Raw genomic sequence first — 56,776 nt, forward strand, 5'->3', positions numbered from 1 at the left:
GCCGGGCGGGACGGCCTGCCGTCGACCGCGTGGCTGGCGTACGGACTGCAGGACGTCGTCCAGCAGCGGAAGCTGATCGAGACGTCCGAGGGGGACGTGGCGCACCGTCGCGGCCTGGCCCGGCACCTCGACGCGATGCTGGCGCTGTGCGAGACGGTCCGCTGCCGCCGCGCCCAGCTCCTCGAGTACTTCGGCGAGCCGGAGACCGGCGACTGCGGCAACTGTGACACCTGCCTCGACCCGCCCGAGTCGTGGGACGGCACCGTCGCCGCGCAGAAGCTGCTCTCCACCGTCTTCCGGCTCGACCGGGAGCGCAACCAGCGCTTCGGCGCCGGGCACTGCATCGACATCCTGCTCGGGCGGCAGACCGAGAAGGTGACCCAGTTCGGCCACGACTCGCTGACCGTCTTCGGCATCGGTGGCGAGCTGCGCGAGGCCGAGTGGCGCGGGGTGGTCCGCCAGCTGCTCGCCGAGGGTCTGCTCGCCGTCGAGGGTGACTACGGCACCCTGGCGCTCACCGCTGCCAGCGCCGAGGTGCTGGGCCGGCGGCGGTCGGTGATGATGCGCCGCGAGCCCGAGCGCGCGGCGCCCACCCGCTCCGGCCGGTCCCGCGCCACGGCCGCCGCCGAGCTGCCGCCGGCCGCCGCCCCGGTCTTCGAGCGGCTCCGCGCCTGGCGCGCGGCCGCCGCCAAGGAGCAGGGCGTTCCGGCGTACGTCATCTTCCACGACGCGACCCTGCGGCAGATCGCCGCGGACGTGCCCACGTCGCTGGCCGACCTGTCCCGGGTCAACGGGGTCGGCGAGAACAAGCTGGCGAGGTACGGGGAGCAGATCCTGGCCGTGCTGGCCGACGCCTGAGGGGCCGCTGCCCGCTCCGGCGGCACCGCCGGAGCGACACGGTCGGAGCGGCCCGGTCGGCGCGGCGCGCTCAGCTCGGCGTGGAGCCGCCCGGTCGGAGCGCCGCGCTCAGATCGGTGTGGAGCGGCGCGGCGCGATCGGAGCGGCGCGGTCAGTCACCGGGCGGCACCGCCGGGGCCGGACGGTCAGTCGCCCGACGGTGCCTTCGCGGGCTCGCCGCCCAGTGCGGCGAGGATCGCCTCGGCGGTGCGGCGGCCCACGCCCGGCACCTCGGTGATCTCCTCGACGGTCGCCGCGGAGAGTCGCTTCAGTGAGCCGAAGTGCCGCAGCAGTGCCTTGCGCCGCACCTCGCCCAACCCGGGCACCGAGTCCAGCGCCGACTGCGTCATCCGCTTCGAGCGGCGCTGCCGGTGGAAGGTGATGGCGAACCGGTGCGCCTCGTCGCGGACCCGTTGCAGCAGGTAGAGCCCCTCGGAGCTGCGCGGCAGGATGACCGGGAACTCGTCGTCGGGCAGCCAGACCTCCTCCAGCCGCTTGGCCAGCCCGCAGAGCGCCACGTCGTCGATGCCCAGCTCGGCGAGCGCCTGGGCGGCCGCCGCGACCTGCGGCGGGCCGCCGTCGACCACCACGAGCTGCGGCGGGTACGCGAACTTCCGCGGCCGTCCGGTCGTCGGGTCGACAAGCGTGCCCACCCGGGGCTCGTCGTCGGAGACCTGGCCGGCCGGGGCCTCCGGGTCGTCCGCCGCCTCCACGCCCGCCTCACCGGTCTCGGCACGCGCGTCGAGGTAGCGGGCGAAGCGGCGGCGCAGCACCTCGGACATCGCGGAGAGGTCGTCGGTGGCGCCGCGGATGATGAACCGGCGGTACTCACTCTTGCGCGGCAGCCCGTCCTCGAAGACGACCATGCTGGCCACCACGTCGGTGCCCTGGATCTGGGAGATGTCGAAGCACTCGATGCGCAGCGGGGACGTACGCATGCCGAGCGCCTCGCTGATCTCGTCGAGCGCCTTGCCGCGGGTGGTCAGGTCACCGGCGCGGCGCAACTTGTGCCGGGCCAGCGCGTCCTTGGCGTTGCGCTCCACCGTCTCCATCAGGGTGCGCTTGTCGCCGCGCTGCGGCACCCGCAGCGTGACCCGGCTGCCGCGGTGGCTGGAGAGCCAGTCGGCCAGGGCGTCGGCGTCGGCCGGCAGCTCGGGGACGAGCAGCTCGCGGGGCACGTCGGCCTCGCCGTGCTCACCGCCGTAGACCTGCGTGCAGAAGTGGTGCACCAGGTCGCCGGTGGTCAGCTCCTCGGTCTTCTCCACCACCCAGCCGCGCTGGCCGCGGACCCGCCCGTCGCGCACGTGGAAGACCTGCACCGCCGCCTCGAGCGGGTCGTCGGCGAACGCCACCACGTCGGCGTCGGTGCCGTCGCCGAGCACCACGGTCTGCTTCTCCATCGCGCGGCGCAAGGCGGCGATGTCGTCGCGAAGCCGGGCGGCGCGCTCGAACTCCAACTGCTCGCTGGCCTCGGTCATCTCGCGTTCGAGCTTGCGCACCATCGTGTCGGTGCGGCCGGCCATGAAGTCGCAGAACTCGTCGACGATCTCCCGGTGCCGTTCCACGGAGACGTTGCCCACGCAGGGCGCCGAGCACTTGCCGATGTAGCCGAGCAGGCAAGGGCGGCCCACCTGACCGGCGCGCTTGAAGACGCCGGCCGAGCAGGTGCGGGCGGGAAAGACCCGCAGCAGCAGGTCGAGCGTCTCGCGGATCGCCCACGCGTGCGAGTAGGGCCCGAAGTAGCGCACACCCTTGCGCTTCGCGCCGCGCATCACCTGCAGCCGCGGGTACTCCTCGTCGAGGGTGACCGCGAGATAGGGGTACGACTTGTCGTCCCGGTAGCGGACGTTGAACTTCGGGTCGTACTGCTTGATCCAGGTGAACTCCTGCTGGAGCGCCTCGACCTCGGTGCCCACCGTGATCCAGTCGACCGACTCGGCGGTGGTGACCATCTGACGGGTGCGCTCGTGCAGGTTCCAGAGGTCACCGAAATAGGAATTGAGGCGGCTGCGCAGGTTCTTCGCCTTGCCGACGTAGATCACTCGGCCGGTGCCGTCACGGAAGCGGTAGACCCCCGGTGACTCCGGGATGGTGCCGGGCGCGGGACGGTAGGTCGAGGGGTCAGCCACGGCTGCAAGCCTAGTCCGCACCACCGACGTTTCCCCGAGCCGACGCAGCCCGCCCCCGGCCCGACCGCAGAGAGGACCTTGGTAGGAGACTGCCCCTCGGGGGCTCCCTCGTACCAAGACCTCGGGGGCTCACCCGCGACCGACGATCGCGGCGCGGGCTTCGGTGGGGGTGGCGCCGAGCGGGGATGTCGAACCGCCCCTGCACTCCTCGGGCGGTTACACGCACGTCGGGGTGTCGCAGTGACGGCGACACCCCGACATCGGCGGCTGGAGTTGATTAAGGGGCGGTGCCCCTGGCGCGGAGGGTCAGGCGAACGAGATCTGGTCGCCGACGACCTTGACCGGCTTGGCGGGCAGCGGCTTGGTGGCCGGGCCGGCCTTCACCGAGCCGTCCTCGATCGAGAACTTGCTGCCGTGGCAGGTGCAGTTGATCGTCCCGCCGTCGACGTTCGACACCGGGCAGCCCTGGTGGGTGCAGATCGGGTCGAAGCCCTTGAACTGGCCGGCTGTCGGTTGGGTGACCACGACGCCCTCGGCGGCGAGGACCTTGCCGCCGCCGAGCGGGATGTCGGAGGTGGTGGCCAGGGACTGGGCGCCCTGCCGGTCGCCGCCGCCCGCGTCACCGGTGCTGGGGACCGCCGGCCCGGCACTGGTGGGCTGACCGGTGGCACCGTCACCCGCGTCGTCCGCGCCACAGGCGGCCAGGACGGCGGACGCCCCCACCGCGCCGGCGCCGGCGAGCAGGACCCGCCGCGTCTGCCCAGCGGGACCGGTCAGCACCTGATCGTCACTCATGCCTCGCCCTTCTCTCGGCTGCTGCGGCCCGTCTCGACCCCCGAGGGCCACACCTTTGTCACACGCCCCACTGTGCCCGACGGTTCACCACCGGCGTGCCGGAACATCCCCGCCGACGATCAACCGGCCCGGCCGCCGGACGTCGGGCGGCAGACGCCGACGCCCGACCACACGAGCCGGGTCGGCCGCCGGCCGGTCGACACCAGCGCCCGGCGCCACGGACCGCCGCTTGGCGCGGTCGCCGAGCCGGAACCACCGCGGCCGGACCGACGCGCGCACGCCGACGCCCCGGGTGGCACGACGGGCGCACCGACACCCGGTCAGCGCGCCCCGGCCGGCACCTTCCGGGCACCGCGGGACTTCGCCCCGTTGGCCTTGGCCGCCCGCGAGGTGGCCGCGGCAGCGCCCTTCGCCTCGCCGTCGAGCTTGAGCACCTGGCGCAGGAACTGGCCGGTGTGGCTCTCGGCCACCTCGGCGACCTCCTCGGGCGTGCCGGTGGCGAGCACCGTGCCACCCCGGTGGCCGCCCTCCGGGCCCATGTCGATCAGCCAGTCCGCCGTCTTGATCACGTCGAGGTTGTGCTCGATCGTGATCACGGTGTTGCCCTTGTCGACCAGGCCTTCCAGCACCATCAGCAGCTTGCGGATGTCCTCGAAGTGCAGACCGGTGGTGGGCTCGTCGAGCACGTAGACCGTCCGGCCCGTGGAGCGCTTCTGCAGCTCGGACGCGAGCTTGACACGCTGCGCCTCGCCGCCGGAGAGGGTCGGCGCCGGCTGGCCCAGGCGGACGTAGCCGAGGCCGACGTCCACCAGGGTCTTGAGGTGCCGGTGGATCGCCGGGATGGCGGAGAAGAACTCGGCCGCCTCCTCGATCGGCATGTCGAGCACCTCGGCGACGGTCTTGCCCTTGTAGTGCACCTCCAGGGTCTCCCGGTTGTAGCGGGCACCCTTGCAGACCTCGCACGGGACGTACACGTCGGGCAGGAAGTTCATCTCGATCTTGATGGTGCCGTCGCCGGAGCACGCCTCGCAGCGCCCGCCCTTGACGTTGAACGAGAACCGGCCGGGCCCGTAGCCGCGCACCTTCGCCTCGGTCGTCTCGGCGAAGAGCTTGCGGACGTGGTCCCAGACACCGGTGTAGGTTGCCGGATTCGACCGGGGCGTACGACCGATGGGTGACTGGTCGACGCCGACCACCTTGTCGACGTGCTCCAGACCGGCGACCCGGGTGTGCCGGCCCGGCACCAGCCGGGCGCCGTTGATCTGGTTGGCGAGTACGGCGTAGAGGATGTCGTTGACCAGTGTCGACTTGCCCGAGCCGCTGACCCCCGTGACCGCGATGAGCTGCCCCAGCGGGAAGCTCACGGTGAGGTTGCGCAGGTTGTGCTCACGGGCGCCGTGCACCACGAGCTCCCGCCCCGGCGTCTGCGGGCGGCGTTGCCGAGGGGTCGGGATCGACCTGCGCCCGGAGAGGTAGGCACCGGTGATCGACTCCGGATTCTCCAGCAGCGCCGGCACCGAGCCGCTGTGCACGATCCGGCCGCCGTGCTCACCGGCGCCCGGGCCGATGTCGACGATCCAGTCCGCGGTGCGGATCGTGTCCTCGTCGTGCTCGACCACGATCAGCGTGTTGCCCAGCCCGCGCAGGCGGACCAGGGTCTCGATCAGGCGGTGGTTGTCGCGCTGGTGCAGCCCGATCGACGGCTCGTCGAGCACGTAGAGGACGCCGACCAGGCCGGACCCGATCTGGGTGGCGAGCCGGATGCGCTGGGCCTCGCCACCGGAGAGGGTGCCCGCCGGGCGGTCCAGTGAGAGGTAGTCGAGGCCGACGTCGAGCAGGAACCGCAGCCGGGCGTTGATCTCCTTGAGGACCCGCTCGGCGATCATCTTCTGCCGGTCGGTCAACTCGATGCCGGCGAGCAGCTCGGCGCACTCCCCCACCGAGAGGTTGCAGACCTCGGCGATGCTCTTGCCGGCGATGGTGACCGCGAGCACTTCGGGCTTGAGCCGGGCGCCGCCGCAGGCCGCGCAGGGCACGTCCCGCATGTAGCCCTCGTACTTCTCGCGCGACCACTCCGACTCCGTGTCGGTGTGCCGGCGCTCGATCCACTGCACCACGCCCTCGAAGCCGGTGTAGTAGGACCGCTCCCGGCCGTACTTGTTGCGGTAGCGGACGTGCACCTGGTCGTCGGAGCCGTGCAGGATCGTCTTCTGCGCCCGCGAGGGCAGCGCCCGCCACGGGGTGTCCAGGTCGAAGTGCTCGGCCTCGCCGAGCGCCTCCAGCAGGCGGAGGAAGTATTCGAGGGTGTGCCCGGTCGCCCAGGGCTGGATGGCCCCCTCGCGCAGGCTGCGCTCCGGGTCGGGGACGACCAGCTCCGGGTCGACCTCCTTCTTGGTGCCCAGCCCGGTGCACTCGGGGCAGGCCCCGTAGGGCGCGTTGAAGGAGAAGACCCGGGGTTCCAGGTCCTCGATGGCCAGGGGGTGGTCGTTGGGGCAGGCCAGGTGCTCGGAGAAGCGCCGCTCCCGGTCGGGGTCGTCCTCGGCGAGGTCCACGAAGTCGAGCAGCACGATGCCGCCGGAGAGGCCGAGCGCCGCCTCCACCGAGTCGGTGAGGCGCTGCTTGGCGCTCGCCTTGACCGAGAGCCGGTCGATCACCACCTCGATGGTGTGCTTCTCCTGCTTCTTGAGCTTCGGCGGCTCGGTGAGCGGGTGCACCACGCCGTCGACCCGGGCCCGCGCGTAGCCCTTGGCCTGCAGCTCCGCGAAGAGGTCGACGTACTCGCCCTTGCGGCCCCGCACGACCGGAGCGAGGACCATGAACCGGGTGCCCTCGGGCATGGCCAGCACACGGTCGACGATCTGCTGCGGGCTCTGCCGGGAGATCCGCTCCCCGCAGACCGGGCAGTGCGGCTCGCCGACGCGGGCGAAGAGCAGCCGGAGGTAGTCGTAGACCTCGGTGATGGTGCCGACGGTCGAGCGCGGGTTGCGCGAGGTCGACTTCTGGTCGATCGACACGGCGGGGCTCAGCCCCTCGATGAAGTCGACGTCGGGCTTGTCCATCTGCCCGAGGAACTGCCGGGCGTACGACGAGAGCGACTCGACGTAGCGACGCTGCCCCTCGGCGAAGATCGTGTCGAACGCCAGGCTCGACTTGCCCGACCCGGACAGCCCGGTGAACACGATCAGGGCGTCCCGGGGCAGGTCGAGACTGACGTCACGCAGGTTGTGCTCGCGCGCGCCACGGATGATCAGTCGGTCGGCCACGGTCCGTGTACTCCCGGGTGAAGAAGATGAGGCGGATCTGTCCGCTCGAGGGCGATTCCGAGCGGTTGTGTGGGCGCAGAAGAACGCCTCGGCAACTCTAGCCCCGAGGTACGACAATTCTCCGTGCCGGCACATTCCCCCAGCTCACGGCGGTACGCCGCGACGACCGGGAACGACCGGCCCCGGTGACCCGCGCCGGGTCACCGGGGCCCGCGAGCGTCGGGCCGGGCGGGCTCCGGGTCAGAAGCTCCCCGGCGCCGGCGGTCGGGCCGGCCGGTTCGCCCGGCGGCGCGCCCCCCGCCACCCGCCGCGCCGCTCGGCGGCCAGCCGTGCCTCGCGCCGACGGGTCTCGAACGCCACCTCGCGCTGCAACCGGCGCCAGCTCTCCCAGCGCCGGGCGGTCAGCTCGCCGCTCTCCAGGGCCTCGCGCACCGCGCAGGCCGGCTCGCCGTCGTGCCCGCAGTCGGCGTACCGGCACCCGGTGGCGAGTTCGGCGATGTCGGCGAACGCCCGGTCCAGCCCGGCGGAGCCGTCCAGCAGGCCGACGGCCCGTACGCCGGGGGTGTCGATGACCACGCCCCCGCCGGGCACCGGCACCAGCGCCCGCCAGGTGGTGGTGTGCCGGCCCTTGCCGTCCACCCGCCGGATGGCCTGCGTGGGCATCACGACGGCGCCGGCCAGGGCGTTGACCAGGCTCGACTTGCCCGCGCCGGACGGGCCGAGCAGGGCCAGCGTGCGCCCGGGAGCGACGTGCTGCCGCAGCGGGTCGAGGCCGACGCCGCGCTCGGCGCTGACCGGCAGCACCGGCACCCCGGGCGCGACCGCGGAGAGCTGGCGGGCGACCGCGTCCGCCTGGGTGGTCAGGTCGGCCTTGGTGAGCACGACCAGCGGCCGGGCGCCGGACTCGTGGGCGAGGGACACCAGCCGCTCCACGCGGCCGGTGTCCGGTTCCGGATGGACCGGCTCGACCACCGCGGCGACGTCGAGGTTGGCGGCGAGCACCTGCCCGCTGGCGTCCTTGCCGGCGGTCCGGCGCACCAGGGCGGTGCGCCGGGGCAGTACCGCCTCGACGGTGCGGCGCCCGTCCGGCCAGGTGCCGACCAGCACCCAGTCGCCGGCGCAGGGAAGGTGGGTCAGGTCGCGGGCGGCGGCGGCGAGCACCGCGCCGCCCACGCTGGCGCGCACCGGGCCCTCCGCGCAGAGCACGGTGCAGACGCCCCGGTCGACCCGGGACACCCGGCCCGGGCGGTGGTCGGTGCGTCGCCGTACGTGGGCCGCCCAGCCGGCGTCCCAGCCGAGGGCGGTCAGATCGATTCTCATGGCATCCTCATCGGTCTCGGAGGTGATGGCGGAACACACGTGCCACGTCCGGCATGAGAGCCCTCACCTCCTCCCGACGTCCCGGTGCCGCGTCGCCGCCGACGGTAGGGGGCGCGCCGACGTACCGAAAGCGATTTCCCCGGCGACGACGGGTCGCGCGACCGCTAGGGTCGGAACGTGACCACGGACCCGCTGCTGCTGACCGGCGAGGTGGACAAGGCGACGTCGCGGCTGCTGCGCACCGCGGCCACCTTCGACGAGTCGGGTCTGGCGGCGGCGTCGCTGCTGCCGGGCTGGACCCGCGGCCACGTCCTGACGCACCTGGCCCGCAACGCCGACGGCTTCGTCAACCTGTTCGTCGCCGCCCGCACCGGCGAGCCCCGGGCCATGTACGCGTCGGCGGCCGGCCGGGCCGCGGACATCGAGGCCGGCGCGGCCCGGACGCCGGACGCGCACCTGGACGACCTGCGCGGCTCGGCCGACCGGTTCGCCGAGGCGGTGGCCTCGATGCCCGCCGCCGCCTGGACGGCGACGGTGGAGACGCCGGGCGGGCCGAAGGTCGCCGCGGAGCTGGTCTGGTGCCGGCTGCGGGAGCTGGAGGTCCATCACGTCGACCTGGCCGCCGGGCACCGGCCGGCCGACTGGCCCGAGACGTTCGCGCACCGGCTGCTGCACGAGGTCGCCACCGACCTGGGTGGCCGCACCGGGGTGCCCTCGATGGTGCTGCGCTTCGACGGCACGCGCCACCAACTGGTGATCGGCGAGCCCGACGGCGCCCCGGTCGTCGCCGGCCCCGCGCCCGACCTCGCCGCCTGGCTCATCGGCCGGGGTCCCGGCGACTCGCTCACCGTCACCCCCGACGGTCCTCTCCCGAACCCACCGGAATGGATGTAGACACCACATGACCTACCGCGGAGACGTGACGCCCGGCGGTGCGCCGGCCGTACGCGAGCTCGACCGGCTCACGATCAGCAAGCTGTCCGTGGGCCCGATGGACAACAACGCCTACCTGCTGACCTGCCGGTCGACGGGCGAGCAGGTGCTGATCGACGCGGCGAACGAGGCGCCCCGCCTGCTGGAGCTGGTCGGTGACCGGGGGCTCGCCGCCGTGGTCACCACGCACCAGCACATGGACCACTGGGTGGCGCTGGAGGAGGTGGTGGCCAAGACCGGCGCCCGCGCGCTGGTGCACGCCGAGGACGCGGCGGGCCTGCCGATCGAGGCCGAGACGCTCACCGACGGCGACACCGTACGCGTCGGCGACTGCGCGCTGGAGGTCATCCACCTGCGCGGGCACACTCCCGGTTCGATCGCGCTGCTCTACCGCGACCCGGCCGGGGCGCCGCACCTCTTCACCGGGGACAGCCTCTTCCCGGGCGGCGTCGGCAACACGGACCGGGACCCGGAGCGGTTCTCCGCGCTGCTCGGTGACGTCGAGGGCAAGCTCTTCGCCCGGCTGCCGGACGAGACGTGGTTCTACCCGGGCCACGGCAAGGACAGCACCCTCGGTGCGGAGCGGCCGGCGCTGCCGCAGTGGCGGGCGCGCGGCTGGTGACCCGCGTCAGGCGGTCGGCTCCGCGTCGGTGATCGCGCGCAGCCGTCGCCGGGTGCCGAGCAGCACCACCCCGGCGAGCACCAGCCCGACCGCCATCGTGACCAGCATCGGGCTGGACTCGCCGGGCAGCAGGCCGGCCAGGGACCGGGAGGCGGTGCCGAGCACCAGGTAGAGCCCGGCCCAGCCGGCGGCGCCCAGGGCCGCGCAGCCGAGGAACCGCCGGTAGGACATCCGCAGCCCGCCCGCGGCCAGCGGCAGCAGCGCGTTGAACACCGGCAGGAACGGCGCGACCAGCACCATCCGGCCGCCGCCGCGGCGCAGGATGCCCTCGGCCGCCGCCCACCGCGACTCGCCGATCCAGCCGCCCACCCGGCTGCGCCGCAGCCGCTCGCCGTACCGGCGGCCGGCCAGGAAGCTGAGCGACCAGCCGGCCAGGCAGCCGCCCACCACGGCGGCGAAGGTGGCCAGCCCGGTCTCGGGCCGGCCCACCCCCACCGCGGCGAGGATGGCCACGTCGCCCGGGACGAGCACCCCGAGCAGCGGTACGGCGTCGAAGAGCATGACCACTCCGAGCACCCCCACGAGCAACGTGAGGGGAAGCTCGCCGACCTGGGCCACCCAATCCGCCATGCCCCGTACGCTATGGCCCGCCCGCCACCCGGCACATCCGGTCGGATCCCCCACGGTGCCCCTGAGACCGCCTCGGGGTCGCCCCTGATCCACAAGGGGCGTCAGGCCGGACGGAGCACCTGCACCCGGCGCACCGGTGAGTCGACTGTGGGCTCGGTGGTCGGCACCGGATAGCTGGCGACCACGGACAGCCGGTCCGGCGGGAGCAGGCCCCGGTCCGGATCGCCCACCAGCACCTCGACGCCGTCGGCGGCCGCGCGGGTGAGGAACGGCAGCACCCGGTCCGCGAGCGCCCGGTCGTAGAGGACGTCGCCGGCGACCAGCAGGTCGGTGCCGGACGGGTCCGAGTCGAGCAGGTCGTTTCCGGTGGCCGCGACCCGCACCTGGTTGGCGCGGGCGTTGACCGTCACGGCGGCCACCGCGTACGGGTCGATGTCGTTCGCCGTGACGTGTGCCGCCCCGGCGAGGGCGGCGGCGATCGCTACCAGCCCGGAGCCGGCGGCCAGGTCCAGCACCCGGCGCCCGGCGGCGAGGGCGGGGTTGTCGAGCAGGTGCCGGGCGAGGGCCTGACCGCCGGCCCACGCGGAGGCCCAGTAGGGCGGGGGGAGGCGGTGCCCGGCGTTCGCCTCCATCCGGGCCCACCAGAGGATCGGGTCCTCGGCGACGTGCAGCCGCACCTCGGGAACGAACGGGGTGCGCGCCAACCGCAGGCGGTCGGGCCCGCGACCGGGGGCGCCGATCTCACGCTCCAGGTCCGACAGGGCGGCTGCCGCGGCATCCCTCACCGGCGCAAGCATGCCGCAGGCCGGGTGCGGTGGGGAGGGATTTCCCGGTTGGCCGCAGAGTTCACCCGGTCGCCTGCGGCACTTCGCCCGGCAGATAAGGGTTTGGCCGGTTACTGTCGAGAGGGTACTGGGCGATCATCGGCCGCGGTCGAGGGTCACCCGCATTGAACAGGGAGAGACGCATGGCAACCGGCACGGTTAAGTGGTTCAACTCGGAAAAGGGCTTCGGCTTCATCGAGCAGGACGGCGGAGGCCCGGACGTGTTCGTCCACTACTCGGCCATTCAGAGCAGTGGCTACCGGGAGCTGAGCGAGGGGCAGAAGGTCGAGTTCGAGGTGACCCAGGGCCAAAAGGGTCCGCAGGCGGACAACGTCCGTCCGATGTGACTCCGCCGGTGGCGGCGGCCGGCGTTCCGGCCGCCGCCACGGTGTGCCCCACCGGGCCGGCGTCGTCGGTCGGCGCCGGTCCGGTGCGGCTCAGCCGGCGGTGACCGGCGGCGCGGCGGGCAGGTCCCGTCGGCGCCGCAGTGGCCCGACCAGCAGGATCAGCGGCGTCACCGCGAGCCAGCCGGTCATCACCAGCATCGCCGTCCGGACCCCGAAGGCGGTGCCGAGCGCGCCGGACACCAGCGCGGCCAGTGGGATCGTGCCGTAGTTGAGCAGCTGCATGCTCACCGTCACCCGGCCCAGCAGGTGGTGCGGGGTGTACGTCTGCCGGAAGCTGCCCTTGAGCACGTTGTTCACGGCCACCCCGAGACTGATCAGCGCGCCGCCGGCGGCGGGCCAGAGCAGGGCCGCCTCGGGGCCGGCCAGCGGGATCAGCAGCGCCGGCGGGCCGCTGAGTGCCGCCCCCAGCAGCATGGCCCGGGCGGTGCCGAGCCGGCGACCGGCGGCGGTGGCCGCCACCGCGCCGGCGACGCCACCGAGGCTCATGGCCGCGACCAGCACGCCGACCGCCCCCGGCGCGAGACCCACCTCGCGGACGAGGAAGACCACCAACACCGCCTGGTAGCCGACCAGCCCGATGTTGCTCGCGGCGCCGAAGACCGTCATGACCCGCAGGTACGGGTCGTGGGCGACGAACCGTACGCCGTCGGCGATCTCGCGGCGCAGGGACCGCGCCCGGCCCTCGCGCGTCGGCCGGGGCTCCACCGTCCGGATGCGGGCCAGGCAGGCGGCGGAGACCAGGAACGTCAGCGCGTCCAGCAGCAGTGCCGCGACCGCGCCGACGGCCTGTGCGATGAGGCCGGCGAGACCGGGCCCCACGACGTAGCTCGCCGTCTGGGTGGCGTGGAGCTTGGCGTTGCCCTCGGGCACCTCGGTGGGGTTCAGCAGGACGGGCAGGTAGACGTGATCGGCGGTCTCGAAGAGGACGCGGGCCAGCCCGGCGCCGAGCGCCACGACGAGCAGGTGCCCGACGGTGAGCGCCCCGGCCACGGCGGCGACCGGCACGCTGAGGAAGAGCAGCGCCGACACCAGGTCGCATGTGATCATGACGGGGCGGCGGGGTAGGCGGTCGACCCACGCGCCCGCCGGCAGGCCGAACAGCAGCCACGGCAGCCAGGCCGCGGCGGTGAGCACGGCGACCTCGAGGGTGCTGGCGTCGAGCACGGCCACCGCCACCAGGGGCAGCGCCACCGCCGTGACGTTGCTGCCGATGCTGCTGACCGACTGACCGGCCCAGAGCAGCCGGAAGTCGCGGTGCCGGAACAGACCGCCGCGCCGGGCGGGGGCGGCGGCCGGGGCGAGCGCGGTCACGGCTTCGCCGGAACGCCGTAGGCGAACACGAAGACCGGCGCTCGTTCCCGCCCGTCGTCGGTGCCTCGCCGCTCGGCCCAGCGGGCCAGCAAGTCGTTGATCTCCTGACCCAGCTCGGCCAGCTCCTCGGGGGTGAGGTGCAGCCAGCGGTCGGTGGAGAAGGGCCCGTCACCCCAGGCCGCCTGCGCCGACTCGTCGGCGCCGTGCCAGGCGCGGGCCAGGGCGACGTGCCGGTCCAGGTTGAGCGACGCGGCGGCGTCGGCCACCGCGCGCGCGGCGGGATCGTCGTCGAAGTCCCTCTGGGACCAGCGCACCGCGGGGTTGACGAGGGTCCACCACCGTTCACGGCGGTCGCGGGCCAGCTCCGGCGCCTCGACCACCAGGTCGGCGGCGGCGAGCACCTTGAGGTGGTGGCTGACGTTCGCCGGGGCCTGGCCGGTGCGCTCGGCGAGCAGCCCCACGGAGGACGGGCCGTGCACCTTGAGGACGTCCATCAGGCGTCGGCGCAGGGGGTGGGAGAGGGCGGCCAGGACGCGTGAGTCGGTGACCTGGCGTACGTCACGGTTCATGCCCCCAGGCTGACATCCGCAACAACCGTTCCGCAAGAGCTATTGCGGAATAGACGTTGTGGATGGGTGGGTCGCCCCCGGGCCGGGGCGACCCACCCACGACTCAGGCGGCGAGCCGGCGGGTCAGCTCGTCGACGACCTGCTGGGCCACCGTGGGCGGGATGGCTGCGGCGATCTTCTCCGGGGTGAGGCCGGCCAGCACGCCCTGGACGATCGCCGGCTCGTCGGTGAGGTCCCTCCCGGACAGCTCCTTGACCTGCGCGACCAGCGCCGGGAACGCCTGGGCCATGGCCAGCAGCAGCATCGCCGGCGAGCCGGCCGACGGGGGGTTGACCACACCGGTCGAACCCGGTTGGCTGACCAACCAGTTACGCAGGTTCGACATGTCGGCGAGCACGTCGTCGACGGTGCGCCTGGCGTAGCCGGTGTTGCTGATGAGCCGGTCGGTGAGTTCCATCTCGTCCTCCTCGGGTGGTGACGGCGGGGTGATCAGTCCGATGCTGGTGAGGTACCGGCGGAACAGCGGAGTCTGGTCCCGGCCCGCCTTGATCGCGTCACGGAAGAAGCTGAAGTGCGTGTGCCAGAGGTGCGAGTTGTCGCCGCTGCTGCGCCGGCCGAGCCGGTCCCACCGGCGGACCGTCCGGCCGTCCGGGCTGTAGATGATCTCCCGAATGTCCCGGGTGTCCGCGGCGTTCGCCGCGCACTGCCCGACGCACCAGGTGGAGAAGCTGCGCAGGTCATGGCTGCGCCCGCCGGAGCTGACCCGGAACTGGCCGACGTCGAGGGCGGCCGCGTCCAGGGTCAGTCCGGCGCGGTCGCGCGGCGACTCGACGACCGAGTAGTCGTTGTTCACCACCCGATCGGAGCCGCAGTGGTATCCGCCGCGGTGGTTCGGATCGCCGACGATGCCGACCTCCGCGGGCTCCAGATCCGCGTCGCGGACCCGGTTCTTGTCGACGTTGAGATGAGTGAGCAACAGGCTGCGTACGGCCATCAGGTTCGCCGGAGCCCGGGTCATGGGGTCCCCCTTTCCGGTTGGACGGGGGCCGGGCGCGGCGTTACCGCGCGTTAGCGAGGTGGGTTCGACGCGCGAGCCCGGCCTGTCGAGCGCACGGCGCCGGGCGTACGGCCAACCATAGCTCGGTCTCCGCGCAAACGCCCAGGTCAGAGGGTTTCACGTTCACATTCGACGGTATGGTCCGGGCACAGTAGACAGCCGGACCGGATGCCGTCGACCCGGATCCGCACACGGCCAACCGTCAACAATGGACACGTAGCGTGACCGGAGTACGGACGACCGCGGGGACGGCCGGCATTCAGCCGGCGGAACGCCGGGGCGCCATCGTCGGTTTCGGTGTCCTACTGGACACGCTGCTGGTCCGCACGCTGCTGGTGCCCGCGATCGTGCTGCCGCTCGACCGCCACTTCTGGTGGCCCGGCGCGCTCGCCCGGCGCCCCGCCGGGGCACCGGCCGCCACGGCGACGGCGCCCGACCCGGCCCGGGCCGGGTCGCCGGGCTGACCTCAGCCGGTCAGAAGTCGAGGCACTCGCACTCGGTCATGAGCGCCCGCACGTTACGCACGTACTGCGGGTTGGGGATCGCCAACGGCTCCCCCTCCTGCGCCACCGCGCCGTGCCCGTAGTTGTACGCGGCGATGACCGCGTTGAGCAGGCAGGAGTTCAACTCACTCGTGCACAGGTCGGCGTCGAGCCGGTAGTCGGCGTCGAAGTACATGTCGCCGATGTACTTCGTCAACCAGGCCAGGTAGGTGCCGCCCAGGTAGGCGTTGTCCCGGTAGTCGTCGATGTCGTAGCTCTGCCCGAACCGCTGGTTCATCCACTCCGCGGTCGCCGGCATCACCTGCATGAGCCCCACCCCGCCGTCGCAGGCGATGATGTTGGACTGCCAGCCGCTCTCCTGCCAGGCGGTGGCCTTCACCAGGTTCAGCGGGATCTTGATGTCCGGGGCCGACGTCGGCCAGTACGTCCGCGCCGCCGCGTCCGACAGGGCCGCCTTGACCTGCGACCGGGTCGCCTGGTCGCCCCGGTAGCTGGGCTTGCAGGTGCTCGGCGCGGGCTTCGGCGGCGGGGGCGGCACCCGGGTCTCGGTCGGTGGCTTCGGCACCGGCCGCGGCCCGGCCGCCGTCCGGGTCGGTTTCGGGCGCGGCTTCGACGAGGGGGACGCGCTGCGCGAGGCGCTCGGTGCGACGCCCATCCCCTCCGCCGCGGAGGGCGACGGCGCGGCGACCTCCACCGGCTCCGCGGTGGCCTCGGCGGAGACCTCCACGGGCACGCCCACCGGTGCGGTCAGCTCCGACGGCCGCGCGCCCTGCTCGCCGCAGCCCGCTGACGCGACCAGCAGCAGCCCGGCGAGAACCGCCGCACCCATCAGCCCCGTTCCTCGGCGCATCCCGGTTCCCTTCCCCCCGTTGACGTCGCCGCACCCTAACAAGGCTCGACCGGGTGCCGTTGCCCCTCGGGCTGCCCGGGCGCCGGGGTCGCGGGCGGTCCCGGCGCGCCGACGGCCCGGTTACGGGTCGCCCAGGCCACCATGAACACCAGCGTCCAGAGCACCCCGAGCAGGACCGCGGCCAATGTTCCGCTGGCCGTGCTCAGCCCCAGGTAGAGGCGGGCGCCGGCGAGGGATACCACGCCGGCCGCGGCGCCCGTCCAGGCGGCCACGGCCACCGGCCAGCGGGTGCCCCGGGACAGCAGCCACGCGAGGGTGCACAGGCTGGCCGTCACCACCGCGTTCTGGGTGGGGAAGACCACCTCGTCCGGGCCGGCGCCCAGGGCGCGGGTCAGCTGGGCGGCCACGGCCAGCACCACCAGCGGGACGAAGGCCCCCACCGTGCCGACGAGTCCGAGCAGGTCCGCCCGCCAGGGGCGGCTGCGCCAGGCCAGCACCCCGGCCACCAGCGCGACCACCGTGATCAGCACCGGGCCGCGCAGCGCCGACACGGTGGCGAGCACCACGTCCACGGCGTCCGGGGTACGCCGGGCGGCGAACCAGCCGGCGATGGCGTCGTCGACGGCGGCCAGCCCGCTGTGGCGGACGACCAGCTCCAGCAGGCCGGCGAAGGCGAGCCCCGCGGCGAAGAGCAGCACCAGGCCGGCCGTCAGGTTGAGCAGCAGGGTCCAGCCGGGCCCGATCCGCATGGCGAGCAGGAAGAAGAGCACCCCGTACCGGCCGGAGAGCCAGCGCACCGGCGGCAGCGCGGTGGCCCGGGACAGCAACGCCCGCACCGGGTCGGGGTTGCGCCCCAGCCAGCGCCCGGCCAGCACGACCGCCACCAGGGCGACCAGCAGCACCAGCACCGCGCCGGTGGCCCGACCGAGCAACCGGGAAACCGTCTCGTACGACTCACCGGCCAGGAAGCCGACCAGCACCGAGCCGCCCACCCAGCTGACCACGCCGGCCAGGTTCCACGGCGCGAACCGCCGGTACGGCATCCCGGCGGCGCCGGCGAGCCGGGGCACCAGGGTGCGGGCGAAGGCGATCCACCGGGCCGCGAGGACACCCCGGCCACCGAGCCGGTTGAGCAGCCCGTCGGCCCGTTGCCAGCGCTCCGGCCCGACCCGGGTGCCGAAGCCGCTGGCGCGCAGCCGGGGCCCGTACCGGCGGCCGGAGCGGAAGGCGAGTGTGTCTCCGATCACCGCCGCGGCGATCATCACGAGCAGCGCCGGGGCGAGCCGCAGGGTCCCCGCGTACGCTAGGAAGCCGACCAGCAGCAGGGTCGCCTCACCCGGCACCAGCAGTCCGAAGATCACGGCGGTTTCCCCCGCGACGATCAGCGCGGCGACCAGGTAGATCAGCAGGGGCGGCAGACCCTGCATGAAGGTCAGCAGGTCGTGCACTCGGCCCCCATGAACACGAGGGTCAGCATGCCAGCCGCGTGAGCGGCTGGGACAGGAGTTTCACCACAGATCCGGGCCTTGCGGGGGATGACCCCGAGGGGGCACCGGCAACCGCGGACAGGAGAGTATGGAGGGTATGCAGCTACGCACCGACCTTCGCAACGTCGCCATCATCGCCCACGTCGACCACGGCAAGACGACCCTGGTCGACGCCATGTTGCGGCAGGCCGGCGCGTTCGGACCCCGGGCCGAGGTGGCCGAACGGGTCATGGACTCCATGGACCTGGAGCGGGAGAAGGGCATCACGATCCTGGCCAAGAACACCGGCGTGCGCTACCTGCCCGCCGACGGCTCGGACCCGGTGACCATCAACATCATCGACACCCCCGGCCACGCCGACTTCGGCGGCGAGGTCGAGCGCGGCCTCACCATGGTCGACGGGGTCGTCCTGCTCGTCGACGCGAGCGAGGGTCCGCTGCCGCAGACCCGTTTCGTGCTCCGCAAGGCGCTGCGGGCCCGGCTCCCGATCATCCTCGTGATCAACAAGGTGGACCGTCCGGACGCCCGGATCAAGGAGGTCGTGGACGACACCTACGAGCTCTTCCTCGACCTGGACGCCGACGAGGAGCAGATCGACTTCCCGATCGTCTACGCCTGCGCCCGCGACGGCATCGCCTCGCTGACCCAGCCCGCCGACGGGGCCGTGCCGGACGACAGCCACAACCTCGAGCCCCTCTTCCGCACCCTGCTGGACACCATCCCGGCACCGGCGTACGAGGAGGACGCGCCCCTGCAGGCGCACGTCACCAACCTGGACGCGTCGCCGTTCCTGGGCCGGCTGGCGCTGTGCCGGGTCCGCCAGGGCACCATCAGCAAGGGCCAGACCGTGGCCTGGTGCCGCACGGACGGCAGCACCCAGCGGGTCCGCATCTCCGAGCTGCTCATGACCGAGGGTCTGGAGCGCAAGCCCGCCGAGTCCGCCGGCCCGGGCGACATCATCGCGGTCGCCGGCATCCCGGAGATCATGATCGGTGAGACCCTCGCGGACGCGGAGAACCCCGTCCCGCTGCCGCTGATCACCGTCGACGAGCCCGCCATCTCGATGACCATCGGCACCAACACCTCCCCGCTGGTCGGGCGGGTCAAGGGCGCCAAGGTCACCGCCCGGATGGTGAAGGACCGGCTCGACAAGGAGCTCGTCGGCAACGTGTCGCTGCGGGTGCTGCCCACCGAGCGCCCCGACGCCTGGGAGGTGCAGGGCCGCGGTGAGCTGGCCCTGGCGATCCTGGTCGAGCAGATGCGCCGGGAGCAGTTCGAGCTGACCGTCGGCAAGCCGCAGGTCGTCACCAAGGAGATCGACGGCAAGACCTGCGAGCCGGTGGAGCGGCTCACCATCGACGCCCCGGAGGAGTACCTGGGCGCGATCACCCAGCTGCTGGCGACCCGCAAGGGCCGCATGGAGCAGCTCGTCAACCACGGCACCGGCTGGATCCGCATGGAGTGGCTGGTCCCGGCCCGGGGCCTGATCGGCTTCCGCACGGAGTTCCTGACCGAGACCCGGGGCACGGGCATCCTGCACCACGTCTTCGAGTCCTACGAGCCGTGGTTCGGCGAGCTGCGTACCCGCAACAACGGTTCGCTCGTGGCCGACCGGTCCGGCGCGGTCACCGCGTTCGCCATGACCAACCTCCAGGAGCGCGGCCAGCTCTTCGTCGAGCCGGGCACCGAGGTGTACGAGGGCATGATCGTCGGGGAGAACTCCCGCTCCGACGACATGGACGTCAACATCACCAAGGAGAAGAAGCTCACCAACATGCGCTCGTCGACCGCCGACGAGACCGAGAAGCTGATCCCGCCGCGGAAGCTGTCGCTGGAGCAGGCGCTGGAGTTCTGCCGCGAGGACGAGTGCGTCGAGGTGACCCCCGCCGCGGTCCGTATCCGCAAGGTGGTGCTGGACCAGACCCAGCGGGGCCGGATGGCGGCCCGCCGCAAGCACGCCGGCTGACCCGCTCAGCCACCCGGAGCCCGGCCCGCCCCCGGCGGGCCGGGCTCCCGCCTGCCCAGGTCAGGGTTGGTGGCCGCCAGCGCCAGGACGTCGGGGATCGGCGTGGCGCCGGACTCCCGCACCGCGGTCAGGAGCAGGCCGGCGTCGGCCACCGCGTTCAGCAGGTCGGCCAGGGGGACGTGCCACGCGCCCACCCGGGCCCGCACACCGCTCGGGTTCCAGGCGCGGAACGTGCGCTCCCGGTCGGCGTACCCGGCGTCGATCACCGCGCGCGCCGGATCGGACCGGTCGGCGAACGCGCCGACGAAGCACGGGTGCACACCGACGTGGACGAAGCGGCCACCGGGCGCCAGGACCCGGGCGGCCTCCGCGATCACCGCACGGTAGTCGGGCACGTCGGTGTGCCCGAGCACGCAGATCACGGCGGGCACGCTCGCGTCGGCGACCGGCAACCGGGCCGCGTCGGCCCGCGCCACGGGCAGCCGCCGGCGGGCGTGCCGCAGCTGCCCGGCCGACAGGTCCACACCCACCGGCTCCCAGCCGAGCCGGCGCAGCTCGACGGCGTGCACCCCGGTGCCGCAGCAGAGGTCGAGGCACCGGCGACCGCCGCCGGTGCCGAGCAGATCGGCGAGCCGGCCACGGACCCGGTCCATGTAGCCGGTCGAGGTGTCGGAGGCGAACCGTTCGTACCAGTCGGCGATGGCGTCGTACGCGGCGGTCGTCATTCCCGCACGCTAGACCCGCGGCCGGCCGGGCCGCAGCCCCGCCACCTCCCATGATCCGCTACGGTCACCGGCATGACCTGGGTTGACCTCGACGCTCGGCTGGACCGGGTGCCCGGCACCGTCTCGGCGTACGCGGGACGGCTCGACACCGCACCCACCTGGACCCGGAAGCCGGACGCCACCCACTACGCGGCGAGCACCATGAAGGTCGCCGTGCTCGCCGCCCTGCACCGGGCCGCCGAGGCGGGCACCCTCGACCTGGACACCCCGGTGCCGGTGGCGAACGAGTTCGACTCGGCGCTGCCCGGCGCCCCCCGGTTCTCCTGCGCCCGGCACTACGACAACGACGAGGCGGTCTGGGAGCGCCTCGGCGAGACCGCGCCGCTGCGCTGGCTCGCCCACCGGATGATCGTCCGGTCGAGCAACCTCGCCACGAACATCGTCCTCGGTCACGTCGGCCTGCCCGCGGTGGCCGAGGTCTGGCGGCTCGCCGGCGCCCGGCACAGTGTCACCGGCCGGGGCATCGAGGACTTCGCCGCCCGCGACGCCGGTGTCACCAACCTGGTCACCGCCGCCGACCTGGCCGCCCTGCTCGGCGCCCTCGCGGCCGGCGCCACCCGCCCCGGCCCGATCACCTCCCCGGCCGCCTGCGCGGCCATGCTGGACGTGCTCGCCGCCCAGGAGCACCGCGAGGACCTCGCCGCCGGCCTGCCGCCGAACACCCGGATCGCGCACAAGAACGGCTGGGTTCGCGGCGTCCGGCACGGCGCGGGCGTCGTCTTTCCCGACGACGCGCCGCCGTACGTGGTGGTCGTCTGCACCAGCGACGACGGTGCCCGCGACGACGAGGACGCCTGCGAGCTGGTCGCCGACATCTCCGCCCTCGTCTGGGCGGCCCGCCACGACCTGTAGGTCGACCGCACGCCGGGGTGGACGCGGTCCCGCCCGACGAGACTCCCGGGACGGCACCGGCGACGCTACGCTGCCCGTACCCCCGCACCCCGGAGCCGCCGATGCCCCGCAGCCGCCTCCTCCTGACCGCCTTCGTCGTGGTGGCCGCGGCGAACCTGGCCGCCAACGCGACCGGCACGGGCGTCGGCGAGATGGTCACCAAGCCGCTGCTGATGCCCCTGCTCGCCGGCTACCTCTGGCGGGCCGCCGGCGAACGCGGCCACCCTCCGCGACGGCTCGTCCTGGCCGCCCTGGCCCTCTCCACCGGCGGCGACGTGGCCCTGCTCGGCGCCGGCACCGGCTGGTTCCTCACCGGCATGGCGCTCTTCCTCGGCGCGCACCTCTGCTACATAGCGGCGTTCACCCGCGGCGGCGGCGCCACCGCGCTGCGCCGTCCGCCGCTGCTCGCGGTGCCCCTCGGTTACGCGGTGCTGACCGTCGCCGCGCTCGCCTGGATGTGGCCGGGCCTGGCCGACGCGGGGCTCGCGGTGCCGGTCGCCGGCTACGCCGTCGCGCTGGCCACCATGGCCACCACCGCCGCCGCCCACGGCCCGCGGGTGGGTCTCGGCGGGGCGCTCTTCCTCGTCTCCGACCTGCTCATCGCCACCGGCGTGGCCGGCGTCTTCGACCCGCCCGGCGCGCCCGTGCTGGTCATGGGCACGTACGCCGCGGGGCAGGCGCTCATCGTCGCCGGACTGGCCGCCCGCAGCCCGGCCCCGCCGCCCCTGCCGGTCACTCCAGCAGCTGCGCCCGCAGGGCCGTGACGACCTCGTCGGTCACCCCGAGCCCGTCCCGCAGGTACGCGTCGAACGAGCCGTGCACCCGGCGCACCTCCTCGTAGCCGGCGTCGAGATACTCCGGGCGCACCTCCAGCACCGGCAGCACCGCCTCGACGTCCAGCTCCGGCTGCCGGCGCCGCATCGCCTCGACGAGGACCGCCCGCAGGCTCTCGGTCAGCTCGTTGTTGCGCAGGTACTCGGCCCGGATCTCCGCCTCGGCCACGCCCAGCGCGGTCAGCAGGATCACCGTGAGCCAGCCGGTGCGGTCCTTGCCCGCCGAGCAGTGGTACACCAGCGGCAGGTTCTCCGCCCGGGCCGCCAACCGCACCGCCTCGGCGAAGCCCGCCCGCGCCGACTCGCCCGTGACGAACCAGCGGTAGATCGCGGCCATCGCCGCCGGCGTCCCCTGCCGGGCCAGCTCCGCGTACGCCGACAGGTCGTGGCCGAGCAGCACCGCGGAGACGTACGTGAACACCGGATGCTCCGGATCGTGCACCGGCAGGTGCACCAGCCGCGGCTCCCCGACCAGCCGGTCCGCGGGTGCGACCGCGACCTCGGAGTGGTCCCGCAGGTCGACCACGCAGGCCGGCGCCAGCCGGCCGAGCACCGGGAGGTCCTCGTCGGTCAACCGCCCCAGGGCCGGTGTGCGGATCAGGCGCCCGGTACGCACCCGCCGGCCGTCCGCGCCGACGAGGCCGCCCAGGTCTCGCGCGTTGGGCGCACCCACCAGTTTCCAGCTCGGCACGTGCACGCCGACGCCTCCCGCCGCGGCGACGGCGGGTGGCTCACCCGCACCGTGCCCGATGGTTCGCTCGCTCACGCGGCCCCTCCCGCCCAGGTGATCTGCGTATAGGGTGCCGCACATGACGATCGCCGCGGTACGCACCCACCGGCTCACCGCACCCCTGCACACCCCGTTCGTCACCGCGCTGCGCCGGACGACCACCGTGGACACCCTGGTCGTGGAGGTGGTCGACACCGACGGCCGCTCCGGTTTCGGCGAGGCGCCGCAGGTGTGGCAGGTGACCGGGGCCTCCATCGACGGCTCCGAGGCGTGCGTCCGGCAGCTGCTCGCGCCCCTGGTCACCGGCCGGGACCCGGACCAGCTCGTCGCCCGCTGCACCGAGATCCAGCGGGCCGTGGTCGGCAACGAGGCCGCGAAGATGGCCGTCGACGTGGCGCTGCACGATCTCGCCGCCCGGCGGCTCGGCGTGCCCCTGGTGCGGCTGCTCGGCGGCACCGCGCTCACCGTGCCCACCGACGTCACGCTCGCCGCGGGCGAGGCGGCGGACCTGGCGGAGACCGCCGGCAAGCGCCGCGCCGAGGGCTTCGATGTGCTCAAGCTGAAGGTCGGCACCGACGCGGCCGGTGACCTCGACCGGGTCCGGGCGGTACGCGAGGCGGTCGGCCCGGACGTGCGGATCCGGCTCGACGCCAACCAGGGCTGGACGGCCCGGGAGGCGGTCCGGGTGATCCGCGGCATCGAGGACGCCGGCCTGGACGTGGAACTCGTCGAGCAGCCCGTGGCCCGCTGGGACCTGGACGGCCTGGCCTGGGTCAGTGACCGGGTCGACGTGCCGATCCTCGCCGACGAGGCGGTGTTCGGGGTCCGCGACCTGGTGGAGGTGATCCGCCGGCGCGCGGCCGACCTGGTCAACGTGAAGCTGGCCAAGTGCGGGGGGCTGCACCCGGCCCGCACGCTGCTCGAACTGGCCGCCGCCCATGGCCTCGGCACGGTCGTCGGCTCCATGATGGAGAGCGAGGTGGGCATCGGGGCGGCGGCGAGCCTCGTCGCCGCGTACGGCACCACCGCCGTGCCCGACCTGGACGCCGCCTGGTGGCTGGCCCGCTCACCGGTGCGCGGCGGCCTCCGTTACGACGGCGCGACGGTCGTGTTGCCGGACGCGCCCGGCCTCGGCATCACCTCCGTTGGGTGAAGCAAAGATTCACCCGGCGGATTGAGCGTCGGCGGTTTCTTTCATAGGGTCGCGGAGACGGTGTTCGCGAGCTGGGGGTGGACGTGGAGCTGCAAGAGGGCCGCGAGGCCGTCGTCCGGGTCGCGGTCGCGACGCTCTGGACGTCCCCCGACGCGGTACGCCCCATCGACCGCCCGGCCATCGCCGCGCGCACCGACATTCCCGCCTGGATCTCGGGCATGGACAGCGACCAGCAGGTCGGCGACTGCGTGCTGAGCCAGCTGCTGCTCGGCGAGCGCGTCCTCGTCACCGACCTGCGATCCGACGGCTGGGCGCACGTGATCGCCGTGGAGCAGCCCGCCGCCAAGCTCGACCCGCGCGGCTATCCCGGCTGGCTCCCCGTCGACCAGCTCGCCCCGGCCGAGGCGGCCACACCGACGACCGTCGACGCCTCGCTGGTGGTCGACGCCACGGTCAGCGCACTGCACACCGCGCCCGGGGGGCCGGTGGCGCTACCCGGGATCATCCTCGGCACCCGCCTCGCCCCGGCCGGGCCGGCCCGCGAGGGCTGGCGTCCGGTGCACGCCGCGGGGCACGCGGACCCGCTCTGGCTGCCCGACGCCCACCTGGCGCCGGTGCCGGTGACCCCGCCGTCGGCGGCGGAGGTGCTGGCGGTGGCGCACCGCCTGCTGCACGTGGTCTACATCTGGGGCGGGGTGTCGGCCTACGGAATCGACTGCTCCGGCCTCGTGCACCTGGCGTGGCGCCGGTTCGGGGTGCAGCTGCCCCGGGACGCCGACGACCAGGCCGCGGCCACCACACCACTCCCCCTCGGCGACGAACGCCCCGGCGACCTGTACTTCTTCGCCCGGCCCGGCCGCAAGATCCACCACATCGGGATCGTCACCGCGGAGCCCCGCGACAGCGGTGACCGGCGGATGCTGCACGCCTGCTACCGGCAGCGCCGGGTCCTGGAGGAGGCGCTGCCCGCCGACCGCGCCGCCACGCTCGTCGGCGCCCACCGCGTCTGAGGGCGTCCGGCCGCCGCTTCCGGCGGCCGCGGCCGGCCCCGCTCCTGACGGCCGCGCGGCACCGCGGTCCGCGCTCCTGACCGCTCGACTCGCCCTACGCGACGAGGGGCGCCCTCCCGGTCCGGGAGGGCGCCCCTCGCTGCGTTCGTCGCTCGACCGGCCGGTCAGCCGCGCGCCTCGGCCAGCGCCCGCCGCCGGTCCCGAGCCGACTTGACGAGGCTGGCCGCGGTGGCCACCAGCAGCGTCCCGAGGATCACCAGCAGGGAGAGCCAGATCGGGATGTGCGGCGCCCAGCCGACGTGCTCCCCGCCGTTGATGAACGGCAGGTTGTTGTCGGCCAGGGCCTCGAGGACCAGCTTGACGCCGATGAAGCCCAGCACCACCGCGAGGCCGTAGCTGAGGTAGATCAGCCGGTCCAGCAGACCGCCGAGCAGGAAGTACAGCTGCCGCAGGCCCATCAGCGCGAAGACGTTGGCGGTGAAGACCAGGTACGCCTCCTGCGTGATCCCGAAGATCGCCGGGATCGAGTCCAGCGCGAAGATCAGGTCGGTGGTGCCGATCGCGATCATCACGATCAGCAGCGGGGTGAAGAGCCGCCGGCCGTTCTCGTGGGTGACGAACCGGGCCCCGTCGTACGTCTTGGAGACGGGCAGCGCCTTGCGGCTCCACCGGATCAGCACGTTCTCGGAGAACTCGTCCTCGTCCGGCTCACCCTGTCGGGCCAGGTTGATCGCCGTGTAGATGAGGAAGGCGCCGAAGATGTAGAAGACCCAGGAGAACTGGGAGATCAGCGCCGCGCCCGCCGCGATGAAGCCACCGCGCATGACGAGCGCCAGCACGATGCCGATGAGCAGCACCTTCTGCTGGTACGGCCGGGGCACCCCGAACCGCGACATGATGATCACGAAGACGAAGAGGTTGTCCACGGAGAGGCTGTACTCGGTCAGCCAGCCCGTGTAGAACTGGCCGGCCGGGCTCGCGCCGGCGGTCAGCCACACCCCCGCCCCGAAGAGCAGGGCCAGGCCCACGTAGAAGCCGACCCACAGGCTCGACTCGCGCACGCTCGGCTCGTGGGGGCGCCGGCCGATGACGAGCAGGTCGACCAGCAGGATCGCAGTCAGTGCGACGAGCGTCCCCGCCCACACCAGCCCGGACACGTTCAATGCTCATTCCTCCGGCAGACACGCGTGCGTCCGGCACACCGTACGCCCCGTCCGGGCGCGGTGTGCCGGCAACGCTCGCTGTGGTGACTGTCGGAGGTCTCTTCCGTCACCACTGGCAGCGGCGACCGGCGGGGCCGGGTCGGCACCCTCGGGTGACGACCGTGCTGACGACTCCGCCGCGGGGGAATACTCCCCTCCTCGATCACCATTGTGGCGCACCCCGTCCGCCGAGCGCACCTCGGGCGGTGGTGGTGCCGGCCACCACGGCCTCACATCGCCTAGAGCGTCCTAGGAGGCTGGGTCATGAACGGGTGGGAGCAGGGGCTCCGCGAGGGTCCAGCCGGCGGCCAGCAGCGCGTCGCAGGCGGCCACCGCCCGGACCAACCGCTCCGAGTGCGGGCCGCTCAGCTCGACCACCGGCACTCCGCAACCGGCCAGCTCGGCCCGGAACCGGTCGGTCATCCACGCCCGCAGGTGTGCGCCGTCGCGCAGCCCGTCGTCCTTGAACGGCACGTCCCGATGGTCGGTCAGCAGGTACAGCGCCGGACGCCGGGCCGCCGCCCGCACCGCCGACGACGACGAGCCCAGGTACCGCTCCTCCCACACGGCGGTCGCCCGGGCGTCCGTGTCGCAGACCAGCAGGGGGCCGCAGGAGCGGGCCGCCGCGTCCTCGGCGGCCCGCTGCTCGCGGACGACCTCCAGGAAGTCGTCGCGGTCCCAGGTGACGTCGAACACCGTCGCCTCCGGGCGCCGCTCCCGAAGCCGGGCGAGCTTGCGGGCGGTCAGCTCCCGGCCGTACTCGGGCACCCAGGCGGTGCCGTAGTGGGCGGCGAGCGCGGCGGCCATGGTGGTGGTGCCCGTCGACTCGGCGCCCACGACGACGACGCGCTTGACGAACCACGCCCGCACCGGCGGGGCCAGCCGGTGCCAGTGCGCCACCGGGTCCGCGCGCACGGCGGTGCCGGAGACGGGCACGGCCCGCCGGTCCGGGTCCACCGCCACGGGTACGGCGTCGAACCGCCGGGCCAGCTCCCCGCCGTACGACTCCGAGGAGAACACGGCGTCCACCCGCCGGCCGCCGACGGCCTCCCGGAACACCGCGCAGTGGGCGTCCCACACCGCCGGATCGGCGTAGTTCACCGGGTGGTCGTCGTACCGGCCCACGAACCGGACCCAGGGCGTGTCGGCGTGCACCTCGCGCAGCCAGTCGAGCCGGAGCCCGAGCGGTATCGACTCCCGCCGCGAGGGCGCCACCACGACGGTGACCTCCGCGCAGCGGGCGGCCGCGGCGGCGATCAGGGCGTGGTGCCCGGCGTGCGGCGGATAGAACTTGCCCACCACCATGCCGTGCCCGAACTCCGGCACCGGCCGGCGCGCCCTCCCCGCGCCGGTCACCGGCCCAGGCCGGCCGGGGTCACGCCCTCCGTCGGGCGGGCCGGCGGCCAACCCGCCCGGCCCAGGTCCGCCCGCCAGGCCCGCAGGCCGAGCACGCACAGCGCCAGGAAGACCACGTACAGGGCGGAGGTCAGGTAGAGCCCCTTGTACGCGTAGAGCGGGATGTAGATCAGATCGGCGGTGATCCACAGCCACCAGCTCTCCACCCGCTTGCGCGTCTGGCCGTACGTCGCGAGCAGGGACAGCGCCGTGGTCAGCGCGTCGGGCAACGGCACGGTGGAGTCCGTCGCCCGGGCCAGCAGGGCCCAGAGCCCGCCCGTGAACACCAGCCCGGCGACGGCCAACCCCAGCCACTCGGCCCGCCCCGTCCGGCTCACCGGGAGCTGGTTGCGCTGGGCGCCGCCGAAGAGCCAGTGCCACCAGCCGTACAGGCCCAGTCCGACGTAGACGATCTGGAGCCCGGCGTCGGCGTACAGGCCGGCGGTCCAGAACAGGAGCATGAGCAGCAGCACGTTGGCGATGCCCACCGGCCAGTTGGCGATGCGCTGCCGGGCCACCAGCCAGACGTTCACCACGCCGGTGACGAAGCCCAGCAGCTCCGCCCAGGTGGTGCCGGTGCCGGCCAGGGTGAAGGCCGTCCCGGTGAGCCAGTCGATCATTCGTGTTCCTCCCGTCGGCCACCCTAGGGCCGACGCGGCCCGGTGGACAGACCCCGCTCCGGCCGGCGCGAGGCGCGTGGGAGGCTAGCCGCATGGTGCTTGAGGTTGCGCTCATCGACGTACTGCCCGGCCACGAGGACGCGTTCGCGGCCGCGTACGCCCAGGGGCACCCGGTGCTCGCCGGCACGCCCGGGTGCCGGTCGGTGCGGATGACCCGGGGGATCGAATCCCCGTCCCGGTTCGTGCTGCTGGTCGAGTGGGACTCCGTCGAGGCGCACAACGAGAACTTCCGCGCCACCGAGCGGTTCGACCGGTGGCGCGCGCTCATCGGCCCGCACTTCGCCAACCCGCCCGTGGTCGAGCACTTCACCGACGTGCCGGCCTGACGGCACGACGCTGTCGTACCCCTGTCCTATCGTCGGACGCACGCGCGGGTCACCGGTCCCGACGGGCTCGGGGGCGCCGGGCCCGGTGGTCGCGCGAGCCGCGTCGTCCGCCGGCGCCTCGACTCGACCGGTGCCGCCCGGGGCGGTCAGTCGCCGACGGCGCGGGCCAGCACGGTCACCGTCTCGTCCGCCGGCAGTGCCACGTCGAGCAGCGTCCGCGTGACGCGCTCGTAGCGGTCGACGTCGGCGACGGTGGCCAGCCGCACGTCCGTGGTGAGCGTCTCCAGCATCACCGTGCGCGGGTCGGCCGGGTCCGGAAACGCGTAGCAGGAGAACGGCGTGAGCGGATGCAGGCCGGCGCGCGCCGCCGCCCCCCGCGGCAGCAGCCGGATCGTCACGTTCGGCAGGGCGGCCAGCGCGACGAGGTGGCGCAGCTGCTCCCGCCAGACCTCGACCGGTGTCCCGTCCGGGTCGCAGACGGCCTCGGCCAGCAGGGCCTCGTACCGGGGTGGGTCCGCGCGCCGGAGCACCTGCTGCCGCACGCCCCGGGCGCGCACCTCGGCCTCCACGTCCAGCTCCGGGTCGAGCGCGGCGGCCGCGGTGACGCGCAGGCGGGTGTACGGCGGCGCCTGCAACAGCCCCGGCACCACGGCCGGCTGGTACTCGACGATCTGCGCCGCGCCCGCCTCCAGCTCGGCGTACGTGCGCTGCCGCTCCCCCATCTCGCCCAGCGTCTTCCACCAGCCCCGGCTCGTGGCGGCGTCCCGCGCGATGACGATGAGCTGGTCCCGCAGCGGCGCCGGCACCTGGTAGACGTCCAGCAGGTCGAGCACGTCGGCCAGGTCGGGACGACTCTGGCCCAGCTCGATGCGGGACAGCTTCGACGTGGACGCCCACCCCAGCCGGTCGCAGACCTGCTCCAGGGTCAACGCCTCACGGCGGCGCAGTTGGCGCAGCTCGGCACCGAGCCGCACACGGCGAATGACAGGACTCGTTGGCAACGGCATTCCCGGCCCTCCCCACCGAGGGAGAGTACGCAGGACCGTCACACACTGCAATACCTCGCTTGCGCAACGCAATCATTCGGGCGTCGGGCAGGGGCCGTTCGGTTCCTGCTCCGGCTTCTGGTGGCGGCCCGTGCACGGCGAAGGTGGACCCGGTCGCCGGGTACGCCCTCGTGTCAGGGCCGGTAGGTCCCGAAGCTCCACACGTTGCCGTCGAGGTCGCGGGCCGCGTAGTCGCGGGAACCGTAGTCGGTGTCGAAGGGCTCCCGGATGATCTCGGCACCGGCGGCGCGGGCGCGGGCGCAGTGCGCGTCCACGTCGTCGATCGCGACGTACACGGCCCAGTCGTCCTCGGCGGGGCGCGGCCGGGGCTCTGCCCGCGCGCCGATCATGATCATTCCGGTGTCGAGGGTGAGCTCGGCGTGCGCGACGTCGCCGTCCGGGCCCTCGTGGACGGCGTGCACCTCGAAGCCGAACGCGGCGCGGAGCCAGTCGATGGCGGCGCGGGGGTCGGAGTAGCGGAAGACGGGATACACGGTTCGCATGCGCCGATTCTGCCGGCGACGGCGGCTCGGACGATTGGACGAATGTGACCTGGTGCCCGCCCTGCCTGCTCGGCGCGACGACCCGCTCTCCCGCGGCCACGGCACGGACCGGGCCACCCGCTGCCCAGCCGTGGGCTCGGCGGCGGGCCGGGACCCCGGGGGCCGCTCCTCCGCGGTCCGCCGGCCAGCGCCTCCCCCGGCCGGCGACCCCGGCGTCTTCCCGGCACCTCAGCGGTGGGTCGCCAGCAGCGCGGCGGGGGTGTCACCCGCGAACTCGCGGAAGTCCCGGATCAGGTGGGACTGGTCGTAGTAGCCGCAGCGCACCGCCACCTCGGCCCAGCCACCGGCCGGCACCCGGCCGCGCGACGCGGCGGACGGTACGCCCGGCAGCGCCACCGCGGGCCCGGCGCACGGCCCTCCCGGCGGCCCCGTGGACGCCCCCGCCAGCGCGGCGGCCGGCGACGGCCCGTTCAGCGCGGCGTACGCCCGCTGGAACCGCAGCAGCCGGGCGGTGGTCTTCGGGGTCAGGCCGATCTCGTGCCGGAACCGGGTGGCCAGGTGCCGCCGGCTCCAGCCCAGCTCGTCGGCGAGCGACCCGACCCCGAGCCGCCCGCCGCTCGCGGCCAGCCGCCGCCACGCCCACGCGATCCGGGGATCCACCGGTGGGGAGTCGACCAGCCGGGCGGCGATCGCCGCGTCGAGGAGCGCGAACCGGTCGGGCCAGCCCGGTGCCTCGGCGAGCCGCCGGCGCAGCCGGTCGAGCCAGTCGCCCGGCAGTGTCGCCACGTCCACGGCGCGGTTGGCCAGCTCGCCCATGGGCAGGCCGAGGATCCGGCGGGCGGCCAGCGGGGCGAGCAGCAGCTCGACGCCCTCGCCCACCCCGACGGTGCGCGTGCGGCACCAGCGGTCGAACGTGCCGGCCACGAAGGAGTCGACCCGGTGGGCGCTGCGCTCGACGCTGCGCGGGTCGACCACGTCGAGCGGCGCGCCCCAACCGAGGATGAGCACCACGAAGGCCCCGGCCACCTCGCGGCGTACCAGCGGCACGTCGGCCCGCTCGCGGTAGCCGACGTACCGGTCGACGTACGGGCGCAGCCGCTCCCGCGGCAGCCCCGGGACCACCTCGGCGACCGGCGCGTCGGTCATCGTCGAGGGCCCGGGCTCACTTCACGCCAGCGACGTCCATGCCCCGCAGTTCCTTCTTGAGATCGGCGATCTCGTCACGGATGCGGGCGGCCAACTCGAACTGCAGCTCCCGCGCGGCGGCGAGCATCTGGTCGTTGAGCTCCTGGATGAGCTGCGCCAGGTCGGCCCGGGCCATGCCCTCCCGCGAGGGGGTGGCGGTGGCCGCCCGGCCACGGCTGCGGGTCTCCTTGACCGGCGCCTTGCCCCGCGACAGCTGTCGCACGGCGCCACCCACACGGGTGCTCTGCTCGGTGTCCTCCGCCTCGCGGTAGATGTCGTCGAGGATGTCGTGGATCTTCTTGCGCAGCGGCTCGGGGCTGATGCCGTGCGCCTCGTTGTGCGCGATCTGCTTGGCCCGGCGCCGGTTGGTCTCCTCGATCGCGTCCGCCATCGACGGCGTGATCTTGTCGGCGTACATGTGCACCTGGCCGGAGACGTTACGGGCCGCCCGGCCGATCGTCTGGATCAGCGACCGGCCGCTGCGCAGGAAGCCCTCCTTGTCGGCGTCGAGGATCGCCACCAGCGACACCTCGGGCAGGTCGAGACCCTCGCGGAGCAGGTTGATGCCGACCAACACGTCGTAGTCGCCCTTGCGCAGCTCCCGCAGCAGCTCGACACGGCGCAACGTGTCGACCTCCGAGTGCAGGTAACGCACCCGGATGCCGTTCTCGAGCAGGTAGTCGGAGAGGTCCTCGGCCATCTTCTTGGTGAGAGTGGTGACCAGCACCCGCTCGTCGCGCTCGGTGCGCAGCTTGATCTCGTGCATGAGGTCGTCGATCTGGCCCTTGGTGGGCTTGACGATGACCTCGGGGTCGATGAGGCCGGTCGGTCGGATCACCTGCTCGACGAACTCGCCCTGCGCCTGCTCCAGCTCCCAGGGACCGGGGGTGGCGGAGAGGAAGACCATCTGGCCGACCCGCTCCAGGAACTCGTCGAACCGCAGCGGCCGGTTGTCGGCCGCGCTGGGCAGGCGGAACCCGTGGTCGATGAGCATCCGCTTGCGGGAGGCGTCGCCCTCGTACATGCCGCCGATCTGCGGGATCGTCACGTGCGACTCGTCGATGACGGTGAGGAAGTCGTCGGGGAAGTAGTCGAGCAGGCAGTGCGGCGGGCTGCCGGGCAGCCGGCCGTCGATGTGCATCGAGTAGTTCTCGATGCCGGAGCAGAAGCCCACCTGGCGCATCATCTCGATGTCGTAGGTCGTGCGCATCCGCAGTCGCTGGGCCTCCAGCAGCTTGCCCTGCCGCTCCAGCTCGGCCAACCGCTCGCCCAGCTCGGTCTCGATGTCGCGGATCGCCCGCTCCATCCGCTCCGGGCCGGCCGCGTAGTGCGTGGCCGGGAAGATCAGCAGGTGGTCGACCTCGCGCACCACGTCACCGGTGAGCGGGTTGAGGTAGTAGAGCTTCTCCACCTCGTCGCCGAACAGCTCGATCCGGACGGCCAGCTCCTCGTACGCCGGGATGATCTCCAGCGTGTCGCCCCGGACCCGGAAGGTGCCCCGGTTGAAGGCCATGTCGTTGCGGGTGTATTGGATGTCGACCAGGCGGCGCAGCAGCTGGTCACGGTCGACCTCCTGCCCCACGGCCACCCGGACCGCCCGGTCGAGGTACTCCTCCGGGGTGCCCAGGCCGTAGATCGCCGACACCGTGGCCACCACGACCACGTCGCGGCGGGTCAGCAGCGACATGGTCGCCGAGTGCCGCAGCCGCTCGACCTCCTCGTTGATCGAGGAGTCCTTCTCGATGTAGGTGTCGGTCTGCGGGATGTAGGCCTCGGGCTGGTAGTAGTCGTAGTAGGAGACGAAGTATTCGACGGCGTTGTGCGGCAGCAGCTCGCTGAACTCCTTGGCCAGCTGCGCGCAGAGCGTCTTGTTGGGCGCCAGCACCAGCGTCGGCCGCTGCAGCCGCTCGATGAGCCAGGCCGTGGTGGCGCTCTTGCCGGTGCCGGTGGCGCCGAGCAGGACGGTGTTGCGGTCGCCGCGCCGGACCCGCCGCTCCAGGTCGTCGATGGCCGCCGGCTGGTCGCCGGCGGGCTGGAACTCGCTGACGACCTGGAAGCGGCCGTCCAGCCGGGGAATGTCGAGCGCCATGACCTCAACGGTACGCCGCCGGTCCGACAGAATCCGCCGCCACGGAAGGTACGTGATCAGCTTCGATATTCCCATTGTGTGGCACATGCCACCCCGCTAGGCTCTTCACGTAGGCCGCTCGCGGCGGCCGACCGGGCCGGCGGCCGGGCCGACACACCGGCGCGAGGTCGCCCCCGGCACGGTGGTCCGCAGCACCCGGTTGCCCGGCGTGCGCACCCGACGTGGTCGCGCCTGAGGCGCACCGGCCGCCGCGAGCGCCCCACTCGTCACTCCCCCGCGTCCCGGCCGTTCAACAACCGTGGACACCTCACGATCCCGTGCCTCCGGCCCGGATCCCGCGGCCACGCCTCCGACCGCACGCACCGGCCCGAGCCGTGCCCTGCCGAGCGTCGCGGTCGCTCCGCCCGGCACCGGCGCCACGGGGCCCGACGACACCGGGCTGCTGCCCAAGGTCACCGCCCGCCGCCGGCGCCGCCTGATGCTGCTGCTCGGCCTGCTCGCCGCCCTCTCCGCCGTGGGACTGGTGCTCGGGCTGCTCAGCTGGGCCCCCGAGCCGCCGGACCCACCGCGCGCGCTCTCCGCCGCGGAGGCCGAACGGCTGGCCGCGATGCGGGTCACCAACTACCGTGACCTGCGCACCGGGGTGCACGTGACGTTCGGCGCCGACGGCGGCCGCACGGAGTTGGTCGGCTGGGTCGACTGGTCCCGCCCGCTGCTCTACCTGGACGTCGGTGGTCCCGGCGCGGGCGCCGAGCGGGGGCTGCTCCAGGCCACTCCCACGGTGCTGGTGATTCGCCCGGACCCGGCGGCCGTCCCCACGGCGGCCCCGCCTCCGCTGGTCCCGCCGCAAGACCGCTGGCGGCTTCACGAACTGCCCGCCGACAGCCCTCTCGCGCCCGTCCTGAAGCTGCTCTTCGACCTCGCCGCGGACCGCCCGGACGCGGCCGCCGCCAGCGCCCGCCGGGTCGCCGAGGAGACCACCGCGGCCGGGCCGGTCGACGTCGTCCAGGCGCCCCTGCCCGGCCAGGAGCCCGCCGGTGAGCCCGACGGCCAGCCGCGCTACTGGATCGACCGGGACGCACGGCTGCACCGGCTGACCGCGCGGCTGGCCGGCCCCGGGGCGGTGACCGTGAACCTGAACCGGACGGACCGGCCGACCCTCCGCCCGGTCGACGCCCTGGGCGGCCGCCCCGGCCTGCCCCGGGCCCTCACCGCCGAGGAGCAGACCCGGCTGGCGCGCCTCCCCCAGCGGCTGCGCGCCCGGCAGGGCGCCACGGTGAGCCTCACCGCACCGATCGGCCGGGAGACCAACCTACGGGGCACGGGCTGGCTCACCTGGACCGGCCGCACCGCCTACCTGGCGGTGGCGGACCTCGGCGTACCGCACCGGCGGACCCTGCTGCGGCGGGACGCGGCCGGCGCGTCCCAGGCCCAGGTGCCGGCCGACGGTGACCCGGAGAAGCCGGAGCAACCCCCGCTGCCACCCCCGGCCGACGCCGGTTGGCGAACCGGCGCGGCCGAACCGGACGAACTCGCCGTGCTGGTCGACGGGGCGCTCGACGCCGGGCGGAGGGCGCCGGGCGGCACCGCCGTGCGGCTACGGGAGGACAGCCTCGCGGACGAGGCGGTGGACGTCGTCGAGGTGCGTACCGGACGGCACCTGCTGCGCTACTGGATCGACCGGGACGGGCTGCTGCGTCGGCTGGAGCTGCTCACCCGGCCCGGCGCGTGGGCGCAACTCGACCTGCGTCCCGGCTCGGTGCCGGCGCTGCCCGCGCCGAAACGCCCCGCCGGGACGACCCGGGCCGCGCGCTGAGACACGGAGGTCGCCTCCCCCGGGGCGGCGGCGGGACGACAACACCTCTGGCCGGCGGCGGTGGACCGGCACGTCGCCGAGGGCGGGTGGCGGCACCTCGTGGAGCGGGCGGGTGGCGGCACGCCGCCGGGCGGTGCCGGCCGGCCTCAGGGCCGCCAGCCGGTCTGCGCGGCCCACTCCTCGGCCCGCAGGCACTCCTCGTCGAACCACGGGTCCCGCGCCGTGGTGTCCGCGACGCCGTGCGGCGCCGACGCCTCCAGTTCCCGCTTGAGCAGCAGGTACGCGGCCCGCTGCCCGGGATCGGCGCGCAGGTGGTCGCGCATCAGCAGCGCGTACCGCCACCCCGGTGAGTCGGCCACCCGGACGTGCAGGTGCACCGGCCGGCCGGGGTCGGCGCTGGCGTGCAGCCGTTTCTCCCAGTGACCGCTGCCGGCCGGGCGCGGGTTGTCCCACCACTCGCCCGGCACCCGCGGGAACCCGGCGGCGGCCAGCCTCGGCGCGAGCGCGTCCGCGTCGGCCAGCGACGCCACGGTGAGCTGGATGTCGATGACGTCCGTCGCGGCCAGGCCGGGCACCGCCGTGGAGCCGATGTGGTCGACCCGCGGATCGGCCGGGGCGAGCGCGTGCCGGATCCGGGCGGCCAGGCGGGCGTACTGCTGCGGCCAGGTCGGGTCGGGCTCGGTCAGCTCGACGCGCGGCGGCCCGGCCACCCGCCGCTCGCGCACGTTGCGCTCGTAGGGCAGCAGCCGGTCACGCCAGAGGGCGTCGACCGCCGAGTCCAGCTCCGCCCGGCTGCCGTCGTTGCGCAGCAGCACGTCGGCCGCCGCGCGCCGGCGGGCGTCGTCGGCCTGCGCGGCGATCCGCCGCTCGGCCTCCGCCCGATCCATCCCCCGGTCGCGGGAGAGCCGCTCCAACCGGATCGGCACGGCCGTCTCCACCACGACCACCAGGTGGTACGTGGGCGCGAGCCCCACCTCGACCAGGAGCGGCACGTCGTTGACGACGATCGCGTCGGGCGCCGCCGCGGCGGCGAGTTCGGCGGTGCGGGCGCGTACCCGGGGGTGGGTGATCGCCTCCAGCCGGCGGCGGGCGGACTGGTCGGCGAAGACGATCGCGCCCAGTGCGGCGCGGTCGAGGCTGCCGTCGTCGGCCAGCACCCTCGGCGAGAACGCCTCGACGATCTCGGCGAGGCCGGGGGTGCCGGGAGCGACGACCTCCCGGGCGATCCGGTCCGAGTCGATCAGCACGGCGCCCCGCTCGGCGAGCCGCGCCGCCACGGCGCTCTTGCCCGACCCGATCCCCCCGGTCAAACCCACCATCAGCACGGCCCTAGTCAACCGGATCACGCCCGGCAGACCAAACGCACCCCGGGCGACGGCCACCGTCCGCCCCCGTCGGGGGGCGCAGGGCGATCGCGAGAGGGCGACAGCGGAGAGCGCGCCCGCAACGGCGAAGGCCCCGCCCCCGGCGATCACGCGGATCGCGGGGACGGGGCCCGTCGTCGTCGCCGACGGTTCCGGGTCACGGCGCGTCAGACACGCCGGGTCGGAGCCGTCGTACGGGTCACTTGCCGCCGGCGAGCTTCTCCCGCAGGGCGGCGAGCGCCTCGTCGGTGGCGAGGGTGCCGGACGGCTCCTCCTGCCGGGCCGGGGCCGCGCTGGTGGTGGCGGCGCCGGTGACGGCCGGAGCCGGGTTGGCAGCGGCCTCGGCCTCGGCGGCACGGGAGTTCTGCACCTGCTTCTGGTGCGCCTCCCAGCGCTGCCGCGCCTCGGCGTACTGCTGCTCCCAGGCCTCGCGCTGCTTCTCGTACCCCTCGAGCCACTCGCCCGTCTCCGGGTCGAAGCCCTCCGGGTAGATGTAGTTGCCCTCGGCGTCGTAGGTCGCGGCCATGCCGTAGAGGGTCGGGTCGAAGTGCTCCTCGCCCTCGACGAAGCCCTCGTTGGCCTGCTTGAGCGACAGCGAGATCCGGCGGCGCTCGAGGTCGATGTCGATGACCTTGACCATGACCTCGGAGCCGACCTGGACGACCTGCTCCGGGATCTCCACGTGGCGCTCGGCCAGCTCGGAGATGTGGACCAGGCCCTCGATGCCGTCGTCGACCCGGACGAACGCACCGAACGGCACCAGCTTGGTGACCTTACCCGGCACGATCTGCTGGATCGCGTGGGTGCGGGCGAACTGACGCCACGGGTCCTCCTGGGTCGCCTTCAGCGACAGCGAGACCCGCTCGCGGTCCAGGTCGACGTCCAGGACCTCGACCTCGACCTCCTGGCCCACCTCGACGACCTCGGACGGGTGGTCGATGTGCTTCCAGGAGAGCTCGGAGACGTGAACCAGACCGTCCACGCCGCCGAGGTCGACGAACGCGCCGAAGTTGACGATCGAGGACACGACGCCCTTGCGGACCTGGCCCTTCTGGAGCTTGTTGAGGAACTCGGTGCGCACCTCGGACTGCGTCTGCTCGAGCCACGCCCGGCGGGACAGGACCACGTTGTTGCGGTTCTTGTCCAGCTCGATGATCTTGGCCTCGAGCTCGCGGCCGACGTACGGCTGCAGGTCACGCACGCGCCGCATCTCGACCAGGGAGGCGGGGAGGAAGCCACGCAGGCCGATGTCGAGGATGAGGCCACCCTTGACCACCTCGATGACCGAGCCGCGGACGACACCGTCCTCGTCCTTGATCTTCTCGATCGTGCCCCAGGCCCGCTCGTACTGCGCCCGCTTCTTCGAGAGGATCAGGCGACCCTCCTTGTCCTCCTTCTGGAGCACAAGGGCCTCGATGTGGTCACCGACCGACACGACCTCGGCCGGGTCCACGTCGTGCTTGATCGACAGCTCCCGAGAGGGGATGACGCCCTCGGTCTTGTAGCCGATGTCGAGCAGGACCTCGTCCCGATCGACCTTGACGACGGTGCCTTCGACAATGTCGCCGTCGTTGAAGTACTTGATGGTCTCGTCGATCGCGGCGAGGAAAGCCTCCTCGGAGCCGAGGTCGTCGACGGTGACCTTGGTGGCGCTCGAGGGAGCCTCGATGCTGCTCGTCATGTGGGCGGTTGCTCCGGTCGGATGGGATGTCACAGCAGGCTGGTGTCGCGGTGACCCGGTCGCGCCAGCGGACCCGTCGCTTGGCACACCGAACGATTGCCAGATGTAATGATGTGGCGCCGTCAGTGGGCTTCGTGACCGCGCACCTGCTCCCTGCCGAGGTGCACGATCCGCGAGCGCATCGTCTAGCCTACCTTGCGCATTACCACAGCGTGCAAGCCCTCCCGCCTGCTCATCGCGCCGTGACCTGCAAAAGCCGAGAAATCGCCCGGAAATCCACCCCGCTGTCTCGTGGGTCACAGCGGCCACAGGGGCACCACGACCGCGACGGGCGGCCCCACCCGGGCGGGACGGCGGCCGAGGCCCTAGCGTGAGCGGGTGGACGACGACAGCCGCGTGACCCGACGCCGGGTCGGCGACGCCGAGGCCCGGGTGGCCAGCCGCCGATGGTGGGACGCCGACGCCGACGACTACCAGGCCGAGCACGGGTCCTTCCTCGGTGACGTGGACTTCGTCTGGTGCCCGGAGGGGGTCCGCGAGGCGGACGTACACCTCCTCGGTGACCTGGCCGGGCGCCGGATCCTGGAGGTCGGTTGCGGCGCCGCGGCGGCCTCCCGGTGGCTGGCCACCCAGGGCGCCCACCCGGTCGCCATGGACCTCTCCGCCGGCATGTTGCGCCACGCCGCGCGCGCGGCCGACCGCACGGGCGTACGCGTGCCGCTGGTGCAGGCCGACGCGCTCGCCCTGCCCTTCGCCGACGCGGCGTTCGACACCGCGTGCACCGCGTTCGGGGCGATCCCGTTCGTGGCCGACTCGACCGCGTTGATGCGGGAGGTGTTCCGGGTGCTGCGCCCGGGCGCCCGCTGGGTCTTCTCGGTCACCCACCCGATGCGGTGGATCTTCCTCGACGATCCCGGTGAGGGCGGCCTGCGGGCGGTGCACTCGTACTTCGACCGCCGGCCGTACGTCGAGCAGGACGACGCGGGCGTGGCCACCTACGTCGAGCAGCACCGCACCCTCGGCGACCGGGTCCGGGAACTGGTGGGCGCCGGGTTCCGCCTGGTCGACCTGGTGGAGCCGGAGTGGCCGGAGGGGCACGACGGGATCTGGGGGCAGTGGAGCCCCCTGCGCGGCCGGCTCTTCCCGGGCACGGCGATCTTCGTGGCCGAGAAGCCCGCCTGATCCCGGCCACCGCCTGTCGCCGGGCCCCTGACCGGCGTCGTTTCCGCACGCCGGTGCCGGGTACGCGGACCGTATGGCCGAGAAGGAGTTCCGCAGGGGCGACCACGTCTCCTGGGCCAGTCACCGCGGCCGGGCGTACGGGGTCGTGCAGGAGAAGCTGACCGAGCGGACGCACGTACGCGGGCACGCCGTGAACGCCTCGACGGACGAGCCGCAGTACCGGATCCGCAACGACGACTCGGGCCGGGACGTCGCCCACCGACCGGAGGTGCTGCGCCGTGAGCCCCGCTGACGACGACCGGGACACCTACCGGGAGTTCACCGAGGCGGTGAACATGAAGCCCGGCGAGCTGTCGAAGTGGCTGGAGACCGACGAGTCCAAGCACGTGGGCTGGCGGAAGAAGGGGCCCAAGGCCGGCGAGTCGGTGGGGCACGAGTCGGGCCGCAGGATCCTCGACCTGCTGCGGCGCAAGCGCAGCGAACTCTCCGAGGCCGACTTCCGGCACATGCGCAAGGTCGTGGGCTACGTCCGCCGGCACATGGCCCAACGCCCCTCGGGCGACGTCCGCGACACCAAGTGGCGCTTCTCCCTCATGAACTGGGGACACGACCCGCTCAAGGCACCGCTGCCGCCGCCCGGCGGACCGTCCCGGCGGGCACTGGAGCGCCGGGGCGCGCCGCCGACGTCACGACGGGGAGCCGGACGGCAGCCCGCGGAGCGTCGCCCGACCCGTCGGACGAGCTGACGCCCGGGCGGCGACCTCTACCCGCGCGCGTCGATCAGTGGTCGGCGCTGTTCCAGTCTCGGCCCTCGCCGACGGAGACCTCCAGCGGCACGGCCAGGGGGTGGGCCGCGCCCATCTCCCGGCGCACCAGCTCCTCCAGCGCCGGCCGCTCGCCCGGGGCCACCTCGAAGACCAGCTCGTCGTGCACCTGCAGCAGCATCCGGGAGGTGAGCCCGGCCTCGCGCAGCGCGGCGTCGACCCGCAGCATGGCGACCTTGATGATGTCGGCCGCGGAGCCCTGGATCGGGGCGTTGAGGGCCATCCGCTCGGCGATCTCCCGCCGCTGCCGGTTGTCGCTGCCCAGGTCCGGCAGGTAACGGCGGCGACCCAGGATCGTCGAGGTGTAGCCGTCGTGGCGGGCGCGGGCCACCACCTCCTGGAGGTAGTCGCGGACGCCGCCGAACCCGGAGAAGTAGTCCTCCATCAGGCCGCGCGCCTCCTCGGTGCTGATCCCGAGCTGTTGGGAGAGGCCGAACGCGCTCAGCCCGTACGCCAGGCCGTAGTTCATCGCCTTGATCTTGCGCCGCTGGTCGGGCGTGACCTCGTCGAGCGGCACCCCGAACACCGACGACGCCGTGGCGGCGTGGAAGTCGGCGCCGGAGTTGAACGCGTCGATCAGCGCGTCGTCGGAGGACAGGTGCGCCATGATCCGCATCTCGATCTGGCTGTAGTCGGCGGTGAGCAGGCACTCGTAGCCCTCCCCCACCACGAACGCCCGGCGGATCCGCCGGCCCTCCTCGGTGCGGATGGGGATGTTCTGCAGGTTGGGCTCGGTCGAGGAGAGCCGCCCGGTGGCGGCCACCGTCTGGTTGAAGGTGGTGTGGATCCGCCCGTCGTCGGAGACCGACTTGAGCAGGCCGTCGACGGTGGACTTCAGCTTCGCCACGTCGCGGTGGCGCAGCAGGTGCGCCAGCACCGGGTGCGGGTTCTGCGCGTAGAGCCACTGCAGCGCGTCGGCGTCGGTGGTGTAGCCGGTCTTGATCCGCTTGGTCTTGGGCAGACCCAGCTCACCGAAGAGGATCTCCTGCAGCTGCTTGGGCGAGCCGAGGTTGAACTCCCGCCCGACCGCCTCGTAGGCGCCCTGCGCGGCGGCCTTCACCTCGGCGGCGAAGTGGGCCTCCAGCTCGGACAGGTAGTGCGTGTCGGCGGCGATGCCGGTGCGCTCCATGCCGGCGAGCACCCGCATCAGCGGCAACTCCACCCCGGCCATCAGCCGGGCGGACTGCTCGCCGTCACGGGACAGCTCGGCGTCGATGGCGTCGGCCAGGTCCAGCGTGGCGCGGGCCTGGAGCATCAGGTTCTGCTCGGCCTCGCCGTCGTTGCCGAGCCCCTCCAGGGTGAGCTGGCCGGTCTCCGGCGCGTCGACCCGCAGCTCGCGGTGCAGGTAGCGCAGCGCGAGGTCGGTCAGGTCGTAGGAGCGCTGGTCGGGGCGGGCCAGGTAGGCGGCGATCTGGGTGTCGCGGACGATGCCCTCCAGCGACCAGCCGTGCGCGGCGAAGGCGAGCACGGCCGGCTTGCTGTCGTGCAGCACCTTGGGGCGCGTCGCGTCGGCGAGCCAGGTGGCCAGGGCCGCCTCGTCCGCGGCGTCGAGGCGGGACGGGTCGAACCAGCCGGCGGCGCCACCGGCGGTGGCCACGGCCATGCCCAGCACGGTGGCGGTGTGCCGGCGGTTGGGGCCGGTGTCGAGCTTGACCGCCACGCCGACGGGGGTGCCGGCCGGGGCGTGCGTGCCGAGCCAGGCGGTGACGGCGCCGGGCGAGGTCAGCATCTCGCCGGCCAGGTCGAAGCCGGCCTCGGCCTCCGGCTCGACCGACTCCAGGTACTGGTAGAGCCGGTCGCGCAGGATGCGGAACTCCAGGGTGTCGAAGACCTGGTGCACCGCCTCCCGATCCCAGCCGGGCCAGCGGGTGTCCTCCGGGCGCAGGGGCAGTTCCAGGTCGGAGACCAGGCAGTTGATGTCGTAGTTGCGGATCACGTCGGCGAGCCGCTCGCGCAGGCTGTCACCGGCCTTGCCCTTGATCTCGTCGGCCCGGGCCACGACGCCCTCGACGCCGCCGTAGGTGGTGATCCACTTGGCGGCGGTCTTCGGGCCGACACCGGGGATGCCGGGCAGGTTGTCGCTGGTCTCACCCACCAGCGCGGCCAGGTCGCGGTAGCGCTGCGGGGGCACGCCGTACTTCGCCTCGACCGCCGCCGGGTCCATCCGGGCCAGGTCGGAGACGCCCTTGCGCGGGTAGAGCACCGTGATGTGCTCGTCGACGAGCTGGAAGGCGTCCCGGTCGCCGGTGGTGATCAGCACCGACATGCCCTGGTCACGGGCCTGGCAGGCGAGCGTCGCGATGACGTCGTCAGCCTCGTAGCCCTCCTTCTCCACGACCGGGATGCGCAGCGCCGCGAGGACCTCCTTGACCAGGCTGACCTGGCCCTTGAAGTCGGTGGGCGTCTCGCTGCGGCCGGCCTTGTACTCCGCGTACTTCTCGGTGCGGAAGGAGCGGCGGGAGACGTCGAACGCCACGACGATGTGCGTCGGCTGCTCGTCGCGCAGCACGTTGATCAGCATGGAGGTGAAGCCGTAGACCGCGTTGGTCGGCTGCCCGGTCGTGGTGGAGAAGTTTTCCACCGGCAGGGCGAAGAAGGCCCGGTATGCCAGGGAGTGTCCGTCGACGAGGAGCAGGCGCGGCGTCGTAGCTGTCACGTGGCGACTCTAGCCCGTACGCCCGACATCCCCACGCACCCGGACCCGCCCGCCACCGGCCCCGGGCCCACCGGGCTTCCGTGACCAAGAGGTACGCGTCGGCCCGGGCCGGAGTTCCGACGCGAACCTCTTGATCAGGCGCAGAAGGGGTGGGGCGGGCCGTCAGAGGACCTTGGCCAGGAAGGCCTTCGTCCGGTCGTGCCGCGGGTTCGCGATCACCTCGCGCGGGTTGCCCTGCTCGACGACCACGCCGCCGTCCATGAACACCAGCGAGTCGCCGACCTCGCGGGCGAAGCCGATCTCGTGGGTCACCACGATCATGGTCATACCGTCGCGGGCCAGGTCCTTCATGACGTCGAGCACCTCGCCGACCAGCTCCGGGTCCAGCGCGCTGGTGGGCTCGTCGAAGAGCATCAGCTTCGGCTGCATGGCCAGCGCCCGGGCGATCGCCACCCGCTGCTGCTGGCCACCGGAGAGCTGGCCGGGGTACGCGCCGAGCTTGTCGCCCAGCCCGACCCGCTCCAGCAGCTGGGCCGCCCGGTCCCGGGCCTCGCCCTTCTTCGCCTGCCGGAGCAGCACCGGCGCCTCGACGACGTTCTGCAGCACGGTCATGTGCGGGAAGAGGTTGAACCGCTGGAACACCATGCCGATCGCCCGGCGCTGCGCGGCCACCTCCTTGTCCCGCAGCTCGTGCAGCTTCCCGCCGCGCTCCCGGTAGCCGATCAGCTCGCCGTCCACCCAGATCCGGCCGGCGTTGATCTTCTCGAGGTGGTTGATGCAGCGCAGGAAGGTGGACTTGCCCGAGCCCGAGGGCCCGAGCAGGCAGCACACCTCCCCGGCGCGGACCTGCAGGTCGATGCCCTTGAGCACCTCGAGGGGCCCGAACGACTTGTGCACCTGCTCGGCCCGGACCATCAGGCCCGGATCCGCCGTGGACGTGCCGGCCTCGACCGGCACGGTCAGCTCGCTCATGCGCCTCCCGCCCCTCCGGTGTTGCGGCCCCACACACCGAAGCCCTGCAGCCGGCTGCGGCCGTCGGCGGTCCGGCCGAAGCCCCGGCCGAAGTACCGCTCCAGGTAGAACTGCCCGACCAGCAGCACGCTGGTGAGCACCAGGTACCACAGGGTGGCCGCCACCAGCATCGGGAAGACCTGGAAGGTCCGGCTGCCCACCGCCCGGAGCTGGAAGAACAGCTCCGTGGAGACCGGCACGAAGGAGACCAGCGAGGTGTCCTTGAGCATCGCGATGGTCTCGTTGCCGGTCGGCGGGACGATCACCCGCATGGCCTGGGGAAGCACGATCCGGCGCAGGATCTGCGCGCGGCTGAGCCCGAGCGCCTGCGCCGCCTCGGTCTGCCCCTCGTCCACCGACTGGATGCCGGCACGGACGATCTCCGCCATGTACGCCGCCTCGGAGAGACCCAGGGCGAGCATGCCGGCGACGAAGCCGGTGAGGATCTCCACCGCCGAGAACCCGAACAGCCGGGCCTCGAAGTTCTCGAGCCCGAACAGGGCGCCGATCTGCCGGTCGAAGGGCAGGCCGATCTCGATCCGGGCCCAGAGGATGCCCAGGTTGCCGAAGAGGATCGCCAGCACCAGCCGGGGCACCGCCCGGAAGAACCAGGTGTAGACCCAGGAGACGCCGCGCAGGATCGGGTTCGTCGACAACCGCATGATCGCGAGGACGATGCCGAACCCGATGCCGATCACCATGGACGTCACGAGCAGCAGGATCGTGCCGCGCAGGCCCGCGATGATGGGCGGCCGGAACATCTCGTCGACCATGAACGCCCAGTTGAACGCCTTGTTCGTGACCAGCATGTGCACGAACATCGCCGTCAGCACGGCGATCACGGCCACCGCGACCCAGCGCCCGGGGTGCCGTACGGGCACGGCCTTGATGGCTTCAGGCCGTGCCCGTTCGGATGTTTCGTCGACGGACATCGTCAGCTGGCGGGGTTCAGTTCGGCCGTGGTGATGGCGCCGCCGTCGACGCCCCACTTCTGCAGCGCCGTCTTGTAGCTGCCGTCGGCGATGACCGCCTGGACGGCCTCCTTGAGCACCTCGGCGAAGGCCTGCTGGTCCTTCTTCACCGCGTAGCCGTACGGCGCCGACTCGTAGATGTCACCGAGCAGCTCCAGCTGGCCGTTGCTCTGCTTCACCGCGTACGCGCCGACGGGCGAGTCGGCGAGCATGGCGTCGTCCTTGCCGCTGACCACGGCGGCGGTCGCGTCGCTCTGCGCCTGGTACTGGTCGATGGTGATGGCCGGCTTGCCGGCGTCGGTGCACTTCTTCGACCGGGCGGTGATGTCGTCGAGCTGCACGGTGCCGGTCTGCACGGCGATCTTCTTGCCGCAGGCCTCGTTCGGGTCGATCTTGGCCGGGTTGCCGGCCTTGGTGGCCCACTGGGTGCCCGCGGAGAAGTAGCTCACCATGTTGACGCTCTGCAGCCGCTCGGCGTTGATGGTGAACGAGGAGACGCCGATCTCGTACTTGCCGGAGTCGACGCCGGGCAGGATCGAGTCGAACGGCGCCGACTCGTACTCGGCCTTGAGGCCGAGCTTCTGCGCCACGGCGTTGAACAGCTCGATGTCGAACCCGACCACCGTCTTGCCGTCGGCGTCCAGGAACTCCGCCGGGGCGTACGTCGAGTCGGTGCCGACCTTGATCACGCCGTCGGCCTTGATCGCGTCGGGCACCTTGGCCGAGAGGGCGGAGTCGGCGGAGGCGCTGACGGCGGGGCCGGCACCCGGCTGGTCGGTGTTCTCCTTCTCCCCGCAGGCGGCGAGCGAGAGCAGCAGCGCGGCGGCCCCGGTCGCGCCGAGCACTGCCCGGCGCCGACCAGTGATGTTGAACATGTCGTGCACTCCTTGCGATGAGGGGTGGCGGCCGGTCAGGCGACGCCGAGGTAGGCGTCCTTGACCGACGGGTCGTGCAGGAGTTCCTGGCCGGTGCCGCTCTTGACGATCCGGCCGGTCTCCAGCACGTACGCCCGGTGCGCCCGGGCGAGTGCCTGCTGCGCGTTCTGCTCCACCAGCAGGATGGTGGTGCCCTGCTCGTTGATCTCCGTGATGATGGTGAAGATCTGCTGGATCAACATCGGAGCCAGCCCCATCGATGGCTCATCGAGCAGCAGCAGCTTCGGCCGGCTCATCAGCGCCCGCCCGACGGCGAGCATCTGCTGCTCACCGCCGGAAAGGGTACCCCCTTGCTGCTTACGCCGTTCCGCCAGGCGGGGGAACAGGTTCAGCACCCGGTCGAGGTCCTGCGCGATGCCCGCCCGGTCCCGCCGGGTGTAGGCCCCCATGTCCAGGTTCTCCAGCACGGTCATGCCCGGGAAGATGCCGCGGCCCTCGGGGGCCTGGCACAGGCCCCGGCGGACCCGCAGGTCGGCGCGGAGCTTCGTGATGTCCTCACCGTTGAACCGGATGCGGCCGCTGGCGACCGGCCGGATACCGGAGATCGCGCGCATCGTGGTCGACTTGCCGGCGCCGTTGGCACCGATCAGGGCCACGATCTCGCCCTCGTCCACGGTCAGGCTGATGCCGTGCAGCGCCTGGATCCGCCCGTACAGCAGGCTCACATCGTCGATCTCAAGCAGCATCGTCCGGCACCCCCAGGTACGCCGCGATCACCTTCGGGTCGTCCCGCACCTCGGCGGGGAGCCCCTCGGCGATCTTCTTTCCGAACTCCAGCACCACGATCCGGTCGGTGACCCCCATGACCAGGCGCATGTCGTGCTCGATGAGCAGCACGGTCACGCCGGTGTCCCGGATCTGCCGGATGAGCTGGAGCAGTTCCTCCTTCTCCGCCGGGTTGAAGCCGGCGGCCGGCTCGTCCAGGCAGAGCAGCACCGGGTCGGTGGCCAGCGCGCGGGCGATCTCCAACCGGCGCTGCTCGCCGTAGGAGAGGTTGCGGGCGAACTCGTGCATCCGGTGCCGGATGCCGACGAACTCCAGCAGGCGCTCGGCCTTCTCGCGGCCCTCGCGCTCCTCCTTCCAGTGCCGGGGCAGGCGCAGCAGCGCGGAGATCACGCTGGTCTTGTGGTGCGCGTCCGCGCCGACCAGCACGTTCTCCTGCGCCGTCATCTCCGGGAAGAGCCGGATGTTCTGGAACGTCCGGGCCATGCCCATGCGGGTGATCTGGTGGCGCTTCTTGCCACTGATCTTCTCGCCCCGGAACCGGATCTGGCCCTCGGTGGGCTGGTAGATGCCGGTCATCGCGTTGAAGCAGGTGGTCTTGCCGGCGCCGTTGGGGCCGATCAGACCGAGGATCTCCCCCTTGTACAGGGTGAAGTCCACCTGGTTGAGCGCGACCACGCCGCCGAAGCGCAGCGTGACGTTGTCCACCTCCAGCAGCGGCTCCCGCTCGGGTACCGCCTCCACCGCGGGGGCGGTCGCCTGCGCCGGAACGGCCGGCTTCTGCTCGGTGTCACTCACCGACGGTCACCTCCTTGCGACGGTCCTTGAACTCCGCCGCCCGTCGCCGGTTCGGGATCAGGCCCTGCGGCCGGAAGATCATCATCACCACGAGGACCAGACCGAAGAAGAGGAACCGGTATTCGTACAGCTCGACGCCGAACAGCTCGATGCCGCGGAACCGCTCGATCATGTACGCGACCAGGCCACCGCCGACGATCGCACCGACGATGTTCCCGGACCCGCCGAAGATCACGGCGGCCAGGATGATGATCGAGTTGAGCAGCTCGAAGTTCTGCGAGTTCACGAAGTTCTGCTTGCCGGCGAAGAGCGCACCGGCCAGACCCGCGATCGCCGCGCCCGCCGCGAACGCCCAGAGCTTGAACTTGAACGTCGGCACGCCCATCAGCTGGGCCGCGTCCTCGTCCTCACGGATCGAGATCCAGGCCCGGCCCACCCGGCTGTGGGTCAGGTTCCGCACACCGATCACCACCACGATGATCAGCGTGAGGACCAGCCAGTAGTACGGGCGGGCGTCGAGCACACCGAAGACCGGCCGGCCGTCGGCGTACTGCCCCGGCGGGTGCGGGATCTGGTTGAAGCCCCGCTGGCCCTTCAGGAACTCCGAGGAGACCGCCGCGATCCGGATCATCTCGGCGAAGCCGAGCGTCACCAGCGCGAGGTAGTCACCGCGCAGCCGCAGCGTCGGCGTGCCGAGCATGACACCGGAGACCATGGTCAGCGCGATCGCGATCGGCACCACCAGCAGCCACGGCCACAGCGTCTTGATGTCGCTGCTCGGCGAGGTCAGCACCGCCACCGTGTACGCGCCGACGGCGAAGAAGCCGAAGTAGCCGAGGTCGAGCAGGCCGGCGAAGCCGACCACGATGTTCAACCCGACGGCGAGCAGCACGTAGATGGAGACGGTGAAGAGGACCTGCGTGAAGTTCGCGCCCGGGGTCGGGATCGGCCCCAGGTACTGGTAGAACTCCCTGTTCGGCAGCGCGTAGAAGAACGCGATCACGGCCACCAGCAGCACCCAGCGCACCCAGCGCGGCGCGTGGTGCCACCGCTCGGAGATCGCCTCGCGTCCGTGCCGCAGTCGCGTCGTGAACGCTTCCCGCTGCTCCGGGCTCGGCCCGTTAACGGTCGTCGTCATGCCCGCGCCCTCCCCAGCGACTCGCCCAGCAGACCGGTGGGCCGGAACATCAGCAGCACCACCAGCACCGCGAAGGCGGCGAAGTCCTTCCACTGCGTGCCGAACAGGCCCGACGCGTAGTTCTCGATCACACCCAGCAGCAGGCCGCCGACCAGCGCCCCGCGCAGGTTGCCGATGCCGCCGAGCACCGCGGCGGTGAAGGCCTTCAGGCCGAGCAGGAAGCCGACGCTGTACGTCAGCGTCTGGATCCGCACGTCGTAGAGCAGGCCGGCGACGCCGGCCATCGTGCCGCCGGCGATGAAGACCATCAGGATGATCCGGTCCTTGTTCACACCCATCAGCGCGGCGGTGTTGGCGTCCTGGGCGACCGCCCGGATGCCGCGCCCGACCCGGCTGCGGTTGATGAACTGGTCCAACGCGACCATCATGACCAGCGCGGCGCCGACGGTGAGCAGCTGGACGCCGTCGATCGGCACCCCGAAGATGTGGAACAGCGGCTTCGTGCTGACCAGGATCGGGGCGCCCTCGGGCAGACGCCGGGTGTAGATGCCGAACGCCTCCGAGATGGCGATCGAGGCGCCGATCGCGGTGATCAGGAACGCCAGCGGCGGCGCGTTGCGCCTCCGCAGCGGCCGGTACGCCACCCGCTCGATGACGGTGGCCGTGCCGGCGGAGGCGATCGCCGCGACGATCATCGCCACCAGCAGGTAGAAGAGGATCGACCCGACGCCGCTGACCTGCGAGTTCTGGTCGAGACCGAAGCCGTTCCAGGTCCAGATCGCGGCGAACGCGCCCGCGATGAAGACCTCGGAGTGTGCGAAGTTGATGAGTCTGAGCACGCCGTAGACCAGCGTGTAACCGAGCGCGACCAGGGCGTAGATGGACCCCTGCGTCAGGCCGGTCGTCGTGAGTTCCCCGAAGTTGGAGAACAGTCCGTCGAAGTTCACGGGAGGGACGCTCCGTCAGGTCTGGAGAGAAAAGGGGGGTGCGGCCGGGAGCCAGCTCCCGGCCGCACCCGCGATCACAAACTCAATCGCCGTAGCAGCGACCAGCCTCAGGCCTTCGGGATCTCCTGGTCCGGGACGACCTGGCCGCCCTGCACCTTGAAGGCCCAGACCTTGACCTGCGCCGGGTCCAGCTCGCCACCCTCGACGAACTTGTAGGTGGCCGCGACACCCTCGCCGCTGTAGCCCTTCACGAACTCCAGCAGGGCCGGGCGGGTGGTCTTGCCGGCCTTGATGCCCGCGAGCAGGATGTTCGCGGCGTCGTAGGCGGTGTCGCTGTAGGTGCCCGGCTCGGTGCCGTTGAGCGCCTTGTACTCCTCCTTGAACGTGCCACGGGCCTCGGCGGCCGGCTGGCACGGGCAGGTGAGGATGGTGCCCTCAGCGGCCGCCGCACCGGCGGAGGTGATGTACGCGCCGTCGTTGACGCCGTCACCGGCGACCAGCGGAGCGGTGACCCCGGCAGCGGTGAGCTGCTTACGGATCAGGCCGGCCTCCTGGTAGTAGCCGCCGTAGAAGATCGCCTTCACGTTGGCGGCCTTGACCTTGGTGACGACCGCGGAGAACTCGGTCTGCTTGCCCTCGCCCTGGACCTTGTCGGTGCCGACGACCGCCGGGCCGAGCACCTTCTTGACCTCGTCGGCGAGGCCCGCGCCGTAGGCGGATTGGTCGTCGATGACGAAGACGCGGTCGGCCTTCATCACGTTCTTCATGTAGGTGCCGGCCGCCGGGCCCTGGCTGAGGTCGTTGCCGACCGCGCGGAAGAAGGTCTTCCAGCCCTGCTCGGCGAGGCTGGGACGGGTGGCCGACGGGGTGATGGTGACCAGACCGGCCTCGTTGAACAGCGGGCCGGCCGCCTCCGACTCACCCGAGTAGGCCGGGCCGACGATGCCGAGGAGCTTCGTGTCGTCGATGGCCTTCTGCGCCAACTGCGGGGCCTGGTCCGGGCTGCCCTGCGAGTCCAGCTCGACCAGCTCGACCTTGCAGTCGGCGTTCTCCTTGTTGTACTTGTCGACCGCCAGCTTGACGCCGTTGTTCTCGTTGATGCCGAGCGCCGCCGAGCTGCCGGTCAGCGCGCCGAAGAACCCGATCTTGTTACCGCACTTGTCGCCGCCGGACGACGTGTCGTCACCGCCGCTGGAGCACGCGGCGCCGCCGGCGACGAGCGCCAGCATGGCGACTCCACCGATCACACGCGTGAGCTTCTGCCTCAAGGCCCGAACCCTCCTCCGTCCCATGGTCCGAACCACCCGCTGGCCATTGGCCCTTGCGGAGCGTACGAACCAGACCGTCGTCTCCGGTCTGGGGCCGGACGTTATCCCACCGCAGAGCCGCGCGTAAGTCCCGAGCGACCGGGTTGACCGAACCGTTACACGCCGTGGCGGATCGGAAACGATCGCTGTAAGAACCGTCGGCTCCCCACGCCCGTCACCACCCTTTCCAAGGTGTGGGACGACATCGACACCGCCTGCTACCAGGCGTGTTCCGAAACCGGCGCCCACCAGGCACGGGACCCCTGACCGTCGTCGGCCGTCAACAGCAGTCGATCTCCTCGCGCGGCCACCGAGACGGCCGTTTCGCCCGTGTCCGGTACCTCTACCGGCATCGCGATCTGTCGCCACGAATCCCCCAGATCGACGGAGGACCACAGTGCGTGACCCCCGCCCGCCCCGGTCACCGCCACCAGGACCCGACCCGCCGCGGCCAGCCCCGCCACCGACGGCACCCCCGACCCGCCCGCCGCGAACCCGCCGGCACGTCGCCAGCCGGTCACCGCCCCGCCGGCCGCCGGCTCCCCCGGCCCCGACTCCCCCCGCTCCGTACGCCAGGCCGCGAACCCGTCACCCGCCGGCCCGACCGCCACCACGGCGGCACCCACCGAGACCACCCGCTGCGCCTGCCCCCGGCCGTCCGGCGCCGGGAGGACCGACCGGCGCCACGTCGAGCCGTCCGCCGACACCCACGCCAACGGCGCCAGCGCGGTCGTCCCGGCCGGCAGCACGGCGCCCACCACGAGCCAACCCGATCCGAACGCCGTCCCGTCGTACGCCGCCGTCCGGCCCCGCCCGTCACCGGCCAACTCGGGCCGGCCCTCGCGCAGCGTGAACTCCTCGCCGTCGGGGGACGCCCAGACCGCCGCCCCGTCGACCCGCGCCCCGACGACGAGCCAGCCGCCCGGCCCGGCGACCATCCGCGACGCGCTCACCGCCCGCGGCCCGGCGAACCGCTCGAACGGCGCGGCCACCTCCCGGACCACGCCGTCGGCCGCTCCGAGCCAGGTGCCGGTGCGCGGGTTGCCGTGCACACCCCCGTTCGCCGCGCCGAGGGCCGCCAGCTGGTCACCCCGGCACGCGGCCGCGTAGAGCACGTGCTGCCGCCCGTAGAAACTGGACGGCGCCATCGGCGACGCCGACCACACGATGCCGTCCGCACTCGACCAGACCGCCGGTCGCGTCGCCCCCGCCGCCTCCCGCACCCCGCCCACGGCGTACCACCGCTCGGCGCAGGCCACCGCGTCGCGCAGCAGGACGCGACCCGGCGCGCCCGGCGGCACCGGAAGGGTCAACGCCGCCCAGGCCGGACGCACCGGCTGCGGATCGCGGTCGAACATCGTGACGCGCGCGCAGCCGGCGAGGAGGACGGCCACCACGCCGAGCAGCACGGCCGCGCGCCGGACGGACACGGATCAGATGCTATCCATCGAGGGCCGTCCGTGGCTCCCCCGCGCGGCCCCCACCGTCGCCCCGCTCAGGAGGCCGGGCGCGGCGCCTCTCCGCCAGCGGTCTCGACGAGGATCCGCTCGGCGACCTCCTTCATGGTCATCCGGTGGTCCATCGCGGTGCGCTGGATCCACTTGAACGCCTGCGGCTCGGTCATCCCGTACGTGGTCATGAGCGCCCCCTTGGCGCGCTCGACCGTCTTGCGGACCTCCAGGCGGTCGGTCAGACCGGCCACCTCGGCCTCGAGGGCGGCGATCTCGGAGTAGCGGGACAGCGCGATCTCCACGGCCGGCACCAGGTCGCTCTTCTGGAACGGCTTCACGAGGTACGCCATGGCGCCCGCCGCCCGGGCGCGCTCGACCAGGTCGCGCTGGCTGAACGCGGTCAGGATGATCACCGGGGCGATCCGGGCGCCGGCGATCCGCTCCGCGGCGGCCAGCCCGTCCATGATCGGCATCTTGATGTCGAGGATGACCAGGTCCGGCTTCAGCTCCTCGGCGAGGCGGACGGCCGTCTCGCCGTCGCCGGCCTCGCCCACCACCTCGTAGCCCTCTTCGACCAGCATCTCGGCGAGGTCCAGCCGGATGAGCGCCTCGTCCTCCGCGATCAGTACGCGCCTGCGCTCGGCATCCGTCTGCGTCTCGGCCACGAGCCCTACCCCCACCAGTCAGAACCCGACACACGCCCAGCCGGGTGTCACCGCCCTTAGCGTAGTGGGTAACCTGTTCACGCCGAATTGCGGAAGCCCCTGTACTCCAACCGGCAGAGAGGCGGAGCTCAAACCTCCGACAGTGTGGGTTCGAGTCCCACCGGGGGCACCAAACGTCGTACGCCTGTTCGATGATGCGGGCGTGCACCCACCCCGCGTTCGCGCCCGCGCCCGTGCTCTCCGCGCTCAGGGCAAGGGCATCCGCTCGGTCGCCACGTCCTTGTCGCCGGTCTACGGCACGGTGTGGCACTGGTGCGTCGACCGGCCCGGGCCCGCCGTCGTCGACGCCGCGCGGCGGTGCTTCCGCTGCTCGCCGCAGGTCGACAATCCGACAGATCCACCGGCCTGCGCTGTCGGGGCCCGCCACGCGGCGGTCGCCGCGGTCGACCGGCACGTCGGCCCGAGGTCCTGACGCCGCCCGCGCCGGTGGAGCGGTCGGCGCGCCGGGATCGCGGCCCGCCGGGGACGGGCGACCGGGCCGGCGGAGGTCGGTGGTCAGGCGAGCACGGCGAGCGCCTGCTCCAGGTCGGTGCGCAGGTCCTCGGGGTCCTCGAGGCCGACCGAGATCCGCAGCAGCCCGCCGGCCGGCTTCGCGTCACCCTCGACGGGGCGGTGGGTGAGCGAGGCCGGGTGCTGGATGAGGGTGTCCACCCCGCCGAGGGACACGGCGTGGGTGATCAGGCGGCAGGCGCCGGCGACGGCCGCGGCGGCCGTCGCGCCGCCGCGTACCTCGACGGCGAGCAGACTGCCGGTGCCGCTCATCTGCCGGCCGACGAGACCGGCCGGGTCGTGCACGGACGGGTGGTACACGTGCGCGACAGCGGGGTGGTCGGCGAGCCACCCCGCCAGCTTCTCGGCGGCGGCCTGCTGCGCGCGCACCCGGACCGGCAGGGTCTGGAGGCCGCGGTGCAGCAGGTAGGCGCCGAGCGGGTGGAGGATCGCCCCGGTCACGGCGCGGACCTGCCGGAGCCGGACGGCCCAGTCGCCGTCGCAGGCCACGACGCCGGCGAGGACGTCACCGTGGCCGCCGATGCTCTTGGTGGCGCTGTGCAGCACGAGGGTGGCGCCGTGCCGGGCGGGCTGCTGGAGCACCGGGGTGGCGACGGTGTTGTCGACGAGCAGCGGCACCTCGCCGGCGGCGTGGGCGAGCGCGGTGATGTCGACCAGGTCGAGGGTGGGGTTGGCGGGCGTCTCGACGATGACGAGCGCGGTGTCGGGCCGGACGGCGGCGGCGATCTCGTCGGGGCGGGCCCAGGTGACGGTGGTGCCGAGCAGGCCGGTGGAGAGCACGTGGTCGGTGCCGCCGTAGAGCGGGCGGACCGCGACGACGTGCCGTCGACCGTCGCGGGTGGCGGCGAGCAGGGTGGCGGTGAGCGCGGCCATGCCGCTGGCGAAGGCGACCGATTCGGCGGTGCCCTCGAGGTCGGCGAGGGCGGTCTCGAACCGGGCCACCGTGGGGTTCCAGAGCCGCTGGTAGACGGGGCTGTCGCCGGGGGTGAGCGGTCCGCCGGTGGCCAGGTTCTCGTAGGCGTCGCCGCCACCGGCGACCGACGGCAGCGGGTTGGTGGTGGAGAGGTCGATGGGCGGTACGTGGACGCCGAGGGCGGTCAGGTCGGCGCGCCCGGCGTGCACGGCGCGAGTGTCCACGGTCGTCGTCATGGCGGTAGCGTCGAACATCAGGCCGATCCGAAGCAACAGATCCGAACATCATTCTGTGAAAGGTCTTCCAAGGCGGTCCGGATTCGGTGGAGGATGTTCACATGGCCTCCGCACCGAACGATCTGCGGCCGTTCACGGCCCTCGACGACACCGACCGCGCGATCCTCACCGAGCTGGCCGCCGACGGGCGGCTGCCGAACAACGCCCTCGCCGAGCGGGTGGGGGTGGCGCCCTCGACCTGCCTCTCGCGTACCCGGGCGTTGCGCGACAGCGGGGCGATCCGCGGGTTCCACGCGGAGATCGACCCGGCCGCGCTGGGATTGCCGTTGCAGGCGCTGGTGTCGGTGCGGCTGACGGCGCACGAGCGACCGGTGGTGGACGCGTTCCGGGCCCGGTCGGTGCGGCTGCCGGGGGTGGTGTCGGTGTTCCATGTGGCGGGCGCGGACGACTACGTGCTGCACGTACGGGCGGCGTCGGCCGACGCGCTGCGCGACTTCGTGCTGGACCACCTGGCGGTCGACCCGGCGGTGCAGCACACCCAGACGAGCCTGATCTTCGAGCAGGCTCGTGGCGTGGGGTGAGTCGCGGGGCGGAACAAATCCGGCGGGCCGGGTGTTGGCCAGGCGTGTGATCGACGTACCGCTCTCCGTTCTTGACCTCGCGCCGGTGGCGACCGGCGCTACCGCCGGTGAGGCCCTCGGCCACACCACCGAGCTCGCTCGGCGCACCGAGGAGCTGGGCTACCACCGGTTCTGGGTGGCCGAGCACCACAACATGCCGGCGATCGCCAGCTCCGCCCCGGCGGTACTGCTCGCGCACCTCGCGGCGGCGACCTCGACCATCCGGCTCGGCTCGGGTGGCGTCATGCTGCCCAACCACGCCCCGCTGGTCGTGGCCGAGCAGTTCGGCACGCTGGAGGCTCTGCACCCGGGCCGGATCGACCTGGGCATCGGCCGCGCGCCCGGCACCGACCAGGTGACCGCGCTCGCGCTGCGGCGGACCATGGAGGGGTTGTCGGCCGAGGGCTTCCCCCGTGAGCTGGCCGACCTGATGAACTACTTCAGCGGCGACGAGCCGGGGCCCATCACCGCGACGCCGGGCCGGGGGTTGCAGCCGGCGATCTGGCTGCTCGGGTCGAGCGGGTTCAGCGCGCAGTTGGCTGGTCTGCTGGGGCTGCCGTTCTCCTTCGCGCACCACTTCAGCGCGCAGAACACCCTGCCCGCGCTGACCCTGTACCGGCAGCACTTCCGGCCGTCGCGCTGGCTGGAGAAGCCGTACGCCATGGTGGCGGTGAACGTGATCTGTGCGGACACCGACGAGCGTGCCCAGTGGCTCGCGGGCCCGGGGGCGCTCTCCTTCCTCAGGCTGCGCTCCGGCCGACCCGCGCCGCTGGCCACACCGGAGGAGGCGGCCGCCTACCCGTACACGGAGGTCGAGCGCGAGTTCGTCGCGCAGCGCTGGGAGGGGCAGGCGATCGGCTCGCCGGAGACGGTCCGCCGGCAGCTCACCGACCTGCGGGAACGCACCGGCGCCGACGAGCTCATGCTCACCACGATGGTGTACGACATCGAGGACCGGGTGCGTTCGTTCGAGCTGGTGGCCGAGCAGGTGGCCGGCGGTCTGCGTAGGAATGCCTGAAACACGATCTTCACGCGGGCGTCACCCCCGCGACCCTGACGGCCCCTAGTTTTGAAGCCGGTGGTGGTACGGCATTCCCGGTCGGGACGGGTCGGGGATGCCGCGGTGTGGCGCACCGGGCCGGAGCTGTGCGGATTCCGCGGCTGCGGCCCGGTGCCTTCCGCGGCTCCTCGCTCGACACCGACAGGCAACGGAACCTCGACGTCGACGGGCGACGGAACGCGACCCGCCTTCGACGGGCAGCTCCGCGCAGTCACATGGCGTGACCATGGCTCGCCCGGACGGCAGCCATTTCCGGTCCTTTGCTCTGCACCCGAATGTGCACCGGTAACGCTTGGTCACCGCATTCCGGCGGTCGCTCCGACCCCCGATCCGCGTCGCAGCAGGTCAGCTCGCTGGTGCAGATCGTGCAGAGCAAAGCGCGGAAACCGGGCATGGGCCGGCCGCGGCGGTCGTGACGGTCGGTCACAACACAACGCCGTGACAACCAGTCACGTCACAAGTGGTGACGGCGACGATCGGATGGACAGGTCCACCGGCGCGTCCGGAGGCAGCGGCC

50 protein-coding genes, 1 tRNA gene and 1 pseudogene (1 of these 52 running past the window's edge) are annotated in these 56,776 nt (G+C 72.9%); 18 read left to right on the forward strand and 34 right to left on the reverse strand.

What is annotated here, in order from left to right; translation table 11 throughout:
* On the forward strand, positions 1-858 hold the final stretch of the coding sequence (gene recQ / locus SM573_RS19180; protein ID WP_474616728.1) for a DNA helicase RecQ. Its footprint begins 978 nt before the window's first position; 858 of the gene's 1,836 nt are visible here — the last part of the coding sequence; the start codon falls outside the window, past its left edge; it ends in the stop codon at positions 856-858.
* Between the two features lie 185 nt (positions 859-1,043).
* On the opposite strand, the gene uvrC is transcribed toward recQ, so the two are convergent.
* The 4 genes from uvrC to rsgA form a co-directional block, all read right to left on the reverse strand.
* Positions 1,044-3,026 carry an excinuclease ABC subunit UvrC gene (gene uvrC / locus SM573_RS19185; RefSeq protein WP_474616729.1) on the reverse strand — a complete coding sequence of 661 codons (1,983 nt, stop codon included), beginning with the start codon at positions 3,024-3,026 and terminating at the stop codon, positions 1,044-1,046.
* Between the two features lie 306 nt (positions 3,027-3,332).
* Complete coding sequence (locus tag SM573_RS19190) at positions 3,333-3,821, reverse strand: Rieske (2Fe-2S) protein (RefSeq protein WP_474614699.1); 489 nt, start codon at positions 3,819-3,821, stop codon at positions 3,333-3,335.
* A 320-nt stretch (positions 3,822-4,141) separates the two neighbouring features.
* Entirely contained in the window at positions 4,142-7,084 is a 2,943-nt protein-coding gene (gene uvrA, locus SM573_RS19195) for an excinuclease ABC subunit UvrA (RefSeq protein WP_474616730.1), read from the reverse strand.
* Positions 7,085-7,324: 240 nt separating this feature from the next.
* Positions 7,325-8,404: a ribosome small subunit-dependent GTPase A gene (gene rsgA / locus SM573_RS19200; RefSeq protein WP_474616731.1), complete on the reverse strand. Its 1,080-nt coding sequence runs from the start codon at positions 8,402-8,404 to the stop codon at positions 7,325-7,327.
* A 177-nt stretch (positions 8,405-8,581) separates the two neighbouring features.
* Here rsgA and SM573_RS19205 point away from each other — a divergent pair, with 177 nt between their 5' ends.
* Complete coding sequence (locus SM573_RS19205) at positions 8,582-9,298, forward strand: maleylpyruvate isomerase family mycothiol-dependent enzyme (RefSeq protein WP_474614696.1); 717 nt, start codon at positions 8,582-8,584, stop codon at positions 9,296-9,298.
* 7 nt (positions 9,299-9,305) lie between these two features.
* Positions 9,306-9,959: an MBL fold metallo-hydrolase gene (locus SM573_RS19210; protein ID WP_474614695.1), complete on the forward strand. Its 654-nt coding sequence runs from the start codon at positions 9,306-9,308 to the stop codon at positions 9,957-9,959.
* A 6-nt stretch (positions 9,960-9,965) separates the two neighbouring features.
* On the opposite strand, the gene SM573_RS19215 is transcribed toward SM573_RS19210, so the two are convergent.
* Positions 9,966-10,589: a DedA family protein gene (locus SM573_RS19215; protein ID WP_474614694.1), complete on the reverse strand. Its 624-nt coding sequence runs from the start codon at positions 10,587-10,589 to the stop codon at positions 9,966-9,968.
* A gap of 101 nt (positions 10,590-10,690) precedes the next feature.
* Positions 10,691-11,386 carry a class I SAM-dependent methyltransferase gene (locus SM573_RS19220; protein ID WP_474614693.1) on the reverse strand — a complete coding sequence of 232 codons (696 nt, stop codon included), beginning with the start codon at positions 11,384-11,386 and terminating at the stop codon, positions 10,691-10,693.
* Positions 11,387-11,556: 170 nt separating this feature from the next.
* Here SM573_RS19220 and SM573_RS19225 point away from each other — a divergent pair, with 170 nt between their 5' ends.
* Positions 11,557-11,760 carry a cold-shock protein gene (locus tag SM573_RS19225; protein WP_076467683.1) on the forward strand — a complete coding sequence of 68 codons (204 nt, stop codon included), beginning with the start codon at positions 11,557-11,559 and terminating at the stop codon, positions 11,758-11,760.
* Positions 11,761-11,850: 90 nt separating this feature from the next.
* On the opposite strand, the gene SM573_RS19230 is transcribed toward SM573_RS19225, so the two are convergent.
* The 3 genes from SM573_RS19230 to SM573_RS19240 form a co-directional block, all read right to left on the reverse strand.
* Positions 11,851-13,131 (reverse strand): MFS transporter, encoded by a 1,281-nt coding sequence (locus SM573_RS19230; RefSeq protein WP_474616732.1) that lies wholly within the window; start codon positions 13,129-13,131, stop codon positions 11,851-11,853.
* Entirely contained in the window at positions 13,128-13,700 is a 573-nt protein-coding gene (locus SM573_RS19235) for an ArsR/SmtB family transcription factor (RefSeq protein ID WP_474614691.1), read from the reverse strand. Before SM573_RS19235 ends, SM573_RS19230 begins: the two co-directional genes overlap by 4 nt.
* A gap of 103 nt (positions 13,701-13,803) precedes the next feature.
* Entirely contained in the window at positions 13,804-14,718 is a 915-nt protein-coding gene (locus SM573_RS19240) for a hypothetical protein (protein WP_474616733.1), read from the reverse strand.
* 317 nt (positions 14,719-15,035) lie between these two features.
* On the opposite strand from SM573_RS19240, the pseudogene SM573_RS19245 reads away from it, so the two are divergent.
* Positions 15,036-15,221: pseudogene (locus tag SM573_RS19245) on the forward strand (MMPL family transporter); the annotation flags it as partial.
* 10 nt (positions 15,222-15,231) lie between these two features.
* Here SM573_RS19245 and SM573_RS19250 read toward each other — a convergent pair.
* On the reverse strand, positions 15,232-16,110 hold the full coding sequence (locus SM573_RS19250; RefSeq protein ID WP_474614688.1) for a lytic transglycosylase domain-containing protein: 879 nt from the start codon (positions 16,108-16,110) through the stop codon (positions 15,232-15,234).
* 35 nt (positions 16,111-16,145) lie between these two features.
* Entirely contained in the window at positions 16,146-17,558 is a 1,413-nt protein-coding gene (locus SM573_RS19255) for a DedA family protein (protein ID WP_474614687.1), read from the reverse strand.
* A 136-nt stretch (positions 17,559-17,694) separates the two neighbouring features.
* On the opposite strand from SM573_RS19255, the gene typA reads away from it, so the two are divergent.
* Positions 17,695-19,563, forward strand: coding sequence for a translational GTPase TypA (typA, locus tag SM573_RS19260; RefSeq protein WP_474614686.1), 1,869 nt, complete (start codon positions 17,695-17,697; stop codon positions 19,561-19,563).
* A gap of 5 nt (positions 19,564-19,568) precedes the next feature.
* Here the strand turns inward: typA and SM573_RS19265 are convergent, their stop codons facing one another.
* Positions 19,569-20,288, reverse strand: a complete 720-nt coding sequence (locus SM573_RS19265; RefSeq protein ID WP_474616734.1) for a class I SAM-dependent methyltransferase — start codon at positions 20,286-20,288, stop codon at positions 19,569-19,571.
* A gap of 72 nt (positions 20,289-20,360) precedes the next feature.
* On the opposite strand from SM573_RS19265, the gene SM573_RS19270 reads away from it, so the two are divergent.
* The gene (locus SM573_RS19270; protein WP_474614684.1) at positions 20,361-21,200 is read left to right on the forward strand and encodes a serine hydrolase; all 840 of its coding nucleotides are present in this window, start codon (positions 20,361-20,363) and stop codon (positions 21,198-21,200) included.
* Positions 21,201-21,301: 101 nt separating this feature from the next.
* Positions 21,302-22,003 (forward strand): lysoplasmalogenase, encoded by a 702-nt coding sequence (locus SM573_RS19275; RefSeq protein ID WP_474616735.1) that lies wholly within the window; start codon positions 21,302-21,304, stop codon positions 22,001-22,003.
* On the opposite strand, the gene SM573_RS19280 is transcribed toward SM573_RS19275, so the two are convergent.
* Positions 21,972-22,769: a tyrosine-protein phosphatase gene (locus tag SM573_RS19280; RefSeq protein ID WP_474614724.1), complete on the reverse strand. Its 798-nt coding sequence runs from the start codon at positions 22,767-22,769 to the stop codon at positions 21,972-21,974. The two genes, SM573_RS19275 and SM573_RS19280, sit on opposite strands and share 32 nt — an antisense overlap.
* Before the next feature lie 112 nt (positions 22,770-22,881).
* On the opposite strand from SM573_RS19280, the gene SM573_RS19285 reads away from it, so the two are divergent.
* Both SM573_RS19285 and SM573_RS19290 read left to right on the forward strand, forming a co-directional pair.
* Entirely contained in the window at positions 22,882-23,955 is a 1,074-nt protein-coding gene (locus SM573_RS19285; RefSeq protein WP_474616736.1) for a mandelate racemase/muconate lactonizing enzyme family protein, read from the forward strand.
* A gap of 83 nt (positions 23,956-24,038) precedes the next feature.
* A complete protein-coding gene (locus SM573_RS19290) occupies positions 24,039-24,965 on the forward strand; it encodes a C40 family peptidase (RefSeq protein ID WP_474614681.1) in 927 nt (308 codons plus the stop codon).
* 164 nt (positions 24,966-25,129) lie between these two features.
* Here SM573_RS19290 and SM573_RS19295 read toward each other — a convergent pair whose 3' ends face one another.
* From SM573_RS19295 to pnuC, 3 genes are all read right to left on the reverse strand, one after another.
* The gene (locus tag SM573_RS19295; RefSeq protein WP_474614680.1) at positions 25,130-26,128 is read right to left on the reverse strand and encodes a TerC family protein; all 999 of its coding nucleotides are present in this window, start codon (positions 26,126-26,128) and stop codon (positions 25,130-25,132) included.
* A 288-nt stretch (positions 26,129-26,416) separates the two neighbouring features.
* Positions 26,417-27,523, reverse strand: a complete 1,107-nt coding sequence (locus tag SM573_RS19300; protein WP_474616737.1) for an AAA family ATPase — start codon at positions 27,521-27,523, stop codon at positions 26,417-26,419.
* Positions 27,520-28,182: a nicotinamide riboside transporter PnuC gene (pnuC, locus tag SM573_RS19305; protein WP_474616738.1), complete on the reverse strand. Its 663-nt coding sequence runs from the start codon at positions 28,180-28,182 to the stop codon at positions 27,520-27,522. The genes SM573_RS19300 and pnuC overlap by 4 nt, the downstream gene beginning before the upstream one ends.
* Before the next feature lie 92 nt (positions 28,183-28,274).
* Here pnuC and SM573_RS19310 point away from each other — a divergent pair, with 92 nt between their 5' ends.
* Positions 28,275-28,568, forward strand: coding sequence for an antibiotic biosynthesis monooxygenase family protein (locus tag SM573_RS19310; RefSeq protein ID WP_474614677.1), 294 nt, complete (start codon positions 28,275-28,277; stop codon positions 28,566-28,568).
* 146 nt (positions 28,569-28,714) lie between these two features.
* Here SM573_RS19310 and SM573_RS19315 read toward each other — a convergent pair whose 3' ends face one another.
* The 4 genes from SM573_RS19315 to uvrB all read right to left on the reverse strand — a co-directional run bounded on the left by SM573_RS19315 (position 28,715) and on the right by uvrB (position 33,391).
* On the reverse strand, positions 28,715-29,575 hold the full coding sequence (locus SM573_RS19315; protein ID WP_474616739.1) for a helix-turn-helix domain-containing protein: 861 nt from the start codon (positions 29,573-29,575) through the stop codon (positions 28,715-28,717).
* Positions 29,576-29,748: 173 nt separating this feature from the next.
* Entirely contained in the window at positions 29,749-30,117 is a 369-nt protein-coding gene (locus tag SM573_RS19320) for a VOC family protein (RefSeq protein ID WP_474614675.1), read from the reverse strand.
* Between the two features lie 228 nt (positions 30,118-30,345).
* Positions 30,346-31,263 carry a helix-turn-helix domain-containing protein gene (locus SM573_RS19325; protein ID WP_474616740.1) on the reverse strand — a complete coding sequence of 306 codons (918 nt, stop codon included), beginning with the start codon at positions 31,261-31,263 and terminating at the stop codon, positions 30,346-30,348.
* 16 nt (positions 31,264-31,279) lie between these two features.
* Positions 31,280-33,391, reverse strand: coding sequence for an excinuclease ABC subunit UvrB (gene uvrB / locus SM573_RS19330; protein ID WP_474614673.1), 2,112 nt, complete (start codon positions 33,389-33,391; stop codon positions 31,280-31,282).
* A 298-nt stretch (positions 33,392-33,689) separates the two neighbouring features.
* On the opposite strand from uvrB, the gene SM573_RS19335 reads away from it, so the two are divergent.
* Positions 33,690-35,207: a hypothetical protein gene (locus SM573_RS19335; RefSeq protein WP_474616741.1), complete on the forward strand. Its 1,518-nt coding sequence runs from the start codon at positions 33,690-33,692 to the stop codon at positions 35,205-35,207.
* Positions 35,208-35,353: 146 nt separating this feature from the next.
* Here SM573_RS19335 and coaE read toward each other — a convergent pair whose 3' ends face one another.
* On the reverse strand, positions 35,354-36,532 hold the full coding sequence (coaE, locus tag SM573_RS19340; protein ID WP_474614671.1) for a dephospho-CoA kinase: 1,179 nt from the start codon (positions 36,530-36,532) through the stop codon (positions 35,354-35,356).
* A gap of 238 nt (positions 36,533-36,770) precedes the next feature.
* Positions 36,771-38,252, reverse strand: coding sequence for a 30S ribosomal protein S1 (gene rpsA / locus SM573_RS19345; RefSeq protein ID WP_474614670.1), 1,482 nt, complete (start codon positions 38,250-38,252; stop codon positions 36,771-36,773).
* A gap of 378 nt (positions 38,253-38,630) precedes the next feature.
* Between rpsA and SM573_RS19350 the strand changes: the two genes are divergently transcribed.
* The 3 genes from SM573_RS19350 (at position 38,631) to SM573_RS19360 (ending at position 40,180) form a co-directional block, all read left to right on the forward strand.
* On the forward strand, positions 38,631-39,434 hold the full coding sequence (locus tag SM573_RS19350) for a class I SAM-dependent methyltransferase (RefSeq protein WP_474616742.1): 804 nt from the start codon (positions 38,631-38,633) through the stop codon (positions 39,432-39,434).
* Between the two features lie 73 nt (positions 39,435-39,507).
* Positions 39,508-39,726 (forward strand): hypervirulence associated TUDOR domain-containing protein, encoded by a 219-nt coding sequence (locus tag SM573_RS19355; RefSeq protein ID WP_474616743.1) that lies wholly within the window; start codon positions 39,508-39,510, stop codon positions 39,724-39,726.
* On the forward strand, positions 39,713-40,180 hold the full coding sequence (locus SM573_RS19360) for a DUF3140 domain-containing protein (RefSeq protein ID WP_474616744.1): 468 nt from the start codon (positions 39,713-39,715) through the stop codon (positions 40,178-40,180). Before SM573_RS19355 ends, SM573_RS19360 begins: the two co-directional genes overlap by 14 nt.
* Before the next feature lie 34 nt (positions 40,181-40,214).
* Here the strand turns inward: SM573_RS19360 and polA are convergent, their stop codons facing one another.
* The 11 genes from polA to SM573_RS19415 form a co-directional block, all read right to left on the reverse strand.
* Positions 40,215-42,914 (reverse strand): DNA polymerase I, encoded by a 2,700-nt coding sequence (polA, locus tag SM573_RS19365; RefSeq protein ID WP_474614666.1) that lies wholly within the window; start codon positions 42,912-42,914, stop codon positions 40,215-40,217.
* Positions 42,915-43,076: 162 nt separating this feature from the next.
* The gene (locus SM573_RS19370; protein ID WP_474614665.1) at positions 43,077-43,886 is read right to left on the reverse strand and encodes an amino acid ABC transporter ATP-binding protein; all 810 of its coding nucleotides are present in this window, start codon (positions 43,884-43,886) and stop codon (positions 43,077-43,079) included.
* Positions 43,883-44,857 (reverse strand): amino acid ABC transporter permease, encoded by a 975-nt coding sequence (locus SM573_RS19375; protein WP_474614664.1) that lies wholly within the window; start codon positions 44,855-44,857, stop codon positions 43,883-43,885. The genes SM573_RS19370 and SM573_RS19375 overlap by 4 nt, the downstream gene beginning before the upstream one ends.
* Before the next feature lie 2 nt (positions 44,858-44,859).
* Entirely contained in the window at positions 44,860-45,771 is a 912-nt protein-coding gene (locus SM573_RS19380) for an ABC transporter substrate-binding protein (RefSeq protein ID WP_474614663.1), read from the reverse strand.
* Positions 45,772-45,806: 35 nt separating this feature from the next.
* On the reverse strand, positions 45,807-46,517 hold the full coding sequence (locus SM573_RS19385; protein ID WP_474614662.1) for an ABC transporter ATP-binding protein: 711 nt from the start codon (positions 46,515-46,517) through the stop codon (positions 45,807-45,809).
* Positions 46,507-47,352, reverse strand: a complete 846-nt coding sequence (locus SM573_RS19390; RefSeq protein WP_474614661.1) for an ABC transporter ATP-binding protein — start codon at positions 47,350-47,352, stop codon at positions 46,507-46,509. Before SM573_RS19390 ends, SM573_RS19385 begins: the two co-directional genes overlap by 11 nt.
* Positions 47,345-48,490, reverse strand: coding sequence for a branched-chain amino acid ABC transporter permease (locus SM573_RS19395; protein WP_474614660.1), 1,146 nt, complete (start codon positions 48,488-48,490; stop codon positions 47,345-47,347). The genes SM573_RS19390 and SM573_RS19395 overlap by 8 nt, the downstream gene beginning before the upstream one ends.
* Positions 48,487-49,437, reverse strand: coding sequence for a branched-chain amino acid ABC transporter permease (locus SM573_RS19400; protein ID WP_474614659.1), 951 nt, complete (start codon positions 49,435-49,437; stop codon positions 48,487-48,489). Before SM573_RS19400 ends, SM573_RS19395 begins: the two co-directional genes overlap by 4 nt.
* A gap of 107 nt (positions 49,438-49,544) precedes the next feature.
* Positions 49,545-50,705: a branched-chain amino acid ABC transporter substrate-binding protein gene (locus SM573_RS19405; protein WP_474614658.1), complete on the reverse strand. Its 1,161-nt coding sequence runs from the start codon at positions 50,703-50,705 to the stop codon at positions 49,545-49,547.
* 257 nt (positions 50,706-50,962) lie between these two features.
* Positions 50,963-52,174 (reverse strand): hypothetical protein, encoded by a 1,212-nt coding sequence (locus SM573_RS19410; RefSeq protein ID WP_474616745.1) that lies wholly within the window; start codon positions 52,172-52,174, stop codon positions 50,963-50,965.
* A 65-nt stretch (positions 52,175-52,239) separates the two neighbouring features.
* The gene (locus SM573_RS19415) at positions 52,240-52,860 is read right to left on the reverse strand and encodes an ANTAR domain-containing response regulator (protein ID WP_474614656.1); all 621 of its coding nucleotides are present in this window, start codon (positions 52,858-52,860) and stop codon (positions 52,240-52,242) included.
* Positions 52,861-52,955: 95 nt separating this feature from the next.
* On the opposite strand from SM573_RS19415, the gene SM573_RS19420 reads away from it, so the two are divergent.
* Positions 52,956-53,032: transfer RNA gene (locus SM573_RS19420), tRNA-Leu, on the forward strand.
* 383 nt (positions 53,033-53,415) lie between these two features.
* On the opposite strand, the gene SM573_RS19425 is transcribed toward SM573_RS19420, so the two are convergent.
* Positions 53,416-54,597, reverse strand: a complete 1,182-nt coding sequence (locus SM573_RS19425) for a trans-sulfuration enzyme family protein (RefSeq protein ID WP_474616746.1) — start codon at positions 54,595-54,597, stop codon at positions 53,416-53,418.
* Positions 54,598-54,680: 83 nt separating this feature from the next.
* On the opposite strand from SM573_RS19425, the gene SM573_RS19430 reads away from it, so the two are divergent.
* Both SM573_RS19430 and SM573_RS19435 read left to right on the forward strand, forming a co-directional pair.
* Positions 54,681-55,160 carry an Lrp/AsnC family transcriptional regulator gene (locus tag SM573_RS19430; RefSeq protein ID WP_474614654.1) on the forward strand — a complete coding sequence of 160 codons (480 nt, stop codon included), beginning with the start codon at positions 54,681-54,683 and terminating at the stop codon, positions 55,158-55,160.
* Positions 55,161-55,206: 46 nt separating this feature from the next.
* Positions 55,207-56,217: an LLM class flavin-dependent oxidoreductase gene (locus tag SM573_RS19435; protein ID WP_474614653.1), complete on the forward strand. Its 1,011-nt coding sequence runs from the start codon at positions 55,207-55,209 to the stop codon at positions 56,215-56,217.
* The last annotated feature ends 559 nt before the right edge of the window (positions 56,218-56,776 follow it).

This window comes from Micromonospora xinjiangensis (genome assembly GCF_056150165.1).

Excerpts from the sequence above, each read along its gene's own strand:
- SM573_RS19375 (WP_474614664.1), bottom strand. The coding sequence starts at position 44,857 with ATGTCCGTCGACGAAACATCCGAACGGGCACGGCCTGAAGCCATCAAG.
- SM573_RS19310 (WP_474614677.1), top strand. The coding sequence starts at position 28,275 with ATGGTGCTTGAGGTTGCGCTCATCGACGTACTGCCCGGCCACGAGGAC.
- SM573_RS19190 (WP_474614699.1), bottom strand. The coding sequence starts at position 3,821 with ATGAGTGACGATCAGGTGCTGACCGGTCCCGCTGGGCAGACGCGGCGG.
- SM573_RS19210 (WP_474614695.1), top strand. The coding sequence starts at position 9,306 with ATGACCTACCGCGGAGACGTGACGCCCGGCGGTGCGCCGGCCGTACGC.
- SM573_RS19250 (WP_474614688.1), bottom strand. The coding sequence starts at position 16,110 with ATGCGCCGAGGAACGGGGCTGATGGGTGCGGCGGTTCTCGCCGGGCTG.
- SM573_RS19275 (WP_474616735.1), top strand. The coding sequence starts at position 21,302 with ATGCCCCGCAGCCGCCTCCTCCTGACCGCCTTCGTCGTGGTGGCCGCG.
- SM573_RS19285 (WP_474616736.1), top strand. The coding sequence starts at position 22,882 with ATGACGATCGCCGCGGTACGCACCCACCGGCTCACCGCACCCCTGCAC.
- rsgA (WP_474616731.1), bottom strand. The coding sequence starts at position 8,404 with ATGAGAATCGATCTGACCGCCCTCGGCTGGGACGCCGGCTGGGCGGCC.
- SM573_RS19395 (WP_474614660.1), bottom strand. The coding sequence starts at position 48,490 with ATGACGACGACCGTTAACGGGCCGAGCCCGGAGCAGCGGGAAGCGTTC.
- SM573_RS19325 (WP_474616740.1), bottom strand. The coding sequence starts at position 31,263 with ATGACCGACGCGCCGGTCGCCGAGGTGGTCCCGGGGCTGCCGCGGGAG.
- SM573_RS19425 (WP_474616746.1), bottom strand. The coding sequence starts at position 54,597 with ATGTTCGACGCTACCGCCATGACGACGACCGTGGACACTCGCGCCGTG.
- rpsA (WP_474614670.1), bottom strand. The coding sequence starts at position 38,252 with ATGACGAGCAGCATCGAGGCTCCCTCGAGCGCCACCAAGGTCACCGTC.
- SM573_RS19270 (WP_474614684.1), top strand. The coding sequence starts at position 20,361 with ATGACCTGGGTTGACCTCGACGCTCGGCTGGACCGGGTGCCCGGCACC.
- SM573_RS19385 (WP_474614662.1), bottom strand. The coding sequence starts at position 46,517 with ATGCTGCTTGAGATCGACGATGTGAGCCTGCTGTACGGGCGGATCCAG.
- SM573_RS19370 (WP_474614665.1), bottom strand. The coding sequence starts at position 43,886 with ATGAGCGAGCTGACCGTGCCGGTCGAGGCCGGCACGTCCACGGCGGAT.
- uvrB (WP_474614673.1), bottom strand. The coding sequence starts at position 33,391 with ATGGCGCTCGACATTCCCCGGCTGGACGGCCGCTTCCAGGTCGTCAGC.
- SM573_RS19225 (WP_076467683.1), top strand. The coding sequence starts at position 11,557 with ATGGCAACCGGCACGGTTAAGTGGTTCAACTCGGAAAAGGGCTTCGGC.
- SM573_RS19215 (WP_474614694.1), bottom strand. The coding sequence starts at position 10,589 with ATGGCGGATTGGGTGGCCCAGGTCGGCGAGCTTCCCCTCACGTTGCTC.
- SM573_RS19380 (WP_474614663.1), bottom strand. The coding sequence starts at position 45,771 with ATGTTCAACATCACTGGTCGGCGCCGGGCAGTGCTCGGCGCGACCGGG.
- SM573_RS19265 (WP_474616734.1), bottom strand. The coding sequence starts at position 20,288 with ATGACGACCGCCGCGTACGACGCCATCGCCGACTGGTACGAACGGTTC.
- SM573_RS19240 (WP_474616733.1), bottom strand. The coding sequence starts at position 14,718 with ATGACCCGGGCTCCGGCGAACCTGATGGCCGTACGCAGCCTGTTGCTC.
- SM573_RS19430 (WP_474614654.1), top strand. The coding sequence starts at position 54,681 with ATGGCCTCCGCACCGAACGATCTGCGGCCGTTCACGGCCCTCGACGAC.
- SM573_RS19235 (WP_474614691.1), bottom strand. The coding sequence starts at position 13,700 with ATGAACCGTGACGTACGCCAGGTCACCGACTCACGCGTCCTGGCCGCC.
- typA (WP_474614686.1), top strand. The coding sequence starts at position 17,695 with ATGCAGCTACGCACCGACCTTCGCAACGTCGCCATCATCGCCCACGTC.
- pnuC (WP_474616738.1), bottom strand. The coding sequence starts at position 28,182 with ATGATCGACTGGCTCACCGGGACGGCCTTCACCCTGGCCGGCACCGGC.
- SM573_RS19355 (WP_474616743.1), top strand. The coding sequence starts at position 39,508 with ATGGCCGAGAAGGAGTTCCGCAGGGGCGACCACGTCTCCTGGGCCAGT.
- SM573_RS19220 (WP_474614693.1), bottom strand. The coding sequence starts at position 11,386 with ATGCTTGCGCCGGTGAGGGATGCCGCGGCAGCCGCCCTGTCGGACCTG.
- SM573_RS19315 (WP_474616739.1), bottom strand. The coding sequence starts at position 29,575 with ATGCCGTTGCCAACGAGTCCTGTCATTCGCCGTGTGCGGCTCGGTGCC.
- SM573_RS19320 (WP_474614675.1), bottom strand. The coding sequence starts at position 30,117 with ATGCGAACCGTGTATCCCGTCTTCCGCTACTCCGACCCCCGCGCCGCC.